This window comes from Pseudomonas sp. 22515 (genome assembly GCF_052044625.1).
GTDB classification, from domain to species: domain Bacteria; phylum Pseudomonadota; class Gammaproteobacteria; order Pseudomonadales; family Pseudomonadaceae; genus Aquipseudomonas; species Aquipseudomonas alloputida.
In genome coordinates this window covers 1-57,671 of the sequence record NZ_JBQENN010000029.1, presented here as the reverse complement: position 1 = coordinate 57,671, position 57,671 = coordinate 1, and the positions used below count along the sequence as shown (strand labels likewise).

Sequence of the window (57,671 nt, the reverse complement as noted above, 5' to 3'; positions counted from 1 at the left end):
GGCTATCGACCTGGTAGTTACCACCGGCAACGGTGACGACGTCATCACCGTCAAAGGCGACCAGAACACCCTGATCGACGCTGGCGACGGCAACGACACCATCGTGACTGGCAACGGCGACAATGTCGTTATCGCTGGCGCTGGCAATAACAACGTCACCACCGGTACCGGCGATGACACCATCATCCTGAGCGGTAGCAACCACGCTGACATCGTCAACGCTGGTGCTGGCTACGACGTTGTCCAGCTGGACGGCTCGCGCGATGACTATGCCTTCGCAGTCGGCAACAACTTCAACGTCAACCTGACCGGCAACCAAACCGCTTCGATCACCGACGCTGAGTTCCTGACCTTCGTCAACGGTGAAGAAGTTGAAACTGTTGCCCTGGCCCACAACGACGCAGAAGCTGCTGCCCTGCGCCTGTACCAAGGCATCCTGGACCGCGACGTAGACCAGGAAGGCGCCAAGTTCTTCACTGGTTATGTCAACAACGGTGGTTCGCTGACCGACGTTGCCAATGCCCTGCTGGATTCGTCCGAGTTCGCGGGTGTTAACAACGCCAATGACGTTAACGACCTGTACCAGGCCCTGCTGGGTCGCGGTGCTGCTGATGACGCCGCTTCCAGCGCCTGGACCGACCTGCTGGCCAACGGCGGTAGCCTGGCTGACGTAGCTGCTGCCATCTCGGTTTCGGCCGAAGCTCAGGCACTGGATGCGTCGAACGGTACCTTCGTTGAAAGCCTGTACGAAGCTGCCCTGGGTCGCGAAGCTGACGAAGCTGGCCTGCAGAACTGGGTATCCCAGCTGTTCAACGGCGCTAGCCGTGCCGACATCGCCCAGGCGATCGTAGGCTCTGCCGAAGCGGCGTCGAAAGCCAACTCCGACTTCATCGATTCGCTGTACCAGTCCGCTCTGGACCGTACTGCTGATGACGCCGGCAAGGCGCACTGGGCTGCTCAGCTGGAAGCTGGTGCTTCGCAAGCAGACATTGCCCTGGCAATCGTTGGTTCCGACGAAGCCGTTGCTCACAACGACAACGTTGTTGTACTGCACGGCCAAGTTTAACTAGCCCTGCTGTAGCGCTGCGTATGTCTGGCCTTAGGGCTGGGCATATGCCAAAGGGGCGACTTTCGGGTCGCCCCTCTTTTTATTTTTTTAGCCAAGCCAAGCTTATGTCCAGACAACTCGACCATGGGCGAGAAACGCTCATGGACATTTTCCATCGTCATCGCCTCTCCAATGAAGGCTATGCCGCCAGCGTACTTGAGCGCGCCATGCAAACTGCCGAGCACCGGCCAGAGGCACTGGTATGGAAAGGCATTGCGGCATTAGCGCACAATCCTAAGCTGGCATTTTTATTCTTTATCAACGCAGCCCAATTGTTACCGGACCGTGCTGATGTCCAGGCACTGGTAGGTCGCGCCTTGCTGGCACAAGGGCTTGCAGTGCTCGCCACCCGATACCTCACGCAGGCATGGCAGAAACTACCCGATGACGCCTCCTTGCGTATGCTGCTTTGGCAGGCACGTAGCCAGTCCGAGACCCCCGCCACACTGCGCAGCATGATTCTTGCCCACTTGCCTGAGATCAATGCGCCCAAAGAATTAGCCCAAGTGATCAAGCTGCTTGCGGCGCAGGCCGACGCCCCTCGTAGGGTAGGTGTGGTGCGGTACCTGGAGGCACACAGAGAGATCCAGGGATGGGCCATTGACCTTGGCAACCTGCAGGCTCCTGCGTCCTTGAAGATCGAGGCTGGCAGCGTGAACGTTGACGCCGTCGCCAGCATACCCCACCCCTTACTCAGCGCTGCCGGCCTTTGCACCACTCATGGTGGCTTGCGTGTAAGTGTGCCAAACCCCAAGGCGCAGGTGCATATCCGCTTCGCCGACAACACCCACCTGGTAGGCAGCCCGGTTTTTGCCATGCCTTCATTTGTGCCACCTATTGAACAAGGCACACAGGTTGAACAAAAGCACGTGGATGTTTTGATACCGGTTTACAACGGGCTGCACGAAACACTTGAATGCATCAACAGCGCACTCGAGGCTCGCAAACTTAACCGCACTCCTCATCGCCTGGTCGTGATCGAAGACGCCACCCCCGTGCCGGCTCTGGCGAAAGCGCTGACAATGCTAGCCGGTAAAGGCAAGATCACGCTGGTGAATAACGCCGTAAACATGGGCTTCATCCGTACCATGAACCGTGCGATGGCACTGAGCCCTGGCAGGGATGTGGTATGGCTGAATGCCGACACACGGGTACAAGGCAACTGGCTCGACCGCTTGCGCAACATCGCTCACAGCAGCGCAGATATCGCCTCTGTCACGCCATTCACAAACAATGGCGAGCTGATGAGTTTCCCACAAAGCCAAGTCAGCCATGCCATGCCCAATGCTCGTGAGCAGGCAGCGCTGGATGAACTGGCCAAACATGCCAACATCTCTCCCGTCGAGATCGAGACTGGCTGCGGCTTCTGTCTGTATATAAAGCGTGCAGCGCTCAACCAGGTCGGCTACCTGGATGAAGTTTACCTGGCCAGAGGTTATGGCGAAGAAACCGACTGGTGCCTGCGTGCGCGCAGCTTTGGCTGGCGCCACATGGGCGCGCCTAATGTATTCGTGGCGCATCAAGGCGGGATTTCTTTCGGGGCGGAAAAAACACTGCGCGTCGCACAGAACAACGCTATCTTGCGCCGCCGCTATCCAGGCGCTTCGGCACGCTATAGTGCGTTTTGCCTGCGGGACCCGATCAAAGCTGCCCGGGACGCGCTACAGCGCGCCCGACTGGCCCGCTTCGCACAACAGAGCGATGAACAAAAAGCCTCGCAATGGCCGATGGAGGCAGGTAATACGCTACACATTCATGACGGCACAGGGGCTGATTCTACCCTCTCTCTTGTCTGGCACCGGGATAGCCATCGCACTTGGGTCACGCTGAAAGCCCCGCTTGCCCCCTTGCCTTTGGAGCTTGACTACGAGATGCCTGGAGAATTCTCCGAGCTGGTCCAGAACCTAGCAACGCTGCCACTGAAAGGCATCGTGCTCGAACACCAGGTCCAGTGCCCCTCCAAGCTCTGCGATCTGCCTTCACTGCTGAACATTCCTTACACAATCGTACACCGTGACGGCCATCTGCAAGGCCTGGACGCTACCTACGATTGGCAGCGCTTGGCCAACCGGGCAGAAAGCGTGGTTTTACCGTGGCAGTCCTGGCATAGCGCATTCGCCGAGGCGTTCCCGCAAGCCAACCTCGTTATTCAACCATGCGCCGAACTGCCCACTCCTGCAACCAGCCAACCCAACATACTGCTGATCGGCGACGCCCTGGATGATACAGACATCATCCAGACCTGGGTTCGCCTTGGCAGACGCATCACTCGAGAGCGGTTACCGCTTACGCTGCTGGTTAAACAAGATACACCGTGGCTAAAAACCTTATCTGCAACCGGTGCGGTTCAGGCACTACCCCAGGTAAACGGTTTCAGCTTGCCGGAAATTGCCAAGGCGACCGGATGTGATGCAGTGGTCAGTCTTGCCGCTTCTCCTGGCGAAAAATGGCTTGCCCCGGAACTTGCCAGCCAGTTGGATTTGCCGTTGTATACGCGTTGCCATTCCCTAGGCACTGAAGCAGGGGCGACCTGTGTAACCCAATTACCATTTTCACTGAGCCAAGCCTGATGACACAGAACGTCCTCAACGAGCGGCCGGCGGGTCAGAAACCTGTAGCGCTCTCCTCTTTTCGTGGCTGCATCAACGGACTTTACGGGGATGTTCTGCAGGGGTGGGCTATCGATATCACGCAGCCAGATCAGCGCCCTGTCATCGAAGTTTTCGTTGACGGGGCCAGTGTCGCATTGGCCAGGGCAGACCAACATGAGCCCAATGCTCCACACGGCGATCACTTCCATGGCTTTACCGTGCAACTGCGCCAGAGCCTGCTGGCGGATGCCAACCGAATAACCGCTCAAATTGCTAATACAGGCATCCACCTCGAAGGTGAGATTGAACTCCCTTCCCAGCCTCCACAAGAAACTGCTGCCGTAGCTTCACAGGTATGGCATACGGGTGGGTTGCGCGTCGGCGGCTGGTCTTGGGATCCACAGGCGCCGCATCGCCATGTTGTAGTTACGCTACGCGAAGGTAGCCGGGTTGTTGCCCAGGTCACTTGCAACACCCACCACCAGGCACTCGCGTATCGGGCCACAAGTGATCACGGTTTCGCGATAGACCTGCCGTGGGAACTGGCAGATGGCAAGTTGCATGTCATTGAAGTAACCAATGACCTTGGACAGTCGCTGCCGGGAAGCCCTATTCGTTTGCGCTGCCGCCCGGAGGGCCTGGAAGGCTTGTTGCATCAGCTTGAACTGAAACCCGATGCTGCAATGCAGGCCCTTGTGGCAGAAGTTGCGAAGGAACAATCATCGCGCTTACCAAAAAGCGCAGGATGGCAGCACTATCCACGATGGTATGACGCCTTCCAGAAGCGTGAGCCTATCGCTGCCATCCCATCCAGGTTCAGACCCGGCCTGTTACTGCTAAGTGAAGGTGACGCCACTCTCGAAAAAATCAGCCTCGATAGCCTGGGCGATGACGCTGAAAGTGTCCATCAACTGGCGAAGGCTGCCTCGGCCGACCTTCTCCCCGCAGTTGAACAACTGCTGGCAGCCGGCTGCGACAGCATTATCCAGATCGCTGCAGGTGACAAACTGGCGCCCCGAGCCATGCCGCAGCTTCGCAATTTGCTGGAGGATGGTTGCGCTTGGGCTTATGCCGACTGTGACCGCGACGGGCCACAAGGCCAACGTAGCCAGCCATGGTTCAAGCCGGTTTGGGACATTGACCTGTTCATTGGCGCAGACATTTTCTCTACTGGCGCAATTTTCTCTGCCGCCATTGTCAAAGAGGCTTTGGCATTGCTCAAAGCAGGCAAAAAGCAGTCTGCCATTAACCGCCACGATCTAATCGCCGGTATAGCACTAGCGACGGAGCTAAACGGCAGGTCTGTAACGCACCTGCCTCGGGTTCTCTACCATCGCTCTAGCGATACCTGTACAAGCCCGGAGCAAGCTGCTCCCTCAAAGCAACGCAAGGACGCCGTGGCGTGGTTATGCCAAGGCCTGGCCCCAGGTGCGCACGTCAGTGCCGTACCAGATTACCCTGCTCTGCTCAGGGCTCACTGGCCGCTCCCCGAGCAACTGCCACGTGTCAGCCTGATCGTACCCACACGTGACCAGTACAAGCTGCTGCACGCCTGCATCGAAGGCCTGTTGAACAACACGGATTATCCTGACCTGGAGATCATTGTTGTCGACAACCAGTCGACTGACCCGCAGACATTGGCCTACCTAGCCGAACTCAAGCAGCGCGGCGTTAAGATTCTTGCGCACCCACACCCCTTCAACTACTCCACGATCAACAATCGCGCGGCGAGCGCTGCCACGGGAGAGCTGATCGGCCTAGTCAACAACGATATCGAAATCATCGAAAGCGGCTGGCTTAAAGAAATGGTTTCGCAGGCACTGCGCCCCGGAATCGGCGCAGTGGGTGCCAAGTTGCTGTGGCCCAACAGGATGGTCCAGCATGGTGGCGTAGTTGTTGGCGTCAATGGCCTCGCGGCCCATGCTGGCAACACCCTGGAGCAACGAGATGCCGGGTACCTGGGGATGAACCAGGTTACCAGGAGGCAGAGCGCGGTAACGGCGGCGTGCCTGCTGCTACGCAAGTCGTTGTTCGACTCAATTCAGGGCTTGGATGAACGAGCGTTTCCTGTGGCCTTCAACGATGTCGATTTATGCTTGCGCATTCATGAACTTGGCCTGCGTAATGTCTGGACCGCCTTCGCGCAATTGATCCATGCCGAATCCGCCAGCCGAGGCAAAGATATCTCGCCAGAGAAAATGGCACGCGCCCAGCGAGAGCAGCAGTTGTTTACAGAACGATGGTCCGTCAGCTACAGGGATCCGTACTACCATCCCGCATTAAGCCTGGACTATCTGACCGGTCCGTACGGGGGCTTGTCACTGCCGCCAGAACCAGAATATTGCGCCCCCAGAAAATTGGCATCCAGTGAGACTCATGGTCATATCTACTTGGCTGATCCTTCCTGAAGCGCCAATACAATCACCCATCAATACAGGGACACATTGACATGAAGCATCTGGACTGCACACTTCGAGATGGTGGTTATTACAATAACTGGAACTTCTCCGAAGCGCTGATTGCACAGTATATAACCGCCATGCAAGCTGCTGGCATTCAAACGATTGAGTTGGGCCTTCGTTCGTTAAAAAACAGCAGTTTTAGCGGCGCCTGCGCTTATACCACTGATGCCTTCCTGAGCACCCTGGATCTGCCCCCTTCCATGACGATCGGAGTGATGGTTAACGGCAGTGAACTGGTCGGAAAAAACGCGGGGCAGCAGGCACTGCAGCTACTGTTCCCCAGCCCCGCGAGTGAATCGCCGGTTGACCTGGTGCGTATTGCTTGCCACGTTCATGAGTTTGCAGAAGCACTCCCTGCGGCGAGCTGGCTCAAAGAACGGGGCTACGATGTAGGCTTCAACCTGATGCAGATCGCGAACTGCTCAGAAAGCGAAATCAAAGCGCTGGCTAAACTTGCAAACAACTACCCGCTGGATGTGCTGTATTTTGCTGACAGCATGGGGAGCATGTCCCCTGATGATGCGGCACAGATCATCCAGTGGCTGCGTAGTGAGTGGCAGGGTGCCTTGGGGATCCACACCCATGACAATCTCGGCTTGGCGCTTTCCAATACCTTGCGCGCGATGGATGAAGGCGTTACCTGGGTCGACTCTACAGTCACTGGTATGGGCCGAGGGCCCGGCAACGCCCGCACCGAAGAGCTGGCTATCGAGATTGCTGCACGCACTCGGAAACCAGCGAATCTGATACCTTTGATGACGCTTCTTCGTGAGCACTTCAAACCCATGCAAGTTAAGTATGGCTGGGGGACCAACCCGTATTACTACCTCGCTGGCAAATATGGTATCCACCCAACCTATATTCAAGAAATGCTGGGTGACTCCCGCTTCGGCGAAGAAGATATTCTTGCGGTCATTGAATACCTTCGCAATGAAGGCGGCAAGAAGTTCAGCGTACATACGCTTGATGCCGCCCGACACTTTTACCGTGGCGCGCCCACAGGTCAGTGGGCACCGCAGGATCTTCTTGCCGGCCAAGATGTATTGCTTCTAGGTACGGGTCCTGGCGTAGCGGCGCACCGGCAAGCATTGGAACACTTCATTCGCCAGCATAAACCGGTTGTGATGGCTCTGAACACGCAGAGCTCAATTGCTGCTGAATTGATTGATGTCAGGGTAGCTTGCCATCCCGTCCGCCTTCTGGCCGATTGCGAGGCGCATATCGAGCTGCCTCAGCCTTTGATTACGCCCTACTCCATGCTGCCGATGGATGTGCAGGGTGCGCTCGCCAATAAAAACGTCCTTGATTTCGGCCTGAATGTTCAGCCCGATAAATTCACGTTCGAGGACACCCATTGCACTATCCCGACCTCGCTAGTGGTAGCGTACGCCATGGCTGCCGCCAGCTCTGGCAAAGCTAAACGCATTCTCATGGCTGGCTTCGATGGGTATCCTGGCGAAGACCCGCGAAATGCTGATACCAACAAGCTTTTCAGGCAGTATCAAGACACCCCGTCCAGCACGCCGTTGCTCTGCCTGACACCAACTCGATATGACATTAGCTGCCAAAGCGTTTATGGGCCACTGAAATGAAATATGAAAAAACGACGTGTTTTCTGCCCTGCCGAAAAGGCAGCGAACGCATTCCGAATAAGAATATAAAACCATTTGGCGGCCACGAATTCGGCTTGATTGAAATCAAGTTGAAGCAACTGCTTCAAGCAGACGCTGTTGATTCCATCGTACTGAGCACCAACGATGAAAGCATCCTTGACTACGCCTCATCGCTTCAAAATAATAAAATCAAACTTCATAAGCGACGAGAAGACCTATCTTCCAGCCAGACCAGCACTGACCAGTTGGTGGCGCATGCGCTTGAGTTGATAGGCGAAGGTAATATCTTGTGGACCCACGTTACTTCGCCATTCCTCAGCGCCAGTCATTACAACGAAATCATAAAGCTTCACAATGAGAAAGTACTGGACGGGTACGACTCCTTGATGACCACAAATTTGCTACACGGCTTCCTCTGGCAAAATGGCGAAGCCATGAACTATGACAGAAACGTAGAGAAATGGCCGAGAACGCAAACTCTCACCCCAGTACATGAAGTAAACAGTGGTGTATTTCTTGCTCATGCAACTATTTACAGGGAGCTAGATGACCGAATTGGTCGTAAACCCTACCTTCATCCACTGGGCAAACTGATCAGCCATGACATTGACTGGCCGGAAGACTTCACAATCGCTGAATGCCTGCTAGAAAAAGGTTTGGTTACCCTATGAAGAATATTAAATCGAATCTAGGCGACTACGCCACCCTGGTTTTTGACTGCGACGGTGTGCTGCTAGATTCGAATAAGGTGAAAACCCAAGCCTTCTACGAAGCAGCGCTGCCTTACGGCGAAATGGCCGCCCAAGCTCTCGCTGATCACCACGTTGCTAATGGCGGGATTTCACGCTATAAAAAGTTTTCATATTTCTTAGAACACATAGTCGCCCAACACGCTGAAGGACCTTCATTAGAGCACCTTCTAGACCGCTATGCTGAAAACGTTAGCAGCGGCCTGCTCAGCTGCGATATAGCGAGTGGCATACGGGAGCTTCGAGCAAAAACTCCGAATACTCGCTGGTTGATCGTTTCTGGCGGTGACCAGACCGAACTCCGTGAGGTTTTTGCACAGCGAAAGCTTGCTGAGCTGTTTGATGGCGGCATATTCGGAAGCCCAGATGCTAAAGAGGAAATTATTGCTCGCGAGCTACGCAGCTCAAATATCGCACCTCCTGCGCTCTTCATCGGCGACAGTAAATATGACTTCAAGGCAGCTAGCGAATCGAATTTGGATTTCCTTTTTTTGAGTGACTGGTCCGAAGTTAAGAACTGGCAGCAATGGTGCAATGAGAATAATATATATGCCCTAGGCAATATTTCATCTCTGCTCGAAACTTGCACTCATCCCGAATAGATAACGCATTAAATTATTTTGCAATTGGGCAGCGCCACTCCAGGCACTGCCCTACGGGGAATATAATGCACCCTCTGCGCTTTGTAAATTTTATTCCCACTTCAGCGCCCCAACCGAAAAATTTATCTTAAAATTCAGCTTCAGTCATAGGTGAAAACCAGAGTTTAGCAAACCAGATCAAATCCTGATAAATCATCTATGCCTACTTAGCATTATTATATTTACATTTTATGATCGGATATTAACATGATTATTGGCCCCTCGCACGTAGTACGCTGGAAAAGGCTGAGAGATTTTTTTGAAATCGATAGTGAGTTTCATGGGGTCGGTGGGCTCCCGATATGGCATGAGAGCATCAAGAGCTGTTCAAGAACAAATAATCCATTCATCATGGTAGGTGACTTTAGATTCGGCAACACTTATCATCTGACACATAATGAGAACGACGCCTTCATTGTAAAGAAAGAATTTATAAACCCAGAAATAGACAAGCTTATGTATGATAAGTCTATTGAAAGCTTAGAAATCCTTCAAAGAGATGATATAAGACTAGTTTTCTGGTGCCTATTGATCAGAGAATACAAAAACATCAACGAGGATAAATATTTCAAGAACAGCACATACCAACATCCTATTTGGAATTTACCCGAAATTGAAAGAAGATTCAGAAACAGCATAAAACTTTCTGACATACTTAATTACGATCTTAACTTCTTGTTTATTGACTCCAGTAATCATCCTTCAATTTTTGGTTATTACTTCCTCAAAAAAATCCACGAAGGGTTGCCTTCCCCGCAAGCACTAACGTTGGCTCTGAAGGCAAAAAAATCGTTTTTTAAAATATTTGATTATTTCAAAAACGACAGCTTTGTCGTATCGGGTACCACTAACACATTCAGACTCATCAAGGATTACCTAAGACGAGGAATTCTTGATATAACAAAAGTCGGCGGCTTTCATGTCAGGGAAGCTGATGAGGCTCTTTTTTCATCACATAAATATCACGAAACGCTAATCTATTTCGCAAAAGAAGAAGATTCCAAACCGAACGAAGCCAGCCTTACCTTCTTCGACAAAGCGCCATATCAAAATAAATTACTCATCATAAAAAAAGACGGCAAGACCTTCTTTTACAAAGCATTGAAACAAAAAAAACCAACACTATGCTTCGTAATGATCAACCACACTGAAGACGAAGAAATAGTTGGCGACATTTACAACCTTATCGGACTCGCACAAGTACTTTATCTATCAATGTCCTTAATCAAAAAAGATGGCACCATTAAAACCAATCCGTATTGCAAGCTTAGATCAACACTATCATAAATACACATCACAAAGCCTGAGGCGAGCGGTTTCACATACAAAAAACCGATCGCCTCAGCTAACAAATTTAGAAATAGCTTATTGCAAATCTGCAATAAGCTATTTCATTTTCGGGGCATGTCAAGGGGAGGTAGACTATAAATATCCTATTAAGTATTAAGCGTCATTTCAGTCACGTCAAAAAACTCACTTTTAAATTTCGACCGCGAACTTTGAAACCTTGAAAATACGGGCGCGAAGCTTATTTTTCCACTGTACTTGATATCAGCATACCGGGACTCGGAAGGTATCCTGCCTAAACTTTTAGCAGCACATTTCATCGCTAACTCCCCGAGATTCAGGAGTGCATGGCAGTCCGATATCTGCCCCAGAACCCAATCATTCCGAGAATGGAATATATCGTTTATAGCTTTTCTCGAAAAATCAAACGCAGCAAGAAACTTCCAACCTGACTCTTTACTCCTACCAGCAAAGGCAAGTATTGCCGCTTTTAGAATCAAGCACTGACAATAATTCCAATAGCTGAGCTGGTTTAGATTGGGTTCATATCTGCGCAGCGCCGAATCGATTACCCCCTCAGCATCTTCAATACGGTCATTAAGGAGAAGCACCAGGGCAAATGCTGTCGCAGAGGAAATACCCCAGCGCGCAGTATTAGGGGTACAATATTCTACGGCCTCGTCAAACTTTGTTTTTGACTCCAATAGAACGCCAATCACCCAACCCCGATACTCCGGGGCCTCTAGGTACTTATAGGAAATCAAAGTAATTAATGCGCCGTAAAAATGATTGTTCACAGGCATAACTTCCAGGGCATTGAATGCAACGAAAAATAATTCGTTATTTTCCATGCCACGAGTAGCAGCATTGATTATGGCGCCTGTAACATAGAACTCATCAGCGAGCTTTTTTTCATCCAGCCTAAATTTTTCGAAGGCTCCGGCTAGCTCCAACTCATGCTCGTCAGAAGTCAGTAGCAAACTTTCATAGACCGAAAAATCTCTGATATTGACCTCAATGGCTACCTGCTGAGGATCGCCAGCGTTCACCCATTTGAATGGCACCTCACGCTGCGCCTGGCTAAGATTTATAAATTTGGAAGCATTGACGCTCGCAAATTCAATCACGACTGAGGACAGCCCTATATTTGTAACTTTCATTTTATAAGCTTCCTTCCTACTGCATCGCCATCTTTCAAGGTCATGTAGAGCTTCTTGAGCTCCATAGCTTGGCTCGCTGAGGTTCTCCTTACCTCTGTGTCGGATGCCGCCTTGTGTTGGGCAATTGAGCTACTGATATGCTTTAACGTTAATACTAAGGCTTCCGTACTAGGCTCAATGACATAACCATTCTTATTTGGAACAATGTCCTCGCCTATGCCTCCCATGCTACTGGCGACCGCCCAGCATCCGCTAGCAACCGCTTCACGCGTTACAAGGCCGAAGCTTTCCGGCCACATCGATGGGGCAAAGAGGACATCAATTTTCCCATAAAGGTCTACGATTCCTTTCTGGCTTACGCGACCGATAAAGGTCACTGGCACTTTCCCCCACTGAGAATGATGTTCATACCCCTCTTCCTTGGAATGGTCAACAATCAAAAACTCAAGGTTCTCAGGCTGACTCTGAAGCACTGCTTCCTTAAGCAGATAATACCCCTTGTGCTCCGACATTCCGCCGATATGCCCGCATACAACCCGTTTGGTGTAAGAGGTATCTTTCTGCGTCCAAGGAATATCACTGGAGACGCCATTAGCTACAACTTCTACCTCCGGGATGCCGTTTCGACGATAAATTTCTGCGAACGCGTTCGACACGGTCAGCACCCTCGAAGCACTATGAAGGAGGTCTTTCAGATCGCGGCGTCGCTCGATGGAATCTGCCAACGTCATATTCGTTGGCATTTCTATGAGCTCGTAAGGGTCAGGATGCCCGTCAGGATAAACTTTTGAGTTATGGTCGACCAAGAACTGGAAATCCGAGATCCACCAGGCATCGTGAATAGTGACCATGTAAGGAATTTTGGCATCTCGTGCCGCTTCCACAATCGAAGCTGTCAAACGCTGGACGCAATGGAAGTGGATCAAATCGGGTTTTTCCAGCTCCAGGAACTCTTGGAACAGGCGATACATCTCTGGGTCTTTAGGATGCCAATCCATGTGCTCACGCCACAGGGTTGTAGACCTGTAGACCCGGCAGCCCTCATAGGTGTAGACACTCATCTGATGAGCGGCTCTGCACTCAACATCAGCAGTGAAGACACAGACATCGAGGTCCTCGGCGTAAGCGCTTCTGAACTCTGAGAAGTTATCAGCCACGACACGCGTTGCACCACCAATCGCCTGCGGTGGGAAAAATACGTTGACCAACGCAATTTTCTTCCTCGGCTTGGCTTTCTGAATGCCCCTTACGAAATCGTCGAGCGTAGCTGCCAGTTTACTTCCAAGCGCCTGCAGGCTGTAATCGTCCTGGGCCCGCTTCTGAGCGGCCTGGCCTACCTGTTGCCGTAAGGCTTGGCTATCAGCGAGTTTTTTTAATGCCCGATACCATTCTTCTTCAGTAGTGGCCAGGAAACCATCTTCTCCATCTTTGACAACGTCACGGTAATTGGCTGTGCTGCTCAAAACCGATGGGATACCGAAGCAGCCTGCTTCAAACCATTTCAGCTCGCTTTTACAGGCATTGACTTTGTCATCGTGCAACACCGCAATATTGATATCCGCTTGCTCAAGCAGCGACCAATAACCTTGCACACTGTCCATGGCCGGCAACTGGGTAAACTGCTGAGCGTATTTTGCGGTAAATGACACTGGCAATCGCAGGTAACCAACAACGACCAAACGAGCCTGAGGGGTCTCGCTAAGCACACGCTCAATCGCAGGCAGCGCCTGTTCGATAAAGTCGGTGTTGTGTGCTTGAGTACCGCTGCCATAGAAGATATCGATGGTCTTCTTGTGCGATTTGTCGTTCGTGCGAATCTGATTCAATCTGTCCAGGCCGTTACGATGCAACCAGCACTGTTTTTCTCTCACCAGCTTGGCAAGTTCCAAACGCAGCGGCTCAGTAGATGCGATCCCCTGACGGCAAAGTCGCGCAGCGGCATTGAACAAAGCCATGCCGCGCGTGAGTTCACGGTGTGTTGCCAGTGAAACATAGCCACCATAGCTATCGATCGACGGCGGGTACTCGGGAACAAATAGCAGATCATCAATTTCGTACAGGCTGAGCTTACCCGTTGCGTTGACTTGAGCGATCGCCTTGATTACTTGAACTACAGCTGGAACTCGATAGAAGATCACCACATCGTGCAGTGCTAATGCATTTTGGTTCTTGTCCAGCTCAGTCCAGCTTATGGCAGTAACTTGCTTGCCAACTGCTTCCAGCTGTTCGATCTTCTGCTCGATACGGTAGCGCACGCACTGGGCTATATGGAAGTCACCAACAATTAAGACACGATCGGTATTCAAATTGCCCAAGGGCGGCAGTGCTGGCAAATCATGTGCAGCGCCTTCCGACAGATCACCATAAACAGGAAGGTACGCTCGATACAAGTCAACCGCGTAAGCGTACGCCTCATTGATCAGGCTCTCCCGGTCCAGCATATCCACTCGGGTCATGAGCTTTGCGTGTAAATCACGCCATTTCTGCTCGGCCAAACGCTCGAGTTCGTCTTGCTGGGGACGGTGATTCGGGTTGGTAGCAATACCTGCAGAAAGCACCCGAATGGCTTCATCTAGCTGATGCAGCTTAGCCAAGCAGTGCGCTTGGTTGAAGGCAGTCCAAACCGGCGGATTCGGCAATTGCGCGGCAGCATTGAAGTACTGCAAGGCAATACTGAAGTGACCATCCTCCATGTAGCTACCGCCTAGCCGGTTGAATACCTCAGCACTCGGCGCGATGCTCAAAGCCGCTTCAAGCAGGATTCTGCCCTCCTGGACCTTGTGCCGGGACAAGTAATGCATACCCAGTTTAGAAAACACTAACTGGCTTTTCTGGGGCGTCTCAGCGAGATCAATAGGGATAACATCCTGCCCCAGGAATATGCCCATGACCCGCTGTGGCTCAACCTCAAGGCCGCGCTTGGCACTCCGGTCAATGGCTGCTGAAAGGCTGAACCCGTTCGGTAACAGCTCTAGTGGAAGCTCGTGCTTCTTAGCCCAGGCATCGAGAGTAGGAAGTCGCCCCTCCGCCCGTCCGAAGCGTTGGAAATGTGCTTCCGCAATAGCTTGAGTTTCAACGCCGCCGGCTTTGAGGTCAGGGTAAAAGGTCAGGTAAAAATCCAGGTCAACTTTCGCAACATCCGGCTTGACCATAACGGCGCTGTCGGCCGCATTGAGAACTGCTTCAGCGATAAGCTCCGCATCACCACTTTCGTGCGAAGCCGAGGCATAACGGCCTTCTTGATGACCGAACGCATGCCAATGCTGTTCGAGCGCATCGTCCGTGAGCGAAGATAGGTCTGGGTATCGATTCCGATAATAAGCCAGATCCAGCACAAATCGCCTTGAGCCAGTCTTTTTCTGGGGGACGGGCACTGAATTTCCCTTAACATGCATGCTCGGCTGCACATCTACGCTCGGCAAGCCTTCCTTAACAGACATTTTTCACTTTCCTATGAATATTCAAGAGCGCCAGACCGCTGAAACATGAAGAATGACGTCTAACCTGCCGAGCCCCGAGGCTATTATAATTTTTGTTGGGTTGTTCAACATGAATGCAAGAACTGCCATCACTCTAATTCCTATTTCAGGAATACTGACAAATAAAAATGACACTTTCCAACCCCCGGAAACGAACCCGACTTCCAGATGCGCACCCCGCGCTGCCATGCCCAGCGAACTAGAGTCCCAGGATAGCGGTAGCTTAAGGCCCTCTAGACTTGTCAGCACCCAGATCAGTCTCCGTGAGTTGCATCGCTCAAACAACTGTTTCTTGCATGGACACCTGACGACTCCCTGTTGTGTCTAGGCAACCATGAGGTCACCTTCCACCGCTGCAACGGCTCCTCCTCTTCCAGCGTGAGCAGATCGGCACGGTCAGTACCGGCACCCAGCAGTGTATTTTTCGACATCAGGGTGGTCTAATTCCGGCAGCGCTAGCAGCTCGCCTTGCGTTGCCGGGGCGAAGTTTCTCAGCGTCATCTGTCTACGACAACACCTTTTTTGTCCAATTAGAGCCAAATTATGATTCTAGTAACAGGCGGAGCCGGCTTCATCGGCTCAAATTTCGTACTGCAATGGTGTGCGCACAATGAGGAACCCGTCCTCAACCTCGACGCCCTGACCTACGCAGGCAACCTGGCCAACCTGCAGCCGCTGGAAGGCAACCCTCAGCATCGCTTTGTGCAAGGCAATATTTGCGATGCTGCGCTTCTGACCAAGCTGTTCGCAGAGCACCGCCCGCGCGCCGTGGTTCACTTCGCGGCGGAATCCCATGTAGACCGCTCAATCACCGGCCCCGAAGCGTTTGTCGAAACCAACGTGATGGGCACGTTTCGCTTGCTTGAAGCCGCCCGGGCGCATTGGAATAGTTTGGAAGGTGCAGAGAAGGAAGCCTTCCGTTTCCTCCATGTCTCTACCGACGAAGTCTACGGCACACTAGGGCCAAACGACCCGGCGTTCACCGAAACCACGCCGTACGCGCCGAACAGCCCATACTCCGCCAGCAAGGCAGCCAGCGACCATCTGGTACGCTCGTATTTCCATACCTACGGCATGCCGGTACTCACTACCAACTGCTCCAACAATTACGGGCCGCTCCACTTCCCGGAAAAACTGATCCCGCTGATGATCGTCAACGCACTCGCCGGTAAGGCGCTGCCTGTCTATGGCGACGGCCAGCAAATCCGCGACTGGCTGTATGTCGAAGATCACTGCTCGGGCATCCGTCGCGTACTAGAAGCCGGTGCGTTCGGCGAGACGTACAATATTGGCGGCTGGAATGAAAAAGCCAACATTGACATTGTGCGTACACTCTGCAGCCTTCTCGACGAGATGGCACCTGCGGCATCGCGCCAGGTAATCAATCAGAAGACCGGCGAGCCTGTCGAACAGTATGCAGAACTCATCGCCTACGTAACCGACCGCCCAGGCCATGACCGCCGTTATGCCATCGATGCACGCAAGATCGAGCGGGAGCTCGGCTGGAAACCTGCCGAAACCTTCGAGACGGGCATTCGAAAGACAGTCGCTTGGTACTTGGCCAACCAGAAATGGGTAAAAGGTGTCATGGACGGCAGCTACCGTGACTGGGTGGCACAACAATACGGGGCAAATAAAGCGTGAAAATCCTGCTGTTGGGGAAAAACGGGCAAGTAGGCTGGGAGCTACAGCGCGCCTTGGCGCCGCTGGGTGAGGTCATCGCGCTGGATCGTCAGGGGGCCGAGGGCTTATGTGGCGACTTGTCCAACCTGGACGGCTTGGCCGCTACGATTCGTCAGCTGGCGCCGGACGTGATCGTCAACGCTGCTGCCTACACTGCAGTGGATAAAGCTGAGAGCGATCAGGCACGGGCTGCAATGATCAATGCCGCGGCTCCTGCTGTATTAGCACGTGAAACAGCAGCTTTGGGCGCCTGGTTGATTCATTATTCCACCGATTATGTATTTGACGGCAGCGGCAGTCAGCGCTGGGAGGAAACTGCGCCTACCGGCCCCCTTTCGGTCTACGGCCGGACCAAGCTGGAAGGCGAGCATGCCATTCTCGCCAGCGGCGCCAAGGCCGTGGTACTGCGCACCAGCTGGGTGTATGCTGCGCGCGGGCACAATTTTGCCAAGACCATGCTGCGCCTGGCGGCGGAGCGTGAGACGTTGAGCGTGGTAGCAGACCAATTTGGCGCACCCACGGGCGCTGACCTGATCGCCGACGTTACTGCACACATCCTGCGGCAAATCTTCAATGGGCAAGACAACCGTCACCTGGCAGGGATTTACCACTTGGCAGCGTCCGGTGAAACCTCTTGGCATGGTTTTGCTCAGTTCGTGCTGGCGCATGCTCAACGCACTGGCGTAGCGCTGAAAGTGACAGCTGATCAGGTTGCCGCAATCAGCACCGAAGCTTATCCAGTACCTGCACCACGTCCGCGCAACTCGCGCCTGGCACTGGGCAAACTGGAAAACACGTTCAATTTCAAAATGCCGCTTTGGGAGCAAGGCGTGCAACGTATGCTGGACGAAATCCAGTAATAGGGACTCTCATGGCTCGTAAAGGAATTATTCTGGCCGGCGGTTCGGGTACACGCCTGCATCCGGCCACACTTTCGGTTTCGAAGCAGCTGCTGCCGGTGTATGACAAACCGATGATCTACTACCCGCTGAGCACCCTGCTGCTCGCTGGTATCCGGGACATCCTGATCATTTCCACCCCGCAGGACACCCCGCGCTTCGAACAGCTGCTGGGCGATGGCAGCCAGTGGGGCCTTAACCTGTCATACGCAATACAACCAAGCCCGGATGGCTTGGCGCAAGCGTTCACCATCGGCGCTGACTTCATCGGTAACGACCCTTCTGCGTTGGTTCTCGGTGACAATATTTTCTACGGCCATGACTTCCAGGCACTGCTATTGAACGCAGATAAACGTGAATCCGGTGCTTCAGTATTCGCTTATCATGTTCATGACCCAGAACGCTATGGCGTAGCGGAGTTTGACGATAGCGGTCGCGTATTGTCGCTGGAAGAAAAACCGGCAGTTCCAAAGTCTAGCTATGCGGTCACCGGCCTGTATTTCTATGACAATCAGGTAGTCAATCTGGCTCGCGAGCTGAAGCCTTCCCCACGTGGCGAGCTGGAAATCACCGACCTCAACAATCTTTACTTGCAGCAGCAGCAGTTGCAGGTAGAAATCATGGGCCGTGGCTATGCGTGGCTCGACACCGGTACGCACGACAGCTTGCTCGAAGCTAGTCAGTACATCGCCACGATGGAGCGCCGTCAGGGCTTGAAGGTGGCCTGCCCTGAAGAAATTTGCTACCGCGCAGGCTGGATCAACGCTGAGCAAGTAGAGCGCCTGGCTAAGCCCATGTTGAAAAACGGCTATGGCAAGTATCTGCAAAACTTGTTGAATGAGAAGGTATTCTGATGCACGCCATTCCGATGGACATACCTGAAGTTGTCCTGTTTACCCCCAAGGTTTTCGGCGACGAACGTGGCTTCTTTTACGAAAGCTTCAACGGCCGTGTCTTCAGCGAAGTGACCGGTCTGCAGCCCGACTTTGTACAAGACAACCACTCGCGCTCGGTAAAAGGCGTGTTGCGTGGTCTGCACTACCAGCTGGCACCTCACGCCCAGGGCAAGCTAGTACGCGTGGTGCAGGGCGAGGTCTTTGATGTTGCGGTGGATATCCGTCGCTCCTCCCCTACCTTTGGTAAGTGGGTGGGGGCGGTGCTGTCGGCCGAGAACAAGAACCAGCTGTGGATCCCACCAGGCTTCGCGCACGGCTTCGTCACGTTGAGTGAAACCGCAGAGTTCCTCTACAAGACCACCGACTTCTACTCGCCGCAGTGCGAGCGCTGCATTGCCTGGGATGACCCGGCAGTCGGCATCGAATGGCCTATCGACTTTACACCGAGCTTGTCTGGTAAGGATCAGCTCGGGGTGGCACTGGCTGACGCTGAGCTGTTCGACTAACGCTTTTCGCGGAGAAGGGCTGCGGTAGCGCAGCCTTGTCTCTGGACACATGCCGTAACCGGGTCTTGCCGATAGTGGCGCTTTTCACACGTCACTAAGAAGCAACCGCTGCATGGCCTGGCAAATAATCAGAATTTGCCCCTTCCTTGTAGGCCACTTCCCAAAGATACTCCCTGCGCCTGTTTTCCGTTGCGCACGTTAATCGTGAGACTTAGTCTCGACCCGTCGCTACCAAATCAGTGACCGGTTTTGGCAGGCCGTAGATTGTTGTCCGTGTGCTTACGCTTATGGCGGCTGTACGTGCGGGCACCCTCATGTGCGCCGAGTGCCAACAATCTCGGTCTGACAACCAACGTACAGCTGCCACCCTCCCGTTTGACAGCGAGGTGGATAGTAGTTCAACCATTGTTGGAGTGTAACCATGCTGAAAATAGCTCCTGATCCCCCCCTCAGCACCCTTTGTCTTGAAGATATTGGTCCAGCCACGGTTTACGCGCTATGCGCCGATACCGCCGTGCATCAAGCGATGTTGCTGCAGCCCAAGGCCCCCGCGTCGATTGTGATGATGACGTCCATGTATGAACAGGAGACGCTGCGGCCCTTGCTTTGGGCCGCACCTGCTGCAGTTACATATGCCCACTTAGCCAAAAACGTCTCATTGAGGCTTAACTGATTGTGTCGCCCGGGTGGGGTCTATCGCAGGCAAACCAGCCTCGCCTTTCAGGCTGCGATCCTTGCACGTTGGCGCTTGTGCAACTGATGTGGGGATGGCCGGGGTGCCCCGTACCCAGACTGCAGCGATTTCGGGAAATTGAACAATGCCTGCAGTAGAAACCAAACTCACCGTCGGCAAAACCACCTTCTACCAAGGTCAAAACCAGTCGCCCCCCTCTTCCGCATCGAAGCCGGCATCCCATGCCAGAGCTCACGGGAACAGGTCTCAGAGCTGATGGGCTACACACGGGACATGACCCTGGACGGATTGATGGAAAACAAACCGCAACTGATCTGGGCTTCACACTGTGTATGCGCGTTGGCTCAAGCGCTGATGGATGAGGCCGAGCTAGGCATGATGTGCTGAGCGACCTGCTACAGGGATGGCTCCGGTGCCATGCAGGCCGACGGATATGGCATGGCCGCCATCTGCTTTTCCTGAAGAGGGATTCTGGCTACAATGCCGCCCCTTTCAGCGGAGCAAGAGGGTGCCAGCGTAAAAAGGCCAAGTAAGTGAACAGGGCGCTCAACAGCCTGTTATCGGCGCTTCAAGCACACCACGGGCTTGAAGGCCCAGCGACTCAGGTAATCAGCATCCCATGCCCCCATCTACCAGCAACAGGCTTTACACCCTCGATGTCCTGCGCGGTTTTGCCGCCTTGTGCGTCGTGTTCTGGCACTGGCAGCACTTTTTCTATGTGGGCAGTACACCCGCACAATTTGACCCGACCCTGCAGCCGTTGTTCAGCCAGTTCAAGATGTTGTATCAGCATGGCGGCATGGCGGTGCAACTGTTCTTTACCTTGTCCGGCTTTGTGTTCTACTGGCTGTTCGCCGCCGAGGTGGCCGACCGCTCGCTACCTGCCGCGCGCTTCGCATGGGACCGCTTCAGCCGTTTATACCCCCTACACATCGTTACCTTTATGGCCGTTGCCGGGCTGCAATGGGCGTATTCGGGTGGCCGCGACGGCTACTTCGTCTACCCATTCAACGACGCGTATCACGCACTCCTGAACCTGTTGATGGTACCTGCCTGGGGGCTGGAAAAAGGCTGGTCGTTCAATGCCCCGTTCTGGTCTGTGTCGGTGGAAGTATTGCTGTATGCGGCATTTTTCCTGATCTGTCTTTGCCGCCGCTGGAAATGGCCCTTGACCGTTGTAGCCCTGGCGCTGGGCAGCTACCTGTACCCTGAGGTGTACAAGCTGGGCAGTGGCGTGCTGTGCTTCTTCATTGGCGGCGTCACCTATAGCGTGCTCGATCAGCTAAGGCGGTGGGCAGGTGATACCGGCACTGTCGTGGCCACTGTGCCCCTGTGTATTGCAAGCTGGGTTTGGTTGGTTCACAGGGCTGACGCGCTGAACGGTACCGTGCTGCTGTACGTGTGCTACCCGCTACTAGTGGCGGCGCTGGCTGCCCTGGGCTTCCGCTGGCATGGGCTGGCACGGCACTGGGGTTGGCTGGGGGACATCAGCTACGCATCCTACCTCACCCACTTCCCGCTGCAGATCCTCTTCGCCATAGGCTTCGACGCGCTGGCCTTGCCACGTACGGTGTTCTACCAGGGATGGGTCATGCTGCTGTTCTTTTCCATCCTTATCCCGCTAAGCCTGTTGACCCACCGCTGGCTGGAGCGCCCGGCTCAACGCTATCTGCGCCAGCGTCGCCAGGCTGTACCCGTAGCCGGATAAAGGCGCGTTTACTGCGTGCCTCATACAAAGCCATATGGCAAAAACCCTGCAGTGCGGCCGCGCCGCACTGCAGGGTTCATGGATGGCCAAGCGTACGCAATCAGTGCAGTTGAGCAGGCGCCTTATGCTTTAGCTGAGTATTTTCCGTCACACCCAACACCAGGCGTTTTAATTCAGCTGCACTTTCACTCCAATGTAGCCAAGGCATCTCATCCGAAAGCGGCTGGGCACCTTGCTGGAACAGCTCCAGCCATTGCTTCATGGCGTGAGCCAGCTCATCCGCGGACACGCCCTGGAAGTAATAGGCAAACTCCCCCGCCACTTCGCGGAACACAGGTATATCGCGCGCAATGATGGGCAGTTTGTGCTGTGCAGCTTCAATCAACGGCAAGCCAAAGCCTTCGGCCTCCGAGGCGGCGATCAACGCACAGCTGGCGCTATAGAGTTCGGTCAGGTCGGCATCGCTCAACCCTTGCAGCCAGAACAAGCGCTTGCCCAATTGTGGGTGCGCACGCAGGTGCTGGACCAACTGCTCGACGGCCCAGCCTTCCTTGCCAACCAGCACCAGGTTCACCTCTACACCCTGGGCCCACAGCACATCAAACGCAGCCAAAGTCTGTGCATGGCCTTTGCGTGGCTCAAGCGTACCCACCATAAGGAATGTGGGCACCGCTTTCAATTGGTCAATGAACGTATCTTCCAGCGTAGAGCTGCCTTGGCCTTGAACCTCTTCGATATCAGCCCCCAGGTGGAAATGACTGATGGACGGCATCACACGCCCGCCACCGTGCTGCTGCAACCAGACTTTAACGTCAGCAGCCACCGCAGCCGAGATCGCCACAACCCCATCGGCATATTGGCTGATAGAACGCATCCAGTTGTTGAAGGCGCCATCAATACCGGGGTAGGCAAACCTTGAGTGCAACAACGGGATCAGGTCATAAACCACAAAGTGGATACCCACGCCTGCACGGCGCATGCGCTCGAGCTCGCCATCAAACTCGGGGAACAAATGCGCGCTCAGGTCCAACCCCAGGAACACATCCCCCGCCGAGTACTCAATCGGGCATTCGCTCAAGCTGGCCACATAGGCACTGGAGCCTGGATATCCACTTGCAACCCTATACCCTTTGCCGGTAACGCCAAATACCGGGATTACCTGGTAATCAACACCCTCACCGCGCTGAAATTCATTGATTACCCGCTTCACGACGCGCTGAATACCAGTCTTAGCATCGCGGAAGTACAGCTCGGACACATCCACCAGCAACTTCTTCGGTGCTGCCGGGCTGATTCCCGGGCTGAGTCGGCGGTGCTTTTCCACAATCGGGGCGAGGTGGTTGTTTTCGAACAACAGTGCCTGCACGGTAGCGCTCAGGCGGGCAGAAACCCGCTCCCAACTGCGGTCGTCAATCCATCGCTCCTGTCGCGCCACCAACGCCTGAGCCTTGTCCGGGTTGCGTTCAAGCTCTGCGATCGACGCCACGATGTCCGCAGCGTGGCTACCGGTCATCCGCAAGGTGGCTTCAGCCATGTCCGAGAAGATATGGATCGGGCTCACCAGCACCGGCTTGAGGGTGGTAATGCCGATCGTTACCGCACCGCTGGCGCTTTCTTGTGTTTCCTTGTAGGGGAAGATCACGTAATCCGCTGCGCTCATCAGGCGCAGGCACTCCTTGATGGGGCGGAAATCGGTAACCCAGGTGATCTTGTCATCCACACCAAGCTCAACCGCCCTGGCCCGGTAAGCATCCAGTGTCTGTTCGCTGCGCGCATCGAGGATGGAGTGCAAACCGAGCATGTGAACATTGCGGCCTGTTTCTTGCGCCAACGGCAGAATGGTCTCGATCAGCGTGTCGATACCCTTGTGGGCAAGAATGAAGCCGAAACACGAAATGACCAGGTCATCCTGAGCGATACCCAACTCATCGCGGACATCCGCCGGCTGCACGTCAGTGAGCGGAGAGATAACACCGTGCGCCATCATCATGACGTTGGCGGCCAGGCCCAGCACCAATAGGTTATTCAGGTCTTCAGGCTTGTGGACGATGATGCGGTCAAGCTTGTGCAGCGAACGTACGGCCCTCTCGGAAAGGCGGTGGTCGGTAATCAACGGCTGCGTAGAGTGCAGTTCAAGCACCACAACCTTGCCCTGATCGTGCAACTGCGCCAGACGCTCGCAAACTTCATCATTGAGGGCGAAAAGGCTCGGCTGATGCTGCACCAAAACAACATCAGCATCGGCACAGCCCTCGTTGGCCAACACCTTGCACATCGATTTGGCGTCGGAAAGCCTCCAGGCAGGCTGATAGACATCGGAGGTTGTGTCTGTGGTGCGCTCATCGCAGTAAATGCGAACGTCGTAATCGTCCTGCTTGAACTCACTGAGCAATGCCTGAGTGTATTCAGCAATGCCGCATTTGGTTGCCCAAGGAGAAACCACCACCAGTTTGGTCTTGCTGGCGGCGGCCGCCGGCATTTCGTGTTTGAGCCAGTTGGCACTGGCTAAAACCGCCTGCGCACTCTGCTCCCAAGTGTAGATGCTGCGAACAAGTTCAATGCCCTGGCGCCGGCGCTGCTCGAGTGCATCGTCGCCTTCGACGATTTTGCCGCGCAGTTCGCCCATCTTGAGGGCCAAGGTATGCTTGTCCGGTTCGACCCAGCATGAATTAGCCGCACCCAAGTGGCTGCCCGACTTGGCAAACAAGAACGGCAGCAGCTCGGCAGTGCCAAGCGTGCAGAAATCAACATGCGCACCAAAGCCGGTGACGATTACCGGCAACCCCATTGCCAGCGCTTCAGCCGCTGGTAAGTTGAAGCCTTCACCACGCGTTGGCAGCACCAGCGTGTGCGCGGAACGATACAACGCGATAATGCCTTGGTCGTCCATAGGGCTTTCGTCAACCACGATCGATGGCATGTCTTGCCGATCAGCCGAGAGGTTGGCGATCAATTCATGTACGCGGTTATGCGGGTTGGGGAACGTCTTGATGTACAGCTCGACGTTATCGGCGCTGGAGAAAGCCTCGGCAAAGGCCTCAAGCAGCACGTCAGGGCCTTTGCGCTCAAACATCGACGATACATGCAAAAATCGGAACCGTTGCCCGGCAGCGGGACGAATATCGGTAATCGGTGCCACTTCATTGGTAATGATGTGATCTACCCCGACAGGGCAGATGACCACCGGTACTTCACAGCCAGAATCGTGCAGCACTTTCTTTACGAAAGAAGCGGCCACGATAACAGCATCGAAGTTTTCGTTAATGAAGCTGATGGTCTCGTACGGGATTGCGGTTTCTTCCCAGAAGAAGATGACCAGCCGCATGCCAGCGCCTTTCAGGTCCTTGATCATGGGGTAGTGATGAACAATCGACAGCACTTCCCCTTCCAACGCTTCATCCAACGGTTGGCCTATTGCATTTGTCAGCCGCTGCTGGAAGGCTGGTATCTCGATGACATTGTCGTACGCCTTACCATGGTAGGGCTGGAACGCGAGCTTGCCCTCCAGCATGTCGAACAACGCCACACCCAGGCCGCGGTTGACGATGGCGAGGCTGTAATGGCCTTCGATATGCCCCGTGATCCGCACGGCATTAAACGCCGGTGCGACAGCCTCGTCCTTCAGGTAATAGCCTTCAGGCAGCAGCGGCGCTTTGGGATATACGGCAAAACTTACCCTCGAGTAATCTACTGCCTGGAACCCGACGTGGCCCATGGCCGCCGATGCGAATGCACCGCCACCAATAAGCCCGCGGTTCTGAGCGAACAGTTTCAACTGATGGTGCAGCTTGGGGAATTTGCGCAGCAACTGGTTGGCATTGTGTCGCAGCACCTGGTTGCCGAGTACCGACCGAATCATCCTGATGGCAAGCGGCCTGGCTGTGCGTTTGACGATAGCTACCAGCGATTTGGCCTGTTGCTTATCGATCCAGGCTTGCGTCGCCGCCATACGCTCATCAGCAAGAGCCAGCCGTTGCTGGGTATCGGCCAGATGGTGGTTCAGGCCGTTCACCACTTGCTTGAGGCTCTCCAGTTCGGCGCGATGACGCTCGACTTCCTGGCTCAAATCCACAAGGGCTGCCTGGTGCTGACCCAGCTCCAGGTTAACTTGCGACAATGCCGAATGGCAGCTTTCGACGCTTTCGCCCACTTGCTGGAAGTTGCTAGCCAGCCTTTCTTCATAGCGCTCAGCCAGGTCCTCAAGGGTCACCCCATACTCAGCATCGAAGGCGCTGGCGAAGGCCGAAAGTGTCGGCTCCGGGGCATCTTTCTGAGCAATTACCGCGTAGTCTGGGCTTACACCGCTGAGCACATTCAGCAGGCGCATGTCCTCGTGTGCGGGTAGTGGTGAGAGCTCTTGCAACCGCACGAGTTTGCTACGACCAAAGCCTTCGTATTCCGCCAAAAAGCTCAGTAGCAGGTTGGGGATAGGCTTTTCATGGCTGGGGTCGAGGTAAAAGCTGTTGGTCCCCACCATGAGGTTTTCGGCGTTGGGGGTTTCCAGTATCAGCAGCCCACCGGGCTTGAGTACTCTAAGCGCCTGCCCTACCAGCTCTTGCAAAACCGGGAACGGGACATGTTCGGCAATGTGGAACCCGGACACCAGCACCTGGCTGGCGTCGGCCAACGATTTAAGCTTGGCAACGGCGTCGGCATTTTCAACGGCATAACCCTCGATCCGGCATTGCTCCAGCATGCCGTCATCCAGGTCTACGCCAACTGCATTGAAGCCCTCCCCGGCCAGTACACCCAACCACTCGCCACGGCCACAGCCCAAGTCAATCGCACGATGCTCGTCATCCAGTGCCAACAGCGGATGAAGGAACGGCATATACACCTGCAGCCGCTCGGTGATCAGTTTCGTGGAGCCACGGTAGCGATCCTCGAAAGCGCGATAGAAAGGTTTTTTCACCGGATGCACTCCACAGCTGTTGGAACCCAAGCCATGCCGACAAATTGGGGCTTTGAGGTATTGACCACGTTGAACACCAACGCCAGGTCTCGCCATTCGTAATTGCTGCCGATGTGCACCTCATTGGCATGCAAGGCAACCGCTACAGAATAGGAACCAGGCCCCAGATTCATCTCGAAGTCGAAGCGGTACTCCAGTTTTTCACCGGTTTCAAGCGCCTTCTGGGCTTTGCCCAAGTGGTGGGTATTGGTACCGAAAACATGTTGGCCTAAACGGTCCTTGATCACGTAGCCGACTACAAGCTCAGGGATCGGCGCGTGCACCTCTACTTGCACGCTCAGGGTCACTTTGTCACCCACAGCCACGAACTCGACAGGCGTGCCTTGCATGTCGTACAAAGCAACGGTACCGATAGTTGCCTCGCCGCTGCCCGACTGCGTCTGCACGGTGCCATCAGCCAGTTGCTTGACTTGCACGGTGCTGTTTTCTTTCTCGGCAATCAGGGCATTGTAATAATCCATGACCTGCTCTGGTGGCCCATCCTTGATGATGGAGCCGTTTTCCAGAAGCAAGGCCCGGCTGCACAGCGATTGGATGGCGCCACGATCATGTGACACGATCAAAAGCGATGTTCCCAGCCGCTGGAACTCACGGATGCGCTCAAAACTCTTGTGCTGGAAATAGCTGTCCCCTACTGACAGCGCCTCATCGACGATAAGGATTTCTGGACGGAACGCAGTCGCCACGGCAAATGCGACGCGCATTTGCATACCGCTGGAATAGGTACGCACTGCCTCATCAAAGTACTCGCCAATCTCGGCAAAGGCTTCAATGTCATCAATGACATCATTGATCTGCTGTACATCGAAACCCATCAGACCCGCAGCGTGGTACACGTTCTGGCGGCCACTGAGCTCTGGATTGAAACCCATGCCCAGCTCCAGAATGGCTGCGATTCGGCCATTGACCTGTACTCGACCCTGGGTCGGCTGCAACGTCCCGGTGATCATCTTCAGCAAGGTGGACTTGCCGGCGCCATTTTGCCCGATAATGCCGATGGCTTCGCCGGGTTCAATTGCAAAGTTGATGTGTTTCAACACCCAGTGTTCACTGCTTGCCTTAGTGGGCAAAAAGAACCAGTGGGCGATTCGTTGCAGTTCCGAACGGTACGTTTTGTAGGCTTTGCCCACATCACTGACACTCAAAAGGCTCATAGTACATCCACCATTTCAGGCACAGACCGACGAAACAGGAACAGGCCAAGCAACAACAGACCAAAGGAAATCCCGATCATGACAACCGCCTGACTCAAATCAGGCGCTTTAGCGTACAGGAGTACGTCGTGATAGGCAGTAACAATGGGATACATGGGGTTAAAACTAAGGGTGGCCCGAAGGTGTTCAGGTATCACATTGACCATGTAAACGATTGGGGTAAACCAGAACAACACCTGCAGCACGATGGGCACTACCTGACCGACATCCCGCAGAAAAACATTGAGAATACCCAACACTAGGCCAATGCCAACGCTTAATGCAACGACGATCATCACCAACGGGATTAGCCAAAGTATCTGCAGCGTCGGATAGTGGCCAAGCAATGAGAAAACCAGCATCACTGCTGCGAACAACAAGACATTGTTCAGCAAACACGAGCCCACCACGATAACCGGTAGCGTAATACGCGGAAAGCGCATCTTTTTCATAATATTGCCCTGCTCGATAAATAGCGTCAGGCACCGACTGACGATCTCGGCAAACAGGTTCCAGGCCAGAATGCCGGCCATCAGGTACAAGGCATAAGCGTATTTATTGTCAATGCCTGGCAGCTTCGCGGCCAGTACGTTGGACAGGATCAGCGCATAGATGGCGACCTGGGCCAGGGGATGAATAATCATCCACAGCCCGCCCAGTTTGCTTCGCGCAAAGCGTGAAATGAATTCGTTCTTGATTGAAGAGATAATGAAGCCTCGATAGCTCCATATACCTTTGATCATGCCAAACATAATTAACCTCTGATTAAGCCGGCGATTTGTGCAACCTGGCGCTCAACCAAAGCCTGATCGCCTCGGCTCTCGACATTGAGGCGCAGCAATGGCTCGGTGTTGGACCCACGCAGGCTGAAACGCCAGTCAGCGAACTCTACGCTGATACCGTCGGTGCGGTCGACGCTGGGGTTTTGCGGCAAGTAGTGAGCAAGAATCTTCTCGATAGTGTCTTTAACATCCTCCACTTCGTAGTTGATTTCGCCACTGCACGGGAACGCTGCAATACGTTCGTCCACCAGTTGCCCCAGGCTTTTGCCCGTTACGCTCATCAACTGAGCGACCAGGAGCCAAGGGATGTTACCGCTGTCGCAGTAGGCAAAGTCACGGAAGTAATGGTGGGCGCTCATTTCGCCGCCATATACCGCATCTTCGGCGCGCATACGCTCTTTTATGAAGGCATGGCCGGTCTTGCTCTGGATTGCCATTCCCCCTGCTTCTTCGACCTGTTTGATGGTGTTCCAGGTCAGGCGCGGGTCGTGAATGATTTTGCTGCCTGGGTGCTTGGCCAGCAGCATTTCAGCCAACAGGCCAACTACATAGTAGCCCTCGATGAAACGCCCCTGATTGTCGAAGAAGAAGCAGCGATCGAAATCACCATCGAAGGCAATGCCCATGTCTGCACCGGTATCCAGGACAGCTTGGCGTGTAAGGTCACGGTTTTCCGGTAGCAGCGGGTTGGGGATGCCATTAGGGAAGTTGCCATCTGGTTCCCCATTGATAACAGTGAGCTTCAGTGGCAGGCGCGCCTTCAACAGCTCCAGCACCGGGCCGACAGCACCATTACCCGGATCCGCCAGCACTTTCAATGGTTTGAGGGTAGCCAGGTCCACATAGGTCAGCAGGTGGTCGATGTAAGCGCTTTTGTCGGACGCCAGGCGAACACTGCCTGCGGCCGGGGCTGCGGTCCCCAAATCACCGGATTCCACCCGCTGGCGAATATCCTTGAGGCCCGTGTCACCACTGATAGGTCGCGAATGCTCGCGCACCAGTTTCATGCCGTTATAGCCTTTGGGATTATGGCTGGCGGTTACCATGATGCCACCGCCGGCCTGGTAGTGGCTGGTAGCGAAGTACACTTCCTCGGTGCCACAAAGGCCAATATCTATAACGTCGGCGCCGCCTTCAGTAAGGCCCCTCATCAATGCTTGGGAAAGAGTCGGGCTTTCCAAGCGCATGTCACGACCTACCACGTAGCTGCGCCCACCCAGCTCAGCCACCAAGGCACGACCAATACGATAGGCAACATCCTCATTGAGATCAGCCGGCACTTGGCCGCGAATGTCATAGGCTTTGAAGCAGCGGGTCTGAATGGGTGGGTACATACATCTCACTTGTATACGGCGGCGCTTGAGCGAACACCATTCGAAAAAGGGGAAAGTCGGCGACAGGCTTGCCGAGCGAAATCGACCCCGCGCTTGGATCAGGCCCACGGGGTCGACTGGAGAGGCTGGATCAGGCGTCGCAACGACCGTAGTTATCCTCGAAGCGAACGATATCGTCTTCGCCCAGGTAGTCGCCGCTTTGAACTTCGATCAGCACCAGGTCGATTACACCCGGGTTCTGCAAACGGTGCTTGTGACCCGCCCGAATGAACGTGGATTCGTTCGTGTTGAGCATCAGTTCCTGATCATCATTGACCACCACTGCCATACCGCTCACCACAATCCAGTGCTCACTGCGGTGGTGATGCATCTGCAGGGACAGCGACGCCTTGGGCTTGACCACAATGCGTTTGATCTTGAAGCGCTCACCATCTTCCAAGGTGGTGTAAGTACCCCAGGGGCGGTGCACTGTTTGATGCAGTAAATGGGCGGTGTGACCATCGTTCTTCAAGCGCTTGACGATATGTTTCACGTCCTGAGCGTGGTCTTTATGAGCAATCAGCAGTGCATCAGGCGTGTCTACCACCAGCAAGTCCTGAACACCTACCAGCGCAGCCAGGCGGTCTTCGGTGCTGACATAGTTGTTGCTCGCCCCGTAAGCCATCACTTCGCCGTCGAAGCGGTTGCCATGCTCATCCGGCAGGGTCAGTTCGCTGACAGCATTCCACGAGCCAATATCGCTCCACCCGATATCGCACGGAATGGTCGCCACTTTACTCGAGCGTTCCATCAAGGCGTAATCGATGGAGATGTCCGGCACGCTGGCGAAGCACTCTGCATCCAGAGCCAGGCAGCTATAGCCTTTGGAGGTAGAGCGGCGCGAGGCTTCAAGGGTACGCTCGACAGCTTCAAGCACATCAGGAGCGTAAGCCCTGAACTGCTCGATCACAGTGCCAACCTGGAAGCAGAACATGCCGGCGTTCCAGAAATAGTTGCCAGCAGCGACATAGGCCTCAGCGGTTTTGGCGTCGGGTTTTTCGACGAAACGCTCGACTCTTAGCCCACCTTCGAGCACACCGCCATCCGCAGCCTCGATGTAGCCAAAGCCGGTTTCAGGGTATTGGGGTTTAATGCCGAATGTGACCAGCCAACCCTCGCCTGCCAGCTGAACGGCCTTGCTGACTGCTTCGGAAAAAGCCGCTTCGTTCTGGATCAGATGATCGGCCGCCAGCACGAGCATGTGCACTTGAGGGCCGTGGGACTGCAGAAGCTGCAATGCCGCAGCGGCCACGGCTGCGGCGGTATTGCGACCGAAGGGTTCGAGAATGTAACCCTGGCTGAGGTTCTGCTTGTTGATGGTGCGATATTCGTCCTCGGTCTTGAACAGCAATTCGCGGTTGGTGACCGTAAGGATTTCAACCACACCGTTCAGGTCGGCGGCTCGCAGGAAAGTCTTCTGGATGAGGTTCTGACCGTCTGGCAGGGTCATGAACGGCTTGGGATGAGCCTCACGTGATACTGGCCACAGACGGCTACCAACGCCACCGGATAAAATTACCGGGATCAATTCCATATTTGAGTCCTTAACGGCCACTTGAAGTTTCAAACCTCAGGAAACCTACATGTATCTTAATATCTGACAGCCGCTGCGGTCGGGTGCAGCAGCAATAAATATACGCGCCCAGCGAGGCAATTCCTGGCCATCCAGGCTCCAGACCCGAGCTGAGGCTCGTAGAATACCAGAGTTTTTTTCATGTAGCTTGTCCCCCGAGGAGCGCCAGAGAGCGCATCTTCAGTCGGCTGTTCAACCGCCGTTTTAGCAACTGCATCGTCGGGCGGCGAAACTCAAATGGCAGGTTTGAGACAACTGCGCGCGTGAACGTTCAATGGCCAACCCGCTTTATTCAGGAATAATTACCTCAAAGCATGGGTTATGCGTTTCTCGGCTAGCCCTGAGAACTTGCTGCAAAATCAGCTTCGCACGCTGCTCCCCGTGCACCAACACAACCCGCCCCGGCACGCGCGACATTGCGTTGACAAAACCGACCAACCCCGCCTGATCAGCATGCCCCGAAAACCCACCCACCGTGACCACCTTCGCCCGGATTTCGTACATCTGCCCATCCAGATCAATCTGCACAAACCCTTCTGCCCCTTCACTCGCCTGGATTACCGCCCCCGGCGTCCCCTTAGCCTGGTACCCCACAAACATCACCTCATGCCGCGAATCCCCCAGCATGGCCTTGAGGTAATTGACGATACGCCCACCCGAACACATGCCATTGCCGGCAATCACGATCGCCGGTCGCCCAGTGCTCTTGAGGTAGTTCACCACCTGCTGGTGGCGGGCATGGGTGTCCACACTGATCAGTTGGCTGAAGCCGAGTGGATCACGCCCTGCTGCAACACGCGCCCTGGCTTCTGCATTCCAGTATTCGTGCAGCTCCCGGTACACGCGGGTGATGCGCTGAGCCAAGGGCGAATCGAGGATGATGGGCAACTGTGACCAGTCGATTGGCTCACCGTCCGGAGCCGGACCGGTAGTGTTCAGCAAGGCTTTGCGGTGCAGAATGTCTTCCAACTCGTACAGCAGCTCCTGGGTACGACCAAGACTGAATGCGGGAATCAGGAGGGTGCCCTTGTCGGCGAGGGCTCGGTCGATGGCGTCTTCCAGCCGCTGACGGCGGTCGCCTGCCTGTGGGTGCAGGCGGTCGCCGTAGGTGCTTTCCAGCACCAGCACATCGGCACGCTCCGGAGGCTGCACCGGGCGCAGCAGCGGGTTGCCACAAGCGCCCAGGTCACCAGAAAACACATACCGGGTGTTGGTGTGCTCATGCTGCATATCACACTCGACATAAGCGGAACCCAGCAAATGCCCTGCACGCTGCAGGCGAATACGGCAGGCAAGACCAGGGTACTCAACCACCGTGTGCCACTGCTCAAAGGGCAGCGGCACGATAAGGTCACGGATGAAGTCGAGATAGCGCGCCACCTGCGCAGGCTCGCTGCTGATGCTCAGCTTGTAGGCGTCTTCCAGTACCAGCGGCAGCAGCCGGGCCGAGGGCTCGCTGCACAGGATAGGGCCACGGTAACCCGCTGCCAGCAGCGCAGGGATGCGCCCAACATGGTCGAGGTGGACATGGGTGATGACCAGGGCCTGAATACCCTGGATATCAAAACCGAGGGGGGCGGATGCTGCACCGGGCGGCGCATCACTTCCCTGTTCCAGCCCGCAGTCGACCAGCAAACTGGTGGATGGGCCGAGGTGCAGCTGGTGACAGGACCCGGTGACACCCCGGGTACCACCGTGATGGGAAAGGCTGGGATATTCCATGCTGCGCACACTCGCCTGGACCGAAAATGAAGTGGACTATTACTCCATGACGGCCGACGCATGCATAGGTGAACCTTTCTTTAGTAGGTGTAGGAAACTTCCTTAGTTGCCGTTCAGTGCCGCCTGACGGGCAGAAGCCCTGATCTTGCGCTTGCTGCGCTGCACGCCGTAAGCCCCCAGCAACGGCCCGACCGCCAGGCCAATGACCAAGGCAGCCAATACCAGAACAGCAACCGGCATGGCTGGCGTAGCCCAACCGAACAGGACCAATGACACGGCTTGCTGGTTCTCCAGCACGAAGAACAGCACCACAGCCGCCAACAGCAGCACGAACACTGCCGCCAGGGCGCGCTTGAGGTTACGCATCAGAATTCTCTCCTTGGTAGATCAGGCTTCAGCCTCGTCTTCTTCATTGACCCGATCACGCAGCTCTTTGCCGGGTTTGAAGTGCGGCACGAACTTGCCTTCGAGGCTGACCGACTGGCCGGTCTTCGGGTTACGGCCCACGCGGGGGGCGCGATAGTGCAGCGAGAAGCTGCCAAAACCGCGGATCTCGATGCGATCGCCGGTAGCCAGGCATTGCGACATCTGCTCAAGCATGGTCTTGATGGCCAGCTCCACATCCTTGGACGAGAGCAGCCCCTGATGGGTGACAATACGTTCGATCAGCTCCGACTTCGTCATATTTTTCCCTTCGTTATCAAGCAGCTAGATCATTGCTTATCCAGTTTGTAGCACGCTGGGAAGGATTTGAACAGGGTGGATCTTGACTTAATAAAAAAATTCAAGATTGAAGTAATTCAAGAATGGTCTACCACTCAGGCAGGCCAGCGCTGCCTGATTCGCGGGCAAGCCCGCTCCTGCAACGGGGCGTGTCAGCCTGAGGCGAGTGTGATCCAGCGCCGTCGTTGTAGGAGCGGGTTTACCCGCGAACACCGGCGAAGCCGGTGCCATCCACCGCGCCGCCTGATTCGCGGGCAAGCCCGCTCCGACAATGGGGGGGGGGGCGTCGGCCTGAGGCGAGTGTGATCCAGCGCCATCGGCGTAGGAGCGGGTTTACCCGCGAACACCGGCGAAGCCGGTGCCATCCACCGCGCCGCCTGATTCGCGGGCAAGCCCGCTCCTACAATGGGGGGGGGCGTCGGCCTGAGGCGAGTGTGATCCAGCGCCATCGGTGTAGGAGCGGGTTTACCCGCGAACACCGGCGAAGCCGGTGCCATCCGCCGCGCCGCCTGATTGCCGAGCATAAAAAAAGGGCGACCCGAGGGTCGCCCTTTTTACCGATCAAACAGAACTCAGTTCTGCTTGGCCATTGCTTCGCGCAGCAGCGCAGCCATGGTGGTGTCGGCAGCAGCTTCCGGAGCGTTTTTCAGGCTCTGGATAGCTTCGCGCTCTTCAGCGTCGTCTTTCGATTTGATCGACAGGCTGATAACGCGGGACTTGCGGTCAACGCTGATGATCTTGGCTTCGATCTCTTCGCCTTCCTTCAGAACGTTACGCGCGTCTTCAACGCGGTCACGGCTGATTTCGGAAGCTTTCAGAGTGGCTTCGATGTCGTCGGCCAGGGTGACGATGGCGCCTTTGGCGTCAACTTCTTTCACGATGCCCTTGACGATAGCGCCCTTGTCATTGACAGCAACGAAGTTGGAGAACGGATCGTCTTCCAGCTGCTTGATGCCCAGGGAGATGCGCTCGCGCTCTGGGTCAACCGACAGGATGACAGTTTCCAGCTCGTCGCCCTTCTTGAAACGACGCACGGCTTCTTCGCCGGTTTCGTTCCAGGAGATGTCGGACAGGTGAACCAGGCCGTCGATGCCGCCGTCCAGACCAATGAAGATACCGAAGTCGGTGATCGACTTGATGGTACCGGTGATCTTGTCACCCTTGTTGAACTGGCCGGAGAAGTCTTCCCATGGGTTGGACTTGCACTGCTTGATGCCCAGGGAGATACGACGACGCTCTTCGTCGATGTCCAGAACCATGACTTCCACTTCGTCGCCAACCTGAACGACTTTCGACGGGTGGATGTTCTTGTTGGTCCAGTCCATTTCGGAAACGTGTACCAGACCTTCAACGCCTTCTTCCAGCTCAGCGAAGCAGCCGTAGTCGGTCAGGTTGGTAACGCGAGCCTGTACGCGAGTACCTTCTGGGTAACGGGCAGTGATAGCTACCCACGGATCTTCGCCCATCTGCTTCAGACCCAGCGAAACGCGGTTGCGCTCACGGTCGAACTTCAGAACGCGTACGTCGACTTCGTCGCCAACGTTAACGATTTCCGACGGGTGCTTGATGCGCTTCCAGGCCATGTCGGTGATGTGCAGCAGGCCGTCGATACCGCCCAGGTCCACGAATGCGCCGTAGTCGGTGAGGTTCTTGACGATACCTTTGACTTGCTGGCCTTCCTGCAGGGTTTCCAGCAGGGCTTCGCGCTCGGCGCTGTTCTCGGCTTCCAGCACGCTGCGACGGGAAACGACAACGTTGTTGCGCTTCTGGTCCAGCTTGATGACCTTGAATTCCAGCTCTTTGCCTTCCAGGTGGGTGGTGTCACGCACTGGGCGGACATCAACCAGGGAGCCCGGCAGGAACGCACGGATGCCGTTAACGTCGACAGTGAAGCCGCCCTTAACCTTACCGTTGATAACGCCCTTGACCACTTCTTCGGCGGCGAAAGCTGCTTCCAGAACAATCCAGCACTCGGCGCGCTTGGCTTTTTCACGGGACAGCTTGGTTTCGCCAAAGCCGTCTTCGACCGCGTCCAGCGCAACGTGAACTTCGTCACCGACCTTGATGGTCAGCTCGCCAGCTTCGTTGTAGAACTGCTCGAGCGGGATGACGCCCTCGGACTTCAGGCCAGCGTGTACGGTAACCCAGTCGCCGTCGATGTCGACAACGATACCGGTGATGATCGCACCCGGCTGAAGATTGAGGGTTTTCAGGCTTTCTTCAAAGAGTTCTGCAAAGCTTTCGCTCATTTTAATTCCTGTAGATTCGGGCGAAACAAACGCCCATAACCACATTCCAGACAATGTGGGTTCGTTTTAAGTAAAGGAAAGCCGGCAGGACGTTGACTGGTGCCCCTGCCTGCTTTCCTGGCTATCAGATAAGGTCGCGCTGGGCGATCTCGCTTCTGATACGTTGCAACACCTGCTCGATGGACAACTCGGTAGAGTCCAACTGAATGGCATCGGCCGCTGGCTTCAGCGGGGCCACTGCACGTTGGGTGTCGCGCTCATCACGCGCACGAATCTCATCCAGCAGACTTGACAGACTAACATCTTCACCCTTGCCCTTCAACTGCAGGTAGCGGCGACGTGCGCGCTCCTCCGCGCTGGCGGTGAGGAAGACCTTCAAGGGCGCATCCGGGAACACCACGGTACCCATGTCGCGACCGTCAGCAATCAACCCCGGCACTTCGCGGAACTCACGCTGACGCACCAGCAGCGCATCACGCACTGCCGGCAACGAGGCCACCATCGATGCACCAGCACCGACGGTTTCGGTACGGATGACGTTGCTGACGTCCTCACCCTCAAGGATGATCTGTTGCAGCTTACCGGGCTCGGCAGCAATGAACTGCACATCCAGATGGGCGGCAAGTTTGGTCAGCAGCTCTTCGTTGGTCAGGTCGACGCCGTGGTTGCTGGCATTGAATGCCAGCAAGCGATACAGCGCGCCGGAGTCCAGCAGCTTCCAGCCCAGCTCGCGGGCAATCAGCCCGGCGACTGTGCCCTTGCCCGAGCCGCTTGGCCCGTCGATGGTGATAACCGGTGCCATTGAATTCACGACTTGCCCTCTTCTGCCACGCGAATCCCCACTTCGGCGCACAGCGCCAGGAAGTTGGGGAACGAGGTGGCGACGTTGGCGCAGTCGTGAATGCGAATTGGCGCACTGGCGCGCAGCGAAGCCACGCTGAAGGCCATGGCGATGCGGTGGTCACCATGCCCATGCACTTCGCCGCCGCCCAACTGGCCGCCGTCGATGATGATGCCGTCCGGGGTCGGCTCGCACTTGATGCCCAAGGTGGTGAGGCCATCAGCCATCACCTGGATGCGATCGGACTCCTTCACCCGCAGCTCTTCGGCGCCACGCAGCACGGTACGCCCTTCAGCGCAGGCTGCAGCCACGAACAATACCGGGAATTCGTCGATGGCCAGCGGCACCAACGCTTCAGGAATGTCGATACCCTTCAACTTGGCACCGCGCACACGCAGGTCGGCCACGGGTTCGCCGCCCACTTCACGCTGGTTTTCCAGGGTGATGTCGCCGCCCATCAGGCGCAGGATGTCGATCACGCCGGTACGGGTCGGATTGATGCCGACATGCTCCAGCACCAGCTCGGAGCCTTCAGCGATAGAGGCTGCGACCAGGAAGAACGCGGCCGAGGAAATGTCAGCCGGCACTTCGATCCGGGTAGCGGTCAGCTTGCCACCGGACTGCAGCGAGGCCACCGGGCCATGGCTGTCGACCGAGTAGCCAAAACCGCGCAGCATGCGCTCGGTGTGGTCACGGGTAGGTGCAGGCTCGGTGACAGTGGTCTTGCCTTCGGCGTACAGGCCGGCCAGCAGCAGGCAGGATTTGACCTGGGCGCTAGCCATTGGCAGCGTGTAGGTCAGCCCTTTGAGCTTGTGGCCACCGCGGATGGTCAGCGGCGGGCGGCCGTCCGGGCCGGTCTCGACCACAGCACCCATTTCGCGCAGCGGGTTGGCCACACGGTTCATCGGGCGCTTGGATAGCGAGGCGTCGCCGGTCATGGTGACATCGAACGACTGACCGGCCAACAGGCCCGACAGCAGGCGCATCGAAGTACCGGAGTTACCTACGTACAGCGGCCCAGGTGGCGGCTTGAGGCCATGCAGGCCCACGCCGTGAATGGTCACACGACCGTGGTTGGGGCCTTCGATGACCACACCCATGTCACGGAATGCCTGCAGGGTCGCCAGCGCATCTTCGCCTTCGAGGAAGCCTTCGACCTCGGTAGTACCTTCGGCCAGCGAGCCGAGCATGATCGAGCGATGGGAAATCGACTTGTCGCCCGGTACACGGATCCGCCCGTTCAGGCGGCCACCCGGTTGGGCCTGGAAAATCAGATCGTTGGCGTTCATAGCGTCCACATAGGCCCGGCGGGCCAGGATTTTACTGAAATGCTCGCGGGCAACCCGTGCGCGGGTGAATACACCCAGCAGTTGGTGCCCATCCCCTTCAGCGATCGCGTCGCGCAGGGCGTCGAGATCGCTGCGATATGTATCAAGCGTGCGCAGGACAGCGTCGCGGTTGGCGAGGAAGATGTCATGCCACATGGTCGGATCGCTGCCGGCGATTCTTGTGAAATCGCGGAATCCACCCGCAGCGTACCGGAAGATCTCGAGGTTTTCATTGCGTTTGGCCAGTGAGTCGACCAGGCCAAAGGCCAGCAGGTGTGGCAGATGGCTGGTGGCGGCCAGTACTTCGTCATGGCGCTCGACCGACATGTGCTCCACATCGGCATCCAGCGCACGCCACAGGCGGTCAACCAGGGCCAGCGCGGCGGGGTCGGTTTCGGCCAGCGGCGTGAGGATGACCTTGTGCCGGCGGAACAAGGTGGCATTGGAGGCTTCTACCCCGCTCTGCTCGGAACCGGCAATGGGGTGGCCCGGGACGAAGCGCGGCAGGCGATCACCGAAGACGGCACGCGCTTCCCGCACGACGTTGCCCTTGGCGCTGCCGACGTCGGTGATGATTGCATCACCCAGGTCGAGCTGGGCCAGGCGGGCGAGGACTTTTTCCATGGCCAGGATCGGTACGGCCAGCTGAATGACATCGGCGCCCACGCAAGCGGCGGCGAGGTCTTCTTCGCAGCGGTCGACCACGCCCAGGGCCACGGCCTGCTTGCGCGAGGGGGCATCCAGGTCGACACCGACCACTTCGCGGCACAGGCCGCCTTCACGCAGGCCTTTGGCGAACGAGCCGCCGATCAGGCCGAGACCGACCACGACCAGGCGGTTGATGATTGGCGCGGGTTTGGTTTTTGCTGCATTTACCACTGGTGCGAACCCTGTTCTGAAATCTGGACAGCCGGTAAGAGCCATTGGGGCTGCTTTCCAGCCCATCGCGACGCAAGGCCGCCCCACAATGCGCTACACCTGTGAGAGCGGCCTTGTGTCGCAATGGGGCGCGAAGCGGCCCCAACAACCTCAGATCAAAGCACCGCCTTCGGATAAGAGCCCAGCACCTTCAGCGCCACAGCCTCCTGGCTGATCTGCTCGAGCACCGCCTTGATCAGCGGGTCGCGGTGGTGACCGACGAAGTCGATGAAGAACACGTAGGTCCACTTGCCGCTGCGCGACGGGCGTGTCTCGATGCGGGTCAGGTCGATGCCGTTCTGATAGAACGGCACCAGCAACTCATGCAACGCACCTGGCTTGTTGCTCATCGAAACGATGATCGAGGTCTTGTCGTCGCCGGTCGGCGGTACTTCCTGGTTACCGATCATCAGGAAGCGCGTGGAGTTGTCCGGGCGGTCTTCGATCTTCTCGGCCAGACGGGTCAGGCCGTACAGGTTGGCCGCCATATCGCCGGCGATCGCCGCCGAATTCCACTCACCCTTGACCCGCTTGGCCGCTTCGGCATTGCTCGATACGGCCACGCGCTCCACGTTCGGGTAGTGCGCGTCCAGCCACTTTCGGCACTGGGCCAGCGACTGGGCGTGGGAGTAGATGCGGGTGATGCTGTCGGTCTTGGTATTCTCGCCCACCAGCAGGTGGTGGTGGATACGCAGCTCGACCTCACCGCAAATCACCATGTCATGCTCGAGGAAGCTGTCCAGGGTGTGGCTGACCGCACCTTCAGTGGAGTTTTCCACCGGCACCACACCGAAGTTGACGGCACCGGCCGCCACCTCACGGAACACTTCGTCGATGGCCGCCATCGGCCGACTGATCACCGCGTGGCCGAAGTGCTTCATGGCCGCCGCCTGGGTGAAGGTGCCTTCAGGGCCGAGGTAGGCGATTTTCAGCGGCTCTTCAAGGGCCAGGCACGACGACATGATTTCGCGGAACAGCCGCGCCATCTCTTCGTTGCCCAGCGGGCCCTTGTTGCGCTCCATCACGCGCTTGAGCACCGCAGCTTCACGCTCGGGACGGTAGAACACCGGCTTCTCGCCTTCCTTCAGCGAGGCCGTCTTGACCCGGGCTACTTCTTCGGCGCAGCGGGCGCGGTCGCTGATCAGCTCGAGGATTTTCTCGTCGAGGCTGTCGATGCGCACGCGCAGCGCCTTGAGCTCCTGTTCGGACATGTCAGCCATGCTCCTTCTCGAATTCAGCCATGTAGCCTACCAGCGCTTCTACCGCTTCCAGGCCCAGGGCGTTGTAGATGGAGGCGCGCATGCCGCCCACCGAACGGTGCCCCTTGAGGTTGAGCAGGCCACGCGCGTCGGCGCCAGCGAGGAAGGCCTTGTCCAGGCGCTCGTCAGCCAGGCGGAACGGCACGTTCATCCACGAACGGGCGTTGACGCTGATCGGGTTGGTGTAGAACTCGCTGCGGTCGATAAACCCGTAAAGGCGCTCTTTCTTGGCACGGTTGCGCTGCTCCATGGCCTCAACACCACCCTGCTCTTTCAGCCACTCGAAGACCAGGCCAGAGAGGTACCAGGAGTAGGTGGCCGGGGTGTTGTACATCGACCCGTTGTCAGCCGAAACCTTGTAGTCGAGCATGGTTGGGCAACTGCTGCGGGCATGACCCAGCAGGTCTTCGCGCACGATCACCACCACCAGGCCGCTTGGGCCGATATTCTTCTGCGCGCCGGCGTAGATCAGGCCGAACTGCGACACATCGATCGGGCGCGAGAGGATGTCGGACGACATATCGACCACCAACGGCACGTCACCGGTTTGCGGCACCCAGTCAAACTGCAGGCCACCGATGGTCTCGTTGGACGCATAGTGCACGTAGGCAGCGTTTTGGGTCAGGTTCCACTCGTTCTGGCCGGGGATGGCCAGGTAGTCGTAAGGCTTGGCAGTGGCGGCGACGTTGACGTTGCCGAAACGGCGCGCTTCCTCGATGGCTTTTTTCGACCAGATACCGGTTTCGATGTAGTCGGCCGTGCCGTTTTCCGGCAGCAGGTTCAGCGGGATTTCAGCGAACTGCTGGCTGGCGCCCCCTTGCAGGAACAGCACCTTGTAGTTGGAGGGGACGAACAGCAGGTCACGCAGGTCCTGCTCGGCCTTTTCGGCGATGGCCACGTAATCGTCGCTGCGATGGCTCATTTCCATCACCGACAACCCCTTGCCACGCCAGTCCAGCATCTCGGCCTGTGCGCGCTGCAGGACAGCGTCAGGAAGCGCGGCAGGGCCTGCGCAGAAGTTAAAGGCTCGTTTGCTCACATCCACTCTCGCTCTGCCAAATAGAACAAAAACTATCACATGGGTTAGCAGCGACCCTGTGGGAGCGGGCGAGCCCGCGAACACCGGCAAAGCCGGTGCCATNAAGGCCGGGCTTTGCCAGCTGTTATCAGTCAAACGGGGCGACCTTGGTCGCCCCGTTCGGGTTTCACGCTTGATTACTCTTGCGGGGCCTCTTCGGCGCCTGCAGCTTCGTCTGGCGCTTCGGCTTCGACACCCCCCTCGTCCGCCTCGATCACTTCATCGAGTTCGTCCTCGGACGGCTCCTGGATACGCTCCAGGCCCACCAGTGTCTCATCGGCCGCCAGCTTGATCAGCGTAACACCCTGGGTATTGCGGCTCAGGCTGGACACCTCGCCAACCCGGGTGCGAACCAGCGTGCCCTGGTCGGAAATCAGCATGATCTCCTCGCCTTCCTGCACCTGGATAGCCCCAATCAGCAGGCCGTTGCGCCCTTTGGTACCCATGGCGATCACACCCTGGCCACCGCGTCCGCGACGCGGGAACTTGGACAGCGGGGTGCGCTTGCCAAAGCCACGCTCGGAGGCGGTGAGGATCTGCGAGCCGGACTCCGGGATCAGCATCGAGATGATCCGCTGACCTTTGCCCAGCTTCATGCCGCGCACACCACGGGCGTTGCGGCCCATTTCACGCACGACGCTCTCGGCAAAGCGGATGACCTTGCCAGCGTCGGAGAACATCATGACTTCCTTGGCGCCATCGGTGATGGCCGCGGCAATCAGGGTGTCGCCTTCCTTCAGCTTCAGGGCGATCAGGCCGTTGGAGCGCGGACGGGCGAACTGCACCAGCGGGGTCTTCTTGACGGTACCGGAAGCGGTCGCCATGAAGATGTACGCGCCGGTCGGCTCTGCAACCCACTCCGGGGTGTCGCCGTCTTCTTCGTCGACTTCCTCGGCCTCCACCAGCTCACCCTCGAGCACGGTGTCATCAGCCTCGTCCAGCTCTTCGTCGAGGTCGGCGTTCTGCTGCAGCGCTTCGAGGTCGATCTGCAGCATGGCGGTGATGCGCTCACCCTCCTCCAGCGGCAGCAGGTTGACCAGCGGACGACCGCGGGCAGCGCGGGACGCTTCGGGGATTTCGTAGGTCTTCTTCCAGTACACCTTGCCCTTGCTGGAGAACAGCAACAGGGTGGCATGGCTGTTGGCGACCAGCAGGTGCTCGATGTAGTCCTCGTCCTTCACGCCGGTCGCCGACTTGCCTTTGCCGCCGCGGCGCTGGGCCTGGTAGGCGGACAATGGCTGGGTCTTGGCATAACCACCATGGGAGATGGTGACCACGCGCTCTTCTTCCGGGATCATGTCGCCGTAGTTGAGGTCGTGGCTGGCATTGAGGATTTCGGTACGGCGCACATCGCCGTACTCGGCACGGATGGCCTCCAGCTCCTCGCGAATCACTTCCATCAGGCGCTCGGCGCTACTGAGGATGCGGATCAACTCGCCGATCTGCTCGAGGATTTCCTGGTACTCGGCCAGCAGTTTCTCGTGCTCCAGGCCGGTCAGGCGGTGCAGGCGCAGGTCGAGAATAGCCTGGGCCTGTTCCGGCGACAGGAAGTACTTGCCGTCATGCAGGCCGTACTGCTCCGGCAGGTCCTCAGGGCGGCAGGCGTCGGCGCCGGCGCGCTCGACCATGACCTGCACGGCACTGGATTCCCACGGCGTGGAAACCAGGGCTTCCTTGGCTTCGGACGGCGTCGGCGAGGCCTTGATCAGGGCAATGACCGGGTCGATGTTGGACAGCGCGACCGCCTGGCCTTCAAGGATATGGCCGCGTTCACGGGCCTTGCGCAGCTCGAATACAGTACGGCGGGTCACCACTTCACGGCGGTGGCGGACGAACGCTTCGAGCAGGTCCTTGAGGTTGAGCAGGCGCGGACGGCCGTCGACCAGGGCCACCACGTTGATGCCGAATACGCTCTGCAGCTGGGTTTGCTGGTAGAGGTTGTTGAGCACTACCTCCGGCACCTCGCCGCGACGCAGCTCGATGACGATGCGCATGCCGTCCTTGTCGGACTCGTCGCGCAGCTCGGTGATGCCTTCGATCTTCTTCTCTTTGACCAGCTCGGCGATCTTTTCGATCAGGCGCGCCTTGTTCAGCTGGTACGGCAGCTCGGTGATCACGATCTGCTGGCGGCCGCCAACCTTGTCGATGTCTTCGATCTCGGAGCGGGCGCGCATGTAGATGCGGCCACGGCCGGTGCGATAGGCCTCGATGATGCCCTGGCGACCGTTGATGATGCCGGCAGTCGGGAAGTCCGGGCCAGGGATGAACTGCATCAGCTCATCGATGGTGACTTCCGGGTTGTCGATGAGCGCCAGGCAGCCATCGATGACCTCGCCGAGGTTGTGCGGCGGGATATTGGTCGCCATGCCCACGGCAATACCGCTGGAGCCGTTGACCAGCAGGTTGGGAATACGCGTCGGCATGACCGCCGGGATCTGCTCGGTGCCGTCGTAGTTGGGCACCCAGTCGACGGTTTCCTTGTGCAGGTCAGCCAGCAGTTCGTGGGCCAGTTTGGTCATGCGCACTTCGGTGTATCGCATGGCAGCAGCGTTATCGCCGTCCACCGAACCGAAGTTGCCCTGGCCGTCGACCAGCAGGTAGCGCAACGAGAACGGCTGGGCCATACGCACGATGGTGTCGTAGACCGCAGTGTCGCCGTGCGGGTGGTACTTACCGATCACGTCACCGACCACACGGGCGGATTTCTTGTACGGCTTGTTCCAGTCGTTGCCCAGTTCGCTCATCGCATAGAGAACGCGGCGATGCACGGGCTTCAAGCCGTCACGCGCATCGGGCAGCGCTCGCCCGACAATCACGCTCATCGCGTAGTCGAGGTAAGACTGTCTCAGTTCGTCTTCGATATTGACCGGGAGGATTTCTTTGGCCAGTTCGCCCATGAGAAGCCTGATTCCTTTTTCTGGTGAAACTTCGCAGCTCCATCAAGGGCCGAACGAAGCTCGCCGCCGCAGCGCATAAGGGTGCGACGACTTACGACAAATCAATGAGTTGTGCCATGGATCTGCGCAATGAAGGCCGCCACTTTGGGCGGTCTTGGAAACTGCCGGATATTATCACAAAGGCGGGGGCGGTGGGGAGATCTGTACGGCAGTGCACGGTCATTGTGGGAGCGGCCTTGTGTCGCGATAGGGCTGCACAGCAGCCCCGGCAATTTTNCGGCCCTATCGCGACACAAGGCCGCTCCCACAAAGTACGCGTTCTACCGGGGTATCAGTGCAGGCGCTTGCGGCAAATCAACTGGGCCAGTTTGGCGGTATCCGGGCGCTCGACAACACCCCGTTCGGTCACGATAACGTCAATCAGGTCGGCCGGGGTCACGTCGAACACCGGGTTGAATACCTGCACATCCCGTACCGCCGGGGCACCGCCAAAGTCCAGCCACTCGTCGGCGTCACGCTCTTCCAGGGGAATATCCTCGCCGGTTGCCAGGTTCAGGTCGATGCTGGTGCTCGGCGCCACCACCATGAAGCGCACACCATGGTGCATGGCGCTGACCGCCAACTGGTAGGTGCCGATCTTGCTGGCCACGTCGCCATTGGCAGCGATGCAGTCCGCGCCCACCACCACCCAGGTGATGCCCTTGGTCTTCATCAGATGCGCCAGCGCCGAGTCGGCGCACAGGGTCACCGGAATTCCCTCGTTGGCCAGCTCCCAGGCCGTCAGGCGCGAGCCCTGCAGCCAAGGGCGAGTCTCACCGGCATACACCCGCTCGACCATGCCTTCCAGGTAGCCGGCACGGATTACCCCCAGTGCGGTGCCAAAGCCGCCACTGGCAAGGGCGCCGGCGTTGCCGAAGGTGAGCAGGGCCTGGGCATTGCCCTGATGACGACGGATCAGTTCGATACCCTGCTGGGCCATGGTCAGGTTGGCCTCACGGTCGCTTTCGTGAATGGCCACCGCTTCGGCCTCCAGCGCCGCCAGAACGTCTTCTTCCGGACGCAGGCGCAGCAGACGCTCGCGCATGCGGTTCAGCGCCCAGAACAAGTTGGCGGCGGTAGGACGCGCTTCGGCGAGGGTGAGAAAGTCGTCTTCCAGGTCCATTTCCCAATCGCCGCCTTCGGCCAGCCGTTCTTCAAGGGCCAGTACCAGGCCGTAAGCTGCGGCAATACCGATCGCCGAGGCGCCGCGCACGGCCATGTCACGGATGGCTGCGGCCACCTGCGCAACATTGTCGCAGGCCAGCCAACGCTCCTCCGACGGCAGCAGGCGCTGGTCGAGCAGGTGCAAGGCGCCGCCCTGCCAGCGGATCGCGGTCACCTTCTCCGCCGCCAAAAGTCGCTCGCGCATCGCCTCTCCCCGTCATTCGGATATCAAAAACCGGCGATTATAGCGACCCTCGCGGCCAAGCGCTCGGGTATACTCCGGCGCAATTTTGCGAAGTTTCAGAGGACTGTTCAATGAGCAACGTCGACCGCGCCGAAATCGCCAAGTTCGAAGCGCTGGCCCACCGCTGGTGGGACCGCGAAAGCGAGTTCAAGCCGCTGCACGAAATCAACCCGCTGCGCGTCAACTGGATCGACGAGCGCGTCAGCCTGGCCGGCAAGAAAGTGCTGGACGTGGGTTGCGGTGGCGGCATCCTCAGCGAAGCCATGGCCCTGCGCGGCGCCACGGTCACCGGTATCGACATGGGCGAGGCGCCACTGGCGGTGGCTCAGCTGCACCAGCTGGAGTCCGGCGTGCAGGTGGAATACCGGCAGATCACCGCCGAAGCCCTGGCCGAGGAAATGCCCGAACAGTTCGACGTGGTCACCTGCCTGGAAATGCTCGAGCACGTGCCCGACCCGTCTTCGGTGATCCGCGCCTGCTACCGCATGGTCAAGCCGGGCGGCCAGGTGTTCTTCTCCACCATCAACCGCAACCCCAAGGCCTACCTGCTGGCCATCGTCGGCGCCGAGTACATCCTGAAGATGCTGCCGCGCGGCACCCATGACTTCAAGAAATTCATCCGCCCGTCCGAGCTGGGCGCCTGGAGCCGCGATGCAGGCCTGCAGGTGAAGGACATCATCGGCCTCACCTACAACCCGCTGACCAAGCACTACAAGCTCAACAGCGACGTCGACGTCAACTACATGATCCAGACCCTGCGCGAGGAATAAGCATGCGTTTGCGAGCAGTACTCTTCGACATGGACGGCACCTTGCTGGACACGGCGCCGGACTTCATCGCCATTTGCCAGGCCATGCTCGCCGACCGCGGGCTGCCGGCCGTTGACGACAACCTGATCCGTGGCGTGATCTCGGGTGGCGCCCGCGCCATGGTCGCCACTGCGTTCGCCATGGACCCGGAAGCTGACGGCTTCGAGGCCCTGCGCCTGGAATTCCTCGAGCGTTACCAGCGCGACTGCGCGGTGCACAGCAAGCTGTTCGAGGGCATGGCCGAGCTGCTGGCCGACATCGAGAAAGGCAACCTGCTGTGGGGCGTCGTCACCAACAAGCCGGTGCGCTTCGCCGAGCCGATCATGCAGCAGCTGGGCCTGGCCGAGCGTTCGGCGTTGCTGATCTGCCCGGACCACGTGAAAAACAGCAAACCCGACCCCGAGCCGCTGATCCTGGCCTGCAAGACGCTGAACCTGGACCCGGCCAGTGTGCTGTTCGTCGGCGACGACCTGCGCGACATCGAGTCTGGCCGCGACGCAGGTACCCGCACGGCGGCGGTGCGCTACGGCTATATTCATCCAGAGGACAACCCCAACAACTGGGGTGCCGACGTGGTGGTGGACCACCCACTGGAACTGCGCAAAGTGATCGACAGCGCGCTGTGCGGCTGCTGAACCCAGACCGATGACCGGGCACCGCCTCTTTGTAGGAGCGGCCGCCCACACGAACTCGAAGGACAGAACCATGTTCGACTACACCGCCCGCCCCGACCTGCTGCAAGGCCGGGTCATCCTGGTTACCGGTGCCGGCCGTGGCATTGGTGCCGCGGCTGCCAGGGCCTATGCCGCACTGGGTGCCACCGTGCTGCTGCTGGGCAAGACCGAGGCCAACCTGAACGAGGTCTACGACCAGATCGAAGCCGCCGGCCACCCACAGCCGGTAGTCATCCCGTTCAACCTGGAAACCGCCCTGCCACACCAGTACGACGAGCTGGCGGCCATGATCGAAGGCCAGTTCGGCCGCCTCGATGGCCTGCTCAACAATGCGTCGATCATCGGCCCGCGTACGCCGCTGGAACAGCTGTCGGGCGACAACTTCATGCGCGTGATGCACATCAACGTCAATGCCACCTTCATGCTCACCAGCACCCTGCTGCCGCTGCTGAAGCTGTCGGAAGACGCTTCGGTGGTGTTCACCAGCAGCAGCGTCGGGCGCAAGGGCCGGGCTTACTGGGGCGCCTATGGCGTGTCGAAGTTCGCCACCGAAGGCCTGATGCAGACCCTGGCCGATGAACTGGAAGGCGTGGCGCCGGTGCGCGCCAACAGCATCAACCCAGGCGCCACGCGCACGGCGATGCGGGCCCAGGCCTACCCTGGCGAGAACCCGCAGAACAACCCGCTGCCCGAAGAGATCATGCCGGTGTACCTGTACCTGATGGGGCCGGACAGCACAGGGGTGAACGGGCAGGCGTTCAACGCCCAATAAACCTGCATCGGCCTCTTCGNTCAAGGACTGCGCCATACCTGTGGGAGCGGGCAAGCCCGCGAAGAGGCCGATACAGGAAAGCGATCAGCCCGCAGCCAACGCCGGCCGCATACGGCCTTGCTGGCGCCCTTCCAGCTGCATGCAGCGTTCCAGGAACAGGAACATGCAGTCGTAACTCTTGCAGATCGCCCTGCGCAGCTCGGTCCGCAACCCCAGGGTGGGGTTCTCACCGGCCAGGGTACAGATGATTTCCAGCGCCTCCCACGGGTGCGCATCGTCATACTGGGCATGCATCTTCAGCCACTTCATCGCCCGCTTGCGCCCTTCTTCAGGGAACCCCTGCGCATAGGTGTCGGTCGAGCACACCACCGCCGACCATTCACCGGTCGCGCCTTCGATGGCGTAGTTGGTCGCCGCCATGGAAATGGCCAGGTTTTCGGTGGCGCACACCCGCCAGCACCAGTCGTTCAGGCCGTTCAGCTCGGGCGGCACTTCTTGCGCCTGCAACTCGTGCAGGTGCACACCGTGCGCCTGGCACCAGTTCACCCAGTAATCGGCATGGTTGAGCTCGACGCGGATGTTGCGCATCAGCCAGCGCCGCGCCATGTCCTCGCCCTGATGCCGGCCATAGCGGGTCTTGGTCAGGTTATGCGCCATGTACAACGAAAACTGCTCCACCACCGGCCAGCCACCGATCAGGTACTGACGGATGGTCGATTGCTTCAGCTGGCCATCGCGTAGACGTGCATAAAACTCATGCTCAACCACCCGGCGCTTGCTCTCGCGGCAGTCTTCAATCAGTTGCTGGGCCCATTGGGGGTAACTGGCGGGGTCCAAAGGCCCGATACGAACGAATGCGTCAATCACTTTCAGCTCCTTGATCCTTGTGATTTCCAACTAGCGAAACGTGCCAGGTGCTCGCTGCAACAGAGGCCGGGCGGCGATCCGTTGGCGCTGCAGACTGTCACAGGTGAACACCTGGGGGCGTTCGATCAGGTAGCCCTGGGCGTAATCCACGCCTATTTCCTGCAAGGCCTGCTCGATCAAGGGTGTTTCGACAAACTCGGCAATCGTGCGCTTACCCATCACATGGCCGATATGGTTGATGACCTCGACCATGGCCCGGTTGACCGGGTCGTCGAGCATATCCTTGACGAAACTCCCGTCAATCTTCAGGTAGTCCACGGGCAAATGCTTGAGATAGGCGAACGAGGACATGCCAGCGCAAAAATCATCCAACGAGAAACGGCAACCCAGCCCTTTCAGCTCGTTGATGAAGCGAATGGCGCTGCCCAGGTTGGCAATGGCGCTGGTTTCGGTAATTTCGAAACAGATCATTCGCGGCGGAATGGCGTATTCGACGAACAACCGCTGGAGGTATTCAAGGAACTTGTCGTCGCCAATGCTGGACCCCGACAGGTTGATGGCACAGGTCGACAACGGCCCTTCACGCCCTTCTTCCAGGCACTGGCGTATGACCATGAACACATTGCGCACCACCCAGCGGTCAAGCGCGGTCATCAGGCCGTAGCGCTCGGCCGCCGGGATGAAGCTGCTGGGCAGGATGGTGCGGCCGCTTTCGTCGTGCAGGCGCAACAGAATTTCGATATGGCCCGGGCCCTCGAAGGTTTTGAGCGGGGCGATTTCCTGGGCGTAGAGGCAAAAGCGGTTTTCTTCCAGGGCCACATGCAGGCGCTGGATCCAGGCCATTTCGCCAAAACGCATGGACAGTTCGCTGTCGTCGGCGTGGTACACCTGCACACGGTTTCGGCCCTTTTCCTTGGCCATGTAGCAGGCCATGTCGGCGGCGCGCAGCGAGGCCTCCAGGGTACCGGGGGCCTGGGCCATATGCACCAGGCCAATGCTGACCGTGGTCACGAACGGCCGCCCTTTCCATACAAAGTGCAGGCTCTGCACCATCTGGCGCAGTTGTTCGCCAATGCGCTCGGCCTGGTCGGGCGGGCAGTTTTCCAGCAGCACGCCAAATTCATCGCCGCCCAGCCGCGCCAGCGTATCGCCCTCACGCAGACCAGATTGCAGCACCGCGCAGATGTGCCGCAGCAACTCATCGCCGGCAGCGTGGCCACAGGTGTCGTTGACCAGCTTGAACTGGTCGAGGTCAAGGAACATCAGCGAATGCCGCCCAGCCTGGCGCGCCAGGTCGTTGAGCGCCTGCTCCAGGCGGTATTCGAACTCGCGGCGGTTGGCCAGCCCGGTCAGGGCGTCGTGGGTTGCCTGCCAGGACAGATTGGCAATGTACTGGCGTTCCTGGGTCATATCGTGCAGCACCAGCACGATGCCACTGACCTGGCCATCATTGACGATTGGCGAGCCGACCAGGTTGATCGACACGGTACTGCCGTCCAGGCGCTGGATCAGCCGGGCATGCTCGGAGCCGCCCTTGAGGCTGCCGCTGAGCACCTGTTCGACCAAGCTGCGCCCGTCCTCCTCGGCGTGTTCGTCCACCAGGCTGAACAGCGCCGACAGCGGCAGGCCCTGGGCCTGCCCGGATTGCCAGTGGGTCAATTGCTCGGCGGCCGGGTTCATGTAGCCGATACTGCCTTCGACATCGGTGGTGATCACCGCATCACCGATGGCCTGCAGGGTAATCTGCGCACGCTCTTTTTCTTCCTGCAGGGCGCTGGCAAAGGCTTGGCGCTGGGCCAACAGCTTGCTGGAGCGGCGCCAGGCAATGGCGATCAGGAACATCGCGGTCAGCAGGTTGGTGATCAGCAGCACCCGTAGCAACATGCGCGAGCCTTCGCCCAAGGCATCACTGAACGCCTTGGCGGCCGGGGTCACGCCTTCGTTGATGGCGACAATGCGGGCCTTCCAGTCGCTGACGGTGTCGGCATCCACCGGGCCATCGGCAAAACGCTGACGCATTTCACCGGCCAGTACATCCAGCTTGGCCAGATAGTCGTCACCGATGTCCCAGTAATCGATGGCTGTCTGCATATAGCTGACATGGCGAAAGTTGCGGTAGAACCAGATGATCCGCTCGACATCGTCAGGGTGGTTGCCACCTTGCAGAACCGCCTGTCGTGCGGCGTCCAGATCAGGGCTGGGGTGGTCGAGCACTTCGCGCAGACGATAGTCACCCTGCGGTACGGTAATGGCCTGGCGATAGCGTTGGTAGGTGCTGTCGTCGCGCGTCTCGCCGTACAGACTGAGGTAGTAGATGGCATCTTTCTGCGCCTTGGACCACAGGCTTTCGCCCGCGACATAGGCGCGCACGGCCGAGAGCGTATAAAGGCTGAGGCTGCCCAACGCCACCTGAAGGACCACGACGGCGATGAAAGGCCATGTGATGCCGAGCAACTTTGGCGCTTCGAGTGTGCGATTTCCCTTCATGGAGTCCCTGTCACAGAGCAGATAAGGCGTAAATCGACCCAGACAAGCACAGCGTAGGCCATTTGCCATCGCTGTGGAGGGGATTTTTATGACAAGGAATCGGGGAATTTGTACAGCGTATGCGCTGGCCATTGTAGGAGCGGGTTTACCCGCGAAGAAGACACCGCGGTGGATGGCACGGGCTTCGCCCGTGTTCGCGGGCAAGCCCGCTCCCACAGGGATCGCACCAGCTTTTAGAAATTGAGCAAGACAGTTGCTCCCACAAGCCCGGTGAAGGCAGCCAGATAATCAGCTCTGCTGCAGATGCCCGTAAAGCTTGGCGTATAACCCACCCTCGGCAATCAGCTGCTGATGGTCGCCGTCTTCGGCCACGTGCCCGCCATCGAACACCAACACCCGGTCGGCCTGTTTCACCGCCGACAACCGATGGGCGATGATCAGCGTGGTGCGGCCGCTGAGGAAGCACGCCAAGGCCTGATGCAGGTTGTACTCGGTGGCGGCATCCAGGGCTGAGGTGGCCTCGTCGAGGATTACCACCTTGGGCTCAGCCAGTACCATGCGGGCAATGGCCAGGCGCTGGCGCTGGCCACCGGACAAGCGCACGCCTGAACGCCCCACCACACTGTCCAGGCCTTGCGGCAAGGCGGCGATGGTGGCATCCAGTTGGGCGATGCGCAGCGCCTGCCAGCACGCATCATCGCTGCAGTCACGGCCCATGGTCAGGTTGGCACGCACGCTGTCGTTGAACAGCGACGGGTGCTGCAACACCACCGCGACGTTCTCGCGCAGGGTTTCCAGGCCGATTTCCTGCAGGCTGGCCCCGCCAAAGCGGATGGTCCCGGCCTGGGCGCTGTAAAGGCCCAGCAGTAGCTGCACCAGCGTGCTCTTGCCGCCGCCGCTGGCACCGACAATCGCCACCTTCTCACCCGCAGCGATGGACAGGTCGAGGTGCTCGAGCACCGGCTCGTCGGCATAGGCAAAGCGCAGGTCGCGCACGTCAATGCCCACCGTTTCGCGCCCGGCGAACGGGTCGCTGGCGGCCGGGTATTGCGGCTCGTCGGCACGCGCCAGCAGCTCGTTGAGGCGGCTCAGCGCACCGCCGGCGGCGTAGTAGGCATATTGCAGATTAAGCAGTTGCTCCACCGGACCGATCATGAACCACAGGTAGCTGAACACCGCCAGCATCTGGCCGATCGACAGGTCAGAAAACAGCACGGTCAGCATGGCCGCCGCGCGGAAGATGTCGATGCCGAACTGGAACAGCAAGCCGCTGGCACGGCCACTGGCATCGCTTTTCCATTGCGAGTCCACGGCGTAATCGCGCACCTCGCGGGCACGCAGGCCAAGGCGGCCAAGGAAGTAGCCCTGGCGGTTGCCAGCGCGGATTTCCTGGATGGCATCGAGGGTTTCCGCCAGCGCCTGGGTAAAGCGCGCGGTGCTGTCGTTTTCGAGCTTTTTCAGGTGTTTGACCCGCTTGCCCAACTGCACGGTGAAGTAGATCACCAGCGGGTTGAACAGCAAGATCAGCAAGGCCAGCTGCCAGTGCATCCAGATCAGGATGGCCGCCGTGCCGGTCAGTGTCAGCATGGCCACCAGGAAGCGGCTGAGGGTTTCGCCAACGAACTTGTCGAGGGTGTCCAGGTCGGTGACCAGGTGGGTGGTCACCGTACCGCTGCCCAAACTTTCGTATTCTTTCAGCGAAATACGTTTGAGGCGCTCGATCAGGCGGATGCGCAGGCGGTAGACGATGTCCTTGGCCAGCCCGGCGAACAGCTTGGACTGGATCACGTTGAAGGCCAGCGCAGCCAGGCGCAGGCACAGGGTGAGCGCCAGCATCAGGCCGATGTAGCCGGCTGCTACCTGCCAGTTGGACGGCAGCAGGTGGTTCATCCACTTCAGCGCGGCATCGCCATGGCCGAGCAGTACTTCGTCCACCAACAGCGGCAGCAGCAGCGGAATGGGCACACTGCAACACGCCGCCAGTAACGCAATGAGGTTGGCGGACCAGAGGTTCTTCTTGTGATGCAGGGCCAGGCGGCGGATTTCCGCCCAGCTCAGTCGATCGCCCGCAGTGTATGGCTTGCCCGGTACCGGGTCGGGTGACCCTGGTACATCAAGCACAGGCGGCCTGCTGCAGCCAGCGGCCGAGCAAGGGTTGCAGGCGCTCCAGCGGCTGGTAGCCGTTGGTCAGCAAAGCCAGTTGGCCATTGCGCTCGGCCAGCAAGGTCGGGAAACCGGCAATACCCAGATCCTGGGCCCAGCCGAAGTCGGCCGCGGTGGCGGCGCGGGTATCGGCACGGGCGAAGGTTTCGGCGAACGCGGCACGGTCGAAGCCACTCTGGGAGGCCAGCTCGACCAGCTGCGGCGCGGTGGTCACATCGGTACCCTGCTCGTAGAACGAACGCTGGATCAACGCCAGCAGCGGCCAGACGCGCTCGGCATCCAGCTCGCGTGCCGCGACCAGGGCGCGACAGGCCGGCTCGGTGTCGTAGACGAAGCCGTCAGGCATGGCCCCCTCGAAGCGGAACGGCTGGCCGGTAGCATCAGCCACCGCCTGCCAGTGTTCCAGGATGTACTTGCGAGTGGAGCTGTCCAGGGCGCTGCCGCCCGTACGCAGCCCGCCCGTTACCAAGCGGGCAGGCACGCCTGCCTCACGCGCCTGGGCGATCAGGGCCGCGGCCACTGGCGCAAAACCCCAGCACCAGGAGCACATCGGGTCCATCACATAGATCAGGCGTGCAGACATGCTTCAAGCCTCGGCTTTGTAGTTGTAACCGATCGGGTGCGGCAGGTTGCGGGCCTTGGCCAGCTCGATCTGCTTCTGCCGGTCGATGGCACTGCGCCGGGTCTTCTCGCTCAGGCTGTCCCAGCAATGCGGGCAGCTGACACCTGGCGAATAGTGCTCGGACGCGCGCTCCTCTGCATTGATCGGATGGCGGCAGGCGTGGCACTGGTCGTACTCGCCTTCGCTCAGGTCATGGCGCACCGTAACCCGGTTGTCGAAGACGAAGCAGTCGCCGTCCCACAGGCTTTCTTCCTGAGGCACTTCCTCGAAGTATTTCAGGATGCCGCCCTTAAGATGATAGACCGACTCGAAGCCTTCACCGAGCATGTAGCTGGAGGCCTTTTCGCAACGGATGCCGCCGGTGCAGAACATGGCGACCTTCTTGTGCTTGCTCGGGTCGAAATTGGCCTTGATGTACTCCGGGAACTCACGGAACGTTTCGGTCTTCGGGTCGATGGCGCCCTTGAACGTACCGATGGCCACTTCGTAGTCGTTGCGGGTGTCGATCAGCAGCACTTCCGGGTCGCTGATCAGGGCGTTCCAGTCCTTGGGCTCGACATAGGTGCCAACGGCCTGGTTGGGGTCTACGCCCGGCACGCCGAGGGTGACGATCTCTTTCTTGAGCTTGACCTTGGTGCGGTAGAACGGCTGCTCGTCGCAATACGACTCTTTATGGTCGACATCGACCAGGCGCGGGTCGTTGCGCAGCCAGGCCAGCAGGCCATCGATGCCTTCGCGGGTGCCCGATACGGTGCCGTTGATGCCCTCGTGGGCCAGCAGCAGGGTGCCTTTGACATTGTTGTCGAGCATGGTCTTGAGCAGCGGCTCGCGCAGCTCGACGTAGTCTTCCAGGGTGACGAACTTGTACAGCGCCGCGACGACGATGGCTTGAGACATGTAACGGAATCTCCAGGTGGTTGCCCTCGTAAGGGGCGGACCGGGTTTGACAGGTATAGAAAAAGCATGGGGGCGCTNAGGGCCGCAAAGCGGCCCCCGGATTTTGCAGGATTCTACCAGAACAACAGAAAGGTTTCAGTGCCCGCCGCCCGCACACACGGGCGAGGCCGGTGCAACGCCGACCTTGGCCCACTCTTCGGCGGTGTAGGTGTGGATGGCCAGGGCGTGGATCTCGCCCATCAGCTCACCCATGGTGGCGTACACCTTCTGGTGGCGCTTGACGCTGTTCAACCCGGCGAACTGCTCGCTGACGATCACGGCCTTGTAGTGGGTCTCCTGACCACGACTGTGCATGTGACTTTCGTTGAGCACTTCCAGGTGTTGCGGCGCCAGCGCGGCCAGTTGCTGTTCGATACGTTGTTGCATGGTCATTGCTGCGTACTCACTTCTTCGCTGGGGCGGCGGCCTTGCCTGCGTTCGGGTCCAGCTCTTTGGTCATGTCTTCCAGCAGCTTGTTCACCACCGGTACTGCGGGCTCCAGGCTCTGCTGGGTCAGCTGTGCCGACTGCTGGGTGACCTTGGGCATTTCACGTAGCACTTTCTTGCCCAGCGGCGATTCGTAGAACTTGACCAGGTCCTTCAGCTCCTGCTCGGTAAAGGTCCGGGTGTACAGGTCGACCATCTTCGGCTTCAGCTTGTTCCAGCCGATGGCGTTGTCCAGCGCGGCATTGGCCTTGGCCTGGTAGCTTTCCAGCACCGGCTGCTTGGCGGCCGGGGCCTTGGTCTGGGCGAAACGCTGGGCGAACATCTGCTGCACTTGCATGTACACCGGGGTGCCCAGCTTGTCGGCGTTGGCCAGGGTCAGGAATTTCTCGGCAGCAGCGTTGTGGCTGGCGGTGGCAGCGAGTACCTGGCCGCTGGCGCAAACCAGGGCAACGGCGGCACAAAGGACACGGAGACGGGTCATTGCATTTCCTTCAAAGAGAGGGAGGCGGGCACCTCAGAGTAGAGCATTCTGCGCCGTGGTGGCGATGTGCTCAAGTGGCACGACGAGCGACGGAACCGCTCGGTCGAATCAGGGCCTAAACTGCGATTTCGAACTACACAGGAGTGAGTACAGAATGAGCCGTATCGAGACAGACAGCCTGGGCCCGGTCGAAGTTCCGGAGAACGCCTACTGGGGTGCGCAGACCCAGCGTTCGCTGATCAACTTCGCCATTGGCAAGGAACGCATGCCCCTCGCGGTGTTGCACGCCCTGGCACTGATCAAGAAGGCCGCGGCGCGCGTCAACGACCGCAATGGCGACCTGCCGGCCGATATCGCTCGGCTGATCGAACAGGCCGCCGATGAAGTGCTGGCTGGCCAGCACGACGATCAGTTCCCGCTCGTCGTCTGGCAGACGGGCAGTGGCACCCAGAGCAACATGAACGTCAACGAGGTGATTGCCGGACGCGCCAACGAACTGGCCGGCAAAGGCCGTGGCGGCAAGGCGCCGGTGCACCCCAATGACCACGTCAACCGCTCGCAGAGCTCCAACGACTGCTTCCCCACCGCCATGCACATTGCGGCAGCCCAGGCGGTGCAGGAAAAGCTGCTGCCGGCCGTCACCGAACTGTCTTCAGGGCTGGCCGAGCTGTCGATGCGTCACCACCAGCTGGTGAAAACCGGTCGCACACACATGATGGACGCCACGCCGATTACCTTCGGCCAGGAAGTGTCGGCCTTCGTCGCCCAGCTCGATTACGCCCAGCGCGCCATCCGCGCTACCCTGCCGGCGGTGTGCGAACTGGCCCAAGGCGGCACTGCCGTGGGTACCGGGCTGAACGCCCCGCAGGGGTTTGCCGAGGCCATCGCTGCCGAGCTGGCGGCGCTGTCCGGCCTGCCGTTCATCACCGCGCCGAACAAGTTCGCCGCCCTCGCCGGCCACGAACCGCTGACCAGCCTGGCGGGCGCCCTGAAAACCCTGGCCGTGGCCTTGATGAAAATTGCCAACGACCTGCGCCTGCTGGGTTCCGGCCCGCGCGCCGGCCTGGCCGAGGTGCGCCTGCCGGCCAACGAGCCCGGCAGCTCGATCATGCCGGGCAAGGTCAACCCCACCCAGTGCGAGGCGCTGTCGATGCTGGCCTGCCAGGTGCTGGGCAACGACGCGGCCATCGGCTTTGCCGCCAGCCAGGGGCATTTGCAGCTGAATGTGTTCAAGCCGGTGATCATCCATAACCTGCTGCAATCCATCGAGTTGCTGGCCGATGGTTGCCGCAACTTCCAGCAGCATTGCGTGGCGGGTATCGAGCCGGATGCCGAGCAGATGGCCGCGCACCTGGAGCGCGGGTTGATGCTGGTGACGGCGCTGAACCCGCATATTGGCTATGACAAGGCGGCGGAAATTGCCAAGAAGGCTTACAGCGAGGGCACGACCTTGCGCGAGGCGGCCTTGGCGTTGAAGTACCTGACCAATGAGCAGTTCGACCAGTGGGTGCGGCCGGAGAACATGCTGGCGCCAGGCGGCAAGGGCTGACTGCTCTGTAGCCTGTACCGGCCCTTTCGCGGG

At 58.0% G+C, this 57,671-nt stretch carries 41 protein-coding genes and 1 pseudogene (1 of these 42 running past the window's edge); 18 read left to right on the top strand and 24 right to left on the bottom strand.

All coding sequences use genetic code 11. The features are described from left to right. The 7 genes from ACTJJN_RS22805 to ACTJJN_RS22775 form a co-directional block, all read left to right on the top strand. A protein-coding gene (locus ACTJJN_RS22805) for a DUF4214 domain-containing protein (protein WP_440781645.1) crosses the window boundary here: on the top strand, positions 1-1,066 show its 3' portion. Its footprint begins 377 nt before the window's first position; 1,066 of the gene's 1,443 nt are visible here — the last part of the coding sequence; the start codon falls outside the window, past its left edge; the stop codon is at positions 1,064-1,066. A 143-nt stretch (positions 1,067-1,209) separates the two neighbouring features. After that, positions 1,210-3,678, top strand: a complete 2,469-nt coding sequence (locus ACTJJN_RS22800) for a glycosyltransferase (protein WP_440781644.1) — start codon at positions 1,210-1,212, stop codon at positions 3,676-3,678. Next, positions 3,678-6,107 (top strand): glycosyltransferase family 2 protein, encoded by a 2,430-nt coding sequence (locus tag ACTJJN_RS22795; protein ID WP_440781643.1) that lies wholly within the window; start codon positions 3,678-3,680, stop codon positions 6,105-6,107. The genes ACTJJN_RS22800 and ACTJJN_RS22795 overlap by 1 nt, the downstream gene beginning before the upstream one ends. Positions 6,108-6,148: 41 nt before the next feature. After that, positions 6,149-7,753, top strand: coding sequence for an aldolase catalytic domain-containing protein (locus tag ACTJJN_RS22790; RefSeq protein WP_440781642.1), 1,605 nt, complete (start codon positions 6,149-6,151; stop codon positions 7,751-7,753). Beyond that, positions 7,750-8,445, top strand: coding sequence for an acylneuraminate cytidylyltransferase family protein (locus ACTJJN_RS22785; RefSeq protein WP_440781640.1), 696 nt, complete (start codon positions 7,750-7,752; stop codon positions 8,443-8,445). The genes ACTJJN_RS22790 and ACTJJN_RS22785 overlap by 4 nt, the downstream gene beginning before the upstream one ends. Next, positions 8,442-9,125: an HAD family hydrolase gene (locus tag ACTJJN_RS22780; RefSeq protein WP_440781639.1), complete on the top strand. Its 684-nt coding sequence runs from the start codon at positions 8,442-8,444 to the stop codon at positions 9,123-9,125. Before ACTJJN_RS22785 ends, ACTJJN_RS22780 begins: the two co-directional genes overlap by 4 nt. Positions 9,126-9,371: 246 nt before the next feature. After that, entirely contained in the window at positions 9,372-10,451 is a 1,080-nt protein-coding gene (locus ACTJJN_RS22775) for a hypothetical protein (protein ID WP_440781638.1), read from the top strand. A gap of 149 nt (positions 10,452-10,600) precedes the next feature. Here the strand turns inward: ACTJJN_RS22775 and ACTJJN_RS22770 are convergent, their stop codons facing one another. Beyond that, entirely contained in the window at positions 10,601-11,611 is a 1,011-nt protein-coding gene (locus ACTJJN_RS22770; protein ID WP_440781637.1) for a hypothetical protein, read from the bottom strand. After that, complete coding sequence (locus ACTJJN_RS22765; RefSeq protein ID WP_440781636.1) at positions 11,608-15,051, bottom strand: glycosyltransferase; 3,444 nt, start codon at positions 15,049-15,051, stop codon at positions 11,608-11,610. The genes ACTJJN_RS22770 and ACTJJN_RS22765 overlap by 4 nt, the downstream gene beginning before the upstream one ends. Positions 15,052-15,633: 582 nt before the next feature. Between ACTJJN_RS22765 and rfbB the strand changes: the two genes are divergently transcribed. The 7 genes and pseudogenes from rfbB to ACTJJN_RS22730 all read left to right on the top strand — a co-directional run bounded on the left by rfbB (position 15,634) and on the right by ACTJJN_RS22730 (position 21,476). Further along, on the top strand, positions 15,634-16,734 hold the full coding sequence (gene rfbB / locus ACTJJN_RS22760) for a dTDP-glucose 4,6-dehydratase (protein WP_010952822.1): 1,101 nt from the start codon (positions 15,634-15,636) through the stop codon (positions 16,732-16,734). Then, positions 16,731-17,633, top strand: a complete 903-nt coding sequence (rfbD, locus tag ACTJJN_RS22755) for a dTDP-4-dehydrorhamnose reductase (protein ID WP_440781635.1) — start codon at positions 16,731-16,733, stop codon at positions 17,631-17,633. Before rfbB ends, rfbD begins: the two co-directional genes overlap by 4 nt. 11 nt (positions 17,634-17,644) lie before the next feature. Further along, entirely contained in the window at positions 17,645-18,526 is an 882-nt protein-coding gene (gene rfbA, locus ACTJJN_RS22750) for a glucose-1-phosphate thymidylyltransferase RfbA (protein ID WP_440781634.1), read from the top strand. Further along, the gene (gene rfbC / locus ACTJJN_RS22745; protein ID WP_440781633.1) at positions 18,526-19,074 is read left to right on the top strand and encodes a dTDP-4-dehydrorhamnose 3,5-epimerase; all 549 of its coding nucleotides are present in this window, start codon (positions 18,526-18,528) and stop codon (positions 19,072-19,074) included. Before rfbA ends, rfbC begins: the two co-directional genes overlap by 1 nt. A gap of 421 nt (positions 19,075-19,495) precedes the next feature. Beyond that, positions 19,496-19,747: a hypothetical protein gene (locus ACTJJN_RS22740; RefSeq protein ID WP_440781632.1), complete on the top strand. Its 252-nt coding sequence runs from the start codon at positions 19,496-19,498 to the stop codon at positions 19,745-19,747. A gap of 145 nt (positions 19,748-19,892) precedes the next feature. Then, positions 19,893-20,155: pseudogene (locus ACTJJN_RS22735) on the top strand (DUF3077 domain-containing protein). 232 nt (positions 20,156-20,387) lie between these two features. Next, positions 20,388-21,476, top strand: a complete 1,089-nt coding sequence (locus tag ACTJJN_RS22730) for an acyltransferase family protein (protein ID WP_440781631.1) — start codon at positions 20,388-20,390, stop codon at positions 21,474-21,476. A 100-nt stretch (positions 21,477-21,576) separates the two neighbouring features. Here ACTJJN_RS22730 and ACTJJN_RS22725 read toward each other — a convergent pair whose 3' ends face one another. From ACTJJN_RS22725 to mtnA, 15 genes are all read right to left on the bottom strand, one after another. After that, positions 21,577-26,388, bottom strand: a complete 4,812-nt coding sequence (locus ACTJJN_RS22725; protein ID WP_440781630.1) for a glycosyltransferase — start codon at positions 26,386-26,388, stop codon at positions 21,577-21,579. Continuing rightward, entirely contained in the window at positions 26,385-27,602 is a 1,218-nt protein-coding gene (locus tag ACTJJN_RS22720; protein ID WP_010952816.1) for an ABC transporter ATP-binding protein, read from the bottom strand. Before ACTJJN_RS22720 ends, ACTJJN_RS22725 begins: the two co-directional genes overlap by 4 nt. Further along, the gene (locus ACTJJN_RS22715; protein WP_014860630.1) at positions 27,599-28,393 is read right to left on the bottom strand and encodes an ABC transporter permease; all 795 of its coding nucleotides are present in this window, start codon (positions 28,391-28,393) and stop codon (positions 27,599-27,601) included. The genes ACTJJN_RS22720 and ACTJJN_RS22715 overlap by 4 nt, the downstream gene beginning before the upstream one ends. A 2-nt stretch (positions 28,394-28,395) precedes the next feature. Continuing rightward, a complete protein-coding gene (locus ACTJJN_RS22710; protein ID WP_014860629.1) occupies positions 28,396-29,757 on the bottom strand; it encodes a phosphomannomutase/phosphoglucomutase in 1,362 nt (453 codons plus the stop codon). Between the two features lie 130 nt (positions 29,758-29,887). Then, positions 29,888-31,330, bottom strand: a complete 1,443-nt coding sequence (locus ACTJJN_RS22705; protein ID WP_014860628.1) for a mannose-1-phosphate guanylyltransferase/mannose-6-phosphate isomerase — start codon at positions 31,328-31,330, stop codon at positions 29,888-29,890. A 327-nt stretch (positions 31,331-31,657) separates the two neighbouring features. Beyond that, positions 31,658-33,091: an MBL fold metallo-hydrolase RNA specificity domain-containing protein gene (locus tag ACTJJN_RS22700; RefSeq protein ID WP_440781629.1), complete on the bottom strand. Its 1,434-nt coding sequence runs from the start codon at positions 33,089-33,091 to the stop codon at positions 31,658-31,660. Between the two features lie 102 nt (positions 33,092-33,193). Beyond that, the gene (locus ACTJJN_RS22695; RefSeq protein WP_003252676.1) at positions 33,194-33,457 is read right to left on the bottom strand and encodes a lipopolysaccharide assembly protein LapA domain-containing protein; all 264 of its coding nucleotides are present in this window, start codon (positions 33,455-33,457) and stop codon (positions 33,194-33,196) included. Between the two features lie 21 nt (positions 33,458-33,478). Beyond that, positions 33,479-33,775 (bottom strand): integration host factor subunit beta, encoded by a 297-nt coding sequence (ihfB, locus tag ACTJJN_RS22690; protein WP_003252675.1) that lies wholly within the window; start codon positions 33,773-33,775, stop codon positions 33,479-33,481. A gap of 611 nt (positions 33,776-34,386) precedes the next feature. Then, positions 34,387-36,063 (bottom strand): 30S ribosomal protein S1, encoded by a 1,677-nt coding sequence (gene rpsA / locus ACTJJN_RS22685; RefSeq protein ID WP_003252673.1) that lies wholly within the window; start codon positions 36,061-36,063, stop codon positions 34,387-34,389. A 124-nt stretch (positions 36,064-36,187) separates the two neighbouring features. After that, positions 36,188-36,865, bottom strand: coding sequence for a (d)CMP kinase (cmk, locus tag ACTJJN_RS22680; RefSeq protein WP_003252672.1), 678 nt, complete (start codon positions 36,863-36,865; stop codon positions 36,188-36,190). 5 nt (positions 36,866-36,870) lie between these two features. After that, positions 36,871-39,078, bottom strand: coding sequence for a bifunctional prephenate dehydrogenase/3-phosphoshikimate 1-carboxyvinyltransferase (locus tag ACTJJN_RS22675; RefSeq protein ID WP_256596052.1), 2,208 nt, complete (start codon positions 39,076-39,078; stop codon positions 36,871-36,873). Between the two features lie 188 nt (positions 39,079-39,266). Then, positions 39,267-40,361, bottom strand: coding sequence for a prephenate dehydratase (gene pheA, locus ACTJJN_RS22670; RefSeq protein WP_003252669.1), 1,095 nt, complete (start codon positions 40,359-40,361; stop codon positions 39,267-39,269). 1 nt (position 40,362) lies between these two features. Further along, on the bottom strand, positions 40,363-41,448 hold the full coding sequence (serC, locus tag ACTJJN_RS22665) for a 3-phosphoserine/phosphohydroxythreonine transaminase (RefSeq protein WP_440781628.1): 1,086 nt from the start codon (positions 41,446-41,448) through the stop codon (positions 40,363-40,365). 176 nt (positions 41,449-41,624) lie between these two features. Beyond that, on the bottom strand, positions 41,625-44,384 hold the full coding sequence (gyrA, locus tag ACTJJN_RS22660) for a DNA gyrase subunit A (RefSeq protein WP_440781627.1): 2,760 nt from the start codon (positions 44,382-44,384) through the stop codon (positions 41,625-41,627). A 331-nt stretch (positions 44,385-44,715) separates the two neighbouring features. Further along, positions 44,716-45,792 (bottom strand): S-methyl-5-thioribose-1-phosphate isomerase, encoded by a 1,077-nt coding sequence (gene mtnA, locus ACTJJN_RS22655; protein WP_012053387.1) that lies wholly within the window; start codon positions 45,790-45,792, stop codon positions 44,716-44,718. Positions 45,793-45,902: 110 nt separating this feature from the next. On the opposite strand from mtnA, the gene ubiG reads away from it, so the two are divergent. The 3 genes from ubiG to ACTJJN_RS22640 all read left to right on the top strand — a co-directional run bounded on the left by ubiG (position 45,903) and on the right by ACTJJN_RS22640 (position 48,086). Continuing rightward, entirely contained in the window at positions 45,903-46,601 is a 699-nt protein-coding gene (gene ubiG, locus ACTJJN_RS22650; RefSeq protein ID WP_003252662.1) for a bifunctional 2-polyprenyl-6-hydroxyphenol methylase/3-demethylubiquinol 3-O-methyltransferase UbiG, read from the top strand. A 2-nt stretch (positions 46,602-46,603) separates the two neighbouring features. Continuing rightward, positions 46,604-47,275, top strand: a complete 672-nt coding sequence (gene mupP, locus ACTJJN_RS22645) for an N-acetylmuramic acid 6-phosphate phosphatase MupP (RefSeq protein ID WP_003252659.1) — start codon at positions 46,604-46,606, stop codon at positions 47,273-47,275. Between the two features lie 70 nt (positions 47,276-47,345). Continuing rightward, the gene (locus tag ACTJJN_RS22640) at positions 47,346-48,086 is read left to right on the top strand and encodes a YciK family oxidoreductase (protein WP_012053388.1); all 741 of its coding nucleotides are present in this window, start codon (positions 47,346-47,348) and stop codon (positions 48,084-48,086) included. A gap of 84 nt (positions 48,087-48,170) precedes the next feature. On the opposite strand, the gene ACTJJN_RS22635 is transcribed toward ACTJJN_RS22640, so the two are convergent. From ACTJJN_RS22635 to ACTJJN_RS22605, 7 genes are all read right to left on the bottom strand, one after another. Then, positions 48,171-48,953, bottom strand: coding sequence for a TenA family transcriptional regulator (locus ACTJJN_RS22635; RefSeq protein ID WP_440781626.1), 783 nt, complete (start codon positions 48,951-48,953; stop codon positions 48,171-48,173). A gap of 30 nt (positions 48,954-48,983) precedes the next feature. Beyond that, positions 48,984-51,440 (bottom strand): EAL domain-containing protein, encoded by a 2,457-nt coding sequence (locus tag ACTJJN_RS22630; protein WP_012053390.1) that lies wholly within the window; start codon positions 51,438-51,440, stop codon positions 48,984-48,986. Positions 51,441-51,728: 288 nt separating this feature from the next. Further along, positions 51,729-53,561: an ABC transporter ATP-binding protein gene (locus ACTJJN_RS22625; RefSeq protein WP_064614010.1), complete on the bottom strand. Its 1,833-nt coding sequence runs from the start codon at positions 53,559-53,561 to the stop codon at positions 51,729-51,731. Then, positions 53,554-54,186 (bottom strand): DsbA family protein, encoded by a 633-nt coding sequence (locus ACTJJN_RS22620; protein ID WP_012053392.1) that lies wholly within the window; start codon positions 54,184-54,186, stop codon positions 53,554-53,556. The genes ACTJJN_RS22625 and ACTJJN_RS22620 overlap by 8 nt, the downstream gene beginning before the upstream one ends. 3 nt (positions 54,187-54,189) lie before the next feature. Further along, positions 54,190-55,122, bottom strand: a complete 933-nt coding sequence (trhO, locus tag ACTJJN_RS22615; RefSeq protein WP_012053393.1) for an oxygen-dependent tRNA uridine(34) hydroxylase TrhO — start codon at positions 55,120-55,122, stop codon at positions 54,190-54,192. 135 nt (positions 55,123-55,257) lie between these two features. Next, positions 55,258-55,554, bottom strand: a complete 297-nt coding sequence (locus ACTJJN_RS22610) for a BolA family protein (protein ID WP_010952797.1) — start codon at positions 55,552-55,554, stop codon at positions 55,258-55,260. Positions 55,555-55,564: 10 nt separating this feature from the next. After that, on the bottom strand, positions 55,565-56,089 hold the full coding sequence (locus tag ACTJJN_RS22605; RefSeq protein WP_010952796.1) for a DUF2059 domain-containing protein: 525 nt from the start codon (positions 56,087-56,089) through the stop codon (positions 55,565-55,567). A 154-nt stretch (positions 56,090-56,243) separates the two neighbouring features. On the opposite strand from ACTJJN_RS22605, the gene ACTJJN_RS22600 reads away from it, so the two are divergent. Further along, positions 56,244-57,638, top strand: a complete 1,395-nt coding sequence (locus ACTJJN_RS22600; RefSeq protein ID WP_012053394.1) for a class II fumarate hydratase — start codon at positions 56,244-56,246, stop codon at positions 57,636-57,638. Positions 57,639-57,671: the final 33 nt, after the last annotated feature.

Coding starts and splice junctions, on each gene's coding strand:
- ACTJJN_RS22800 (WP_440781644.1), top strand. CDS start 1,210: ATGGACATTTTCCATCGTCATCGCCTCTCCAATGAAGGCTATGCCGCC.
- ACTJJN_RS22795 (WP_440781643.1), top strand. CDS start 3,678: ATGACACAGAACGTCCTCAACGAGCGGCCGGCGGGTCAGAAACCTGTA.
- ACTJJN_RS22790 (WP_440781642.1), top strand. CDS start 6,149: ATGAAGCATCTGGACTGCACACTTCGAGATGGTGGTTATTACAATAAC.
- ACTJJN_RS22785 (WP_440781640.1), top strand. CDS start 7,750: ATGAAATATGAAAAAACGACGTGTTTTCTGCCCTGCCGAAAAGGCAGC.
- ACTJJN_RS22780 (WP_440781639.1), top strand. CDS start 8,442: ATGAAGAATATTAAATCGAATCTAGGCGACTACGCCACCCTGGTTTTT.
- ACTJJN_RS22775 (WP_440781638.1), top strand. CDS start 9,372: ATGATTATTGGCCCCTCGCACGTAGTACGCTGGAAAAGGCTGAGAGAT.
- ACTJJN_RS22770 (WP_440781637.1), bottom strand. CDS start 11,611: ATGAAAGTTACAAATATAGGGCTGTCCTCAGTCGTGATTGAATTTGCG.
- ACTJJN_RS22765 (WP_440781636.1), bottom strand. CDS start 15,051: ATGTCTGTTAAGGAAGGCTTGCCGAGCGTAGATGTGCAGCCGAGCATG.
- rfbB (WP_010952822.1), top strand. CDS start 15,634: ATGATTCTAGTAACAGGCGGAGCCGGCTTCATCGGCTCAAATTTCGTA.
- rfbA (WP_440781634.1), top strand. CDS start 17,645: ATGGCTCGTAAAGGAATTATTCTGGCCGGCGGTTCGGGTACACGCCTG.
- rfbC (WP_440781633.1), top strand. CDS start 18,526: ATGCACGCCATTCCGATGGACATACCTGAAGTTGTCCTGTTTACCCCC.
- ACTJJN_RS22740 (WP_440781632.1), top strand. CDS start 19,496: ATGCTGAAAATAGCTCCTGATCCCCCCCTCAGCACCCTTTGTCTTGAA.
- ACTJJN_RS22730 (WP_440781631.1), top strand. CDS start 20,388: ATGCCCCCATCTACCAGCAACAGGCTTTACACCCTCGATGTCCTGCGC.
- ACTJJN_RS22720 (WP_010952816.1), bottom strand. CDS start 27,602: ATGAGCCTTTTGAGTGTCAGTGATGTGGGCAAAGCCTACAAAACGTAC.
- ACTJJN_RS22715 (WP_014860630.1), bottom strand. CDS start 28,393: ATGTTTGGCATGATCAAAGGTATATGGAGCTATCGAGGCTTCATTATC.
- ACTJJN_RS22710 (WP_014860629.1), bottom strand. CDS start 29,757: ATGTACCCACCCATTCAGACCCGCTGCTTCAAAGCCTATGACATTCGC.
- ACTJJN_RS22705 (WP_014860628.1), bottom strand. CDS start 31,330: ATGGAATTGATCCCGGTAATTTTATCCGGTGGCGTTGGTAGCCGTCTG.
- ACTJJN_RS22700 (WP_440781629.1), bottom strand. CDS start 33,091: ATGGAATATCCCAGCCTTTCCCATCACGGTGGTACCCGGGGTGTCACC.
- ACTJJN_RS22695 (WP_003252676.1), bottom strand. CDS start 33,457: ATGCGTAACCTCAAGCGCGCCCTGGCGGCAGTGTTCGTGCTGCTGTTG.
- ihfB (WP_003252675.1), bottom strand. CDS start 33,775: ATGACGAAGTCGGAGCTGATCGAACGTATTGTCACCCATCAGGGGCTG.
- rpsA (WP_003252673.1), bottom strand. CDS start 36,063: ATGAGCGAAAGCTTTGCAGAACTCTTTGAAGAAAGCCTGAAAACCCTC.
- cmk (WP_003252672.1), bottom strand. CDS start 36,865: ATGGCACCGGTTATCACCATCGACGGGCCAAGCGGCTCGGGCAAGGGC.
- pheA (WP_003252669.1), bottom strand. CDS start 40,361: ATGTCCGAACAGGAGCTCAAGGCGCTGCGCGTGCGCATCGACAGCCTC.
- gyrA (WP_440781627.1), bottom strand. CDS start 44,384: ATGGGCGAACTGGCCAAAGAAATCCTCCCGGTCAATATCGAAGACGAA.
- mtnA (WP_012053387.1), bottom strand. CDS start 45,792: ATGCGCGAGCGACTTTTGGCGGCGGAGAAGGTGACCGCGATCCGCTGG.
- ubiG (WP_003252662.1), top strand. CDS start 45,903: ATGAGCAACGTCGACCGCGCCGAAATCGCCAAGTTCGAAGCGCTGGCC.
- mupP (WP_003252659.1), top strand. CDS start 46,604: ATGCGTTTGCGAGCAGTACTCTTCGACATGGACGGCACCTTGCTGGAC.
- ACTJJN_RS22640 (WP_012053388.1), top strand. CDS start 47,346: ATGTTCGACTACACCGCCCGCCCCGACCTGCTGCAAGGCCGGGTCATC.
- ACTJJN_RS22630 (WP_012053390.1), bottom strand. CDS start 51,440: ATGAAGGGAAATCGCACACTCGAAGCGCCAAAGTTGCTCGGCATCACA.
- ACTJJN_RS22620 (WP_012053392.1), bottom strand. CDS start 54,186: ATGTCTGCACGCCTGATCTATGTGATGGACCCGATGTGCTCCTGGTGC.
- trhO (WP_012053393.1), bottom strand. CDS start 55,122: ATGTCTCAAGCCATCGTCGTCGCGGCGCTGTACAAGTTCGTCACCCTG.
- ACTJJN_RS22610 (WP_010952797.1), bottom strand. CDS start 55,554: ATGACCATGCAACAACGTATCGAACAGCAACTGGCCGCGCTGGCGCCG.
- ACTJJN_RS22605 (WP_010952796.1), bottom strand. CDS start 56,089: ATGACCCGTCTCCGTGTCCTTTGTGCCGCCGTTGCCCTGGTTTGCGCC.
- ACTJJN_RS22600 (WP_012053394.1), top strand. CDS start 56,244: ATGAGCCGTATCGAGACAGACAGCCTGGGCCCGGTCGAAGTTCCGGAG.